Origin of the sequence: Flavobacterium gelidilacus DSM 15343 (genome assembly GCF_000422685.1) — a bacterium.
GTDB lineage: Bacteria > Bacteroidota > Bacteroidia > Flavobacteriales > Flavobacteriaceae > Flavobacterium > Flavobacterium gelidilacus.
This window is the reverse complement of sequence record NZ_KE383905.1, coordinates 1-57671: the sequence shown is the minus strand read 5'-3', so window position 1 is coordinate 57671 and position 57671 is coordinate 1. Positions and strand designations below refer to the sequence as shown.

Genomic DNA, 57671 nt, shown 5'->3' with positions numbered 1-57671 from the left:
TGTGAAAAAATGAAAGAAGCTGGAGCAAAAAGAGCTTTAATTTTACCAGTTGGAGGAGCATTTCATTCGCCAATGATGGAGCCTGCTAGAGAAGAATTAGCAGCAGCTATTGAAGCAACTACTTTCTCTACTCCTATTTGTCCGGTTTATCAAAACGTTACGGCGAATGCGGTTTCTGATGCTGAAGAAATTAAGAAAAATCTAATAATTCAATTAACGGCTCCAGTTCGTTGGACACAATCGGTAAATCAAATGATTGCTGACGGTGCAACTAGTTTTACAGAAGTTGGACCAGGAAAAGTTTTGGTTGGATTGGTTAAGAAAATAAATAATGATGCTGAGACGTTTTCGGCATAAATTTATATAATAGAATACAAAAAGCCTCATGTTTACAAAAATTTGAGGTTTTTTGTATTTAATTAAAAATTACTTGTTTAATATATTTATTTCTGTTCTAAAAATTTATTTAATTTTGTTAGTAGTTACCATCACGTTTATCTTTCCAATCTTTTAAAATTTCTAAAACTTCAGCTTCATCTTTTGGCCAAATCTGACAACTAAAAGAATATACTTCTTCATTTTTGTTTTTTGATTCATTGTCAGAATATTGATACTTAATTTCATTGTGAAATATGAATTCTATGACAACAAAATCTTTATAGACATTATATTTATATTTATTAAATTCACTCCAATCTATATTAGAATAAACCTTCTTATAGTTAACAAAACCTTTTGTATCTGATGTTGATATAAAAGTAGTTATTGAAATTTTTTGAGAAACTTTTGTGGGTTCATCTTCGTATAATTCTAAACTCACCACCTTATCTAGATATTTTTGAATTGGCGGTATATTATCTGATAGTTTGCCATCAAAAAACTTAATAGTTTCTACTAATTTTCCAGTTTCGTCATAAAATTTCCATTCTCCAGCTTCATTTCCTTCAATATATTTTCCTATTGATTTTAGTTTTCCATTTTCATGATAATATTTCCATTCTCCTGTTTCAATTTCATCAATATATTTTCCTATTGATTGTAATTGTCCATTTTTATAATATTCTTTTTCTTCTATTCCTTTAGTTTGACTTACAGCCAAAATTGAAATAAAAAGACAAAAAAACAACGGTAAAAATTTATTTGTTTTCATAATTTTAAAGTTTATTTAATTAAATATTGGTTTTTCATTGTATGAATCAGATGTGTCTAAATAAATATCGCAGTTAGGCATTCTTTCTTTTAAGACAAATGCTTTTTCCAATATATTTTCTTCCTTTTCTTCTGAATCTAGAAACACTTCTTTTAGATTTTGATTGTTTAAAGAATCGTATAAATCTGTTAAAGTAATTTTGGTTTTAGTAACATCTAAACTTTCAAGTTTATCCATCTGATTAAAAAACGGAATACTTGCTTTGGTAATATTTTGATGTTGCCTTAGAACTAAATATTTAAGCTCTTTGAATTTTGTCATATACTCAACAGCTTTATCCGTAATTAAAGAAGCTTTTAAATAAACATCTACAATTGTAGTAACTCGCAAAGTGAAAAAATAAAAAAAATCATCACCTTCACTATTATCAACTGACCAAATCTGTTGCCAATTTTCGTGAAGTTGAGAAGGCTTATCAAAATGATAATGGCTTTGCCAAAATTTTTTTTCTTCTTTGGTGAATTTCATATTGGAAATAGGCTGGTCAATTATAAATCTTAAAGTTCAACTTACTTTTTTAATAGTAGAGACTAATTTAATTCTTGTTTAAGACATGTATTTCTGATGATATCAATATTAAAATTATAACTGAAAGTGCAAAATTCACCAGTACCATTCGCAGTAACAGAATGAACTCCTTCATTTAACGAAATTGAAAATGAAGATGCGCTAGAAGTTCCGCAATTTGGAACTACATTTCTAGTTTCTGATAAAGTACCCACGTATGAGCCATCAACATAAAAATTCAATCCACCATTACAGAAAAAAATGGGATTAGCATTAGATGTCCAAAAAACTACCGAACCATTACCCGGCATTTGATTATTAGACTCTTCTACAAAACCTATATTTTCTATATACGATTCTTCATTACAGCCATGAACTACAACAAGAAAAGAAAATATGACAATAAGTTTAAATAATTTTTTCATTTTTTTTTATTTAAAATTAATTAAGGAGCAGATGGATCTAAAATAGTCCATTTTTTTCCAAGAAAAAAAGAGTAAAAATCTTTGTTTTTTATTTCCCAAAAATCGTATTTTTTTTCTCCAGCTATAAAATAATTTTTAGCATAGCCGCCCCCAAAAGTAAAACCACCTAAAAACTGCACTTCTAAAGAAAATGAAATTATAGGTTTATCTGTAAAGTTCTCTTTGTAAAAGCTTGGTTTTTCAGCCAAAGCCATTAACAAAATATGACCAGAGCTATCTTCGTCTCCAATATCAATTTTGATTCCCGCACCTAATTTCAGAACACTATAATTAAAAGATCCAATCCCTTGTTTATTTGACGGTGTAATTATCTCATAACCGTTGTTGATATCATTTACATCGTAATCAATTTCTCGTTCAGCAGTATGAAACTCATAAGCTGCTAAAGTAGCTATTTTAACTCTTTTTAATCCAAAATCAAGATTGAGTTTCCCACCGTATTTGATATAACCTATACTCTCTCCCGGACTTGGAGTAATACCTATTCCGCCAAAAAAGCCTGTGTTTAAATCAAAAAACTTGGTTTTCATCCACATTACTTCAAGACCAAAAATTGGATTAAAACTTATAAAGTCGTCAATTTCTGTTCTTGGAGGATAATTATCAGAAGTGACATTCATAAGAATTGGCATCATTGAATATTCTAACCAAGTAAATACATTTATAACTGCAAATTTTCTACCACCTACTAAGTTTCCTTCATTGTTAAATATAAGATCATTAGCAATTGAATGCGTTTGACCAGCTATAGCTGCTTCATTGCGATATTTTTCATCGGCTCCATTTAATCTATACTGCAACTCTATTTCCTTAAAATTGTTTTCGATGGAATAAGGATCTTCTAATCGCATTATTGTAAAAGCCATCTCTGCTTTCTTTTTATTATCATCCATTCTATTAGCTCTAACCATGCTTTTTATGAATGCTCTGTTTTCTTTTCTAATTTTTTCACCTCTGGGTGATATTTTATTTAGCATTTTAGAAAAATCAATTTCTTTATTAATAGATTCTATTTTATTTACTGTAAACTTATAATTTTGAGAATTTAAATCAACATAAAACAAAGTTTTGAAATAAAGTTCTTTGGCAGCTTCGTATAAATTTCTCTGTTGCATCATTAATACCATAACGTTCTCATGGTTAGATTCTCTTTGATTTTCATATAAATCATCTGCAATAACCTGAATATAAGTATTATTATCCCACCATTCTTTTTTAAGCTTACTTGCTTCGCTAATTTTTTCGTTATATGCAACAGCTTCTTCATATTTAGCCGATGCAATTCCTGCTGCCTTTATAAACTCTTCACGATCATTTTTCATGAAAGAGTGCATACTTTGAATCCTATTATAATCAGAATCTCTTCTTAAACTTCTCTCTTCTTTTACAATTTTATCTTCTTGTGTTTCAATTCTTTCTTTCTCAATTCTTTTATCGTCCCAATATTTTTTTATTTTATCATTAGCTTCTTTTCTTTCTTTTTGATCTAAATCTCTGGAAATACTATCCATTTGTTTATTAATAAAATCTTTTTCAGCTTTTCTTTCGATCTCCTCTTGTTTATAAATGTTATCTGAAATTTCTTTTTGAGATTTGATATTCTCTTTTTGTATTCTGTCAATTTCTTTTTTAAGTTCATTCTCTTTATTTTCAAAATCTCTTTGTTTTTGATCCTTTTTATATTTGACAATACTTTTATTATTTTGAGCCAATCCATTATTTGTACCGGTATTTATGGCTTCATCATAAAAATTTTCTGCTTCATCCAAATCACCTCTATTTTCAGCTTCACTACCTCTTTTAATTAAATCATCAAAAAGGTCTTTTTTATCTTTTTCTTTTATTTTTTTATTAATTGACTCAAGACCCTTTATTGCTATTTGATTACTTTTATCTAAGACTAAGACCTTTTCATATTTTTGTTTAGCCAAAAGTGAATTATTGTATAATTGATCATTTTGAGCTTCTGTAATTAGCTTATCTATATCAGCAGTCTTCTTTTCATCACGTAATTTTATTTCAATTATACTATTAAGTTCCCCAGTATTTTCATAAGAAACATTAATTACATTGACATTTGATATATAATAATTTTCAGGATCTTTTTCAGAATTTGATTTTGCATTACATACAACATCGGCATCCGCTGATAATACACCTCCTAAATTATTAGAAATAATCATCGGTCTAACTTTTTTTATAAAGCCATTAGGACCGTAAATGCTCATTTCAATTGTAGGTGAGTGGGCTTTAATTTTTCTTATAGCATTACTTCCTTCTATGTCAGTAAAAGAATATTCTCTACCATTGTATTGGTAGGCTAAATCTGAACTACATTGTGAAGCCTTAACTAAATAAATATCGCCAACCGCATAAATAAATTTATATTTAAATGTAATATAAACTGGTTTTAAACCATTCCTATTTCCGCTAGGAGAATAAATCAAATCAATTGTTTTAGGAGAATTATTTTGACTATATGAAAAAAAACTGTGTACAATTAGAATTAAAAGTATATACTTCTTCATAATATAAAATTTGACGTTATTATTAAATAAGTTTTAAATATGAGCTATAAAAAGCACCCTATTATTTAATTTTATCTATTCTGTTTTTAAGCTTGGCACTATTAATAAAATCTGCTTTTTCTATGCTAGTATTAGCAATATTTAGGAATAGATTATCTATGTTTAAATCTTTTGTTGCATTTTTCATAACAATTTTATTAAAATAATTGCTAGATAAGTTAATATTAGTATTTTCTAGATTTAAAATACTTGTGTTAATTTTCAAAGTCTTAATTTCTAGATCCGTAAACCCTTCTCCTTTTAACCCATCAATTGTATTTAATTCATCTTGTCTGTAAATAATGTTATCCTTTTTGAACCTGAGAGTTCCGAACTTAACTTGATGTTTTATGTTTTTAATTTTATAATGTAAAATAAGCTCTTTGGTTTGAATATTTTTTGCAAAATGATATTCAATGTCAAATTGAATATCCATGGGACCAACGATTTGAGTTTGAGGAAGAGTTAACATATAAGTTTCAATTTTTGAAATTGATATATTAAGATTTGATTGTGCTATGGAAATAGAACTATAAATTATTAAAAAAAATGCAACTAGTATTTTCATAATTACTATTTATTAAATTTTGCTTTATCCACTTTTTCACCTTCAACTCTTTTTGGTTCTGGTTTTTTATTTCTTTAATTTAACGTTTTCAACAACCATTATTCTTGTACAAGTTTGAAATAATAAAACACTAAATTGGGTTCTAAATCCCTAAAAACAAGTTCGTTTTTATTTAGTTTTATGATTTTTAAGTTATTCTTTTCAGCATTAGACCATTCAATCATCAAAACTTTATCTTTCAAAAGATATTCGCCAGACAATTCCGTTTTTGCACGATTACTAATGGCTTGTGATTTAATTTCGAGCACACTTTGGTTATAAAAACTGGCTAGTTCTTCAACTTGTTTATTTATAGCTTCTAATTCTATGTGAATAACAGGTTCTTCTTTAACTAATTTTTGGAGTACAACGGTTCTAAAAAGGGTTTTTAATTCGTCTTCATCACCACTAAATGCTTCAAATTTTTTATTTGCTAATGAAATTCTATCTAATTCCCAATGACCTAGAAGAAGTTCCTTATTCTGCGCATTAAGTGAAGAACAACATAAAAAACAAAATAAAGTGAATCTGAAAATAGGTTTTGAGAGAATGTATAGAGCTAATTTTTTCATATTAAATTTTGATAAAACTTATAATATTAGTATCCAAAAAATTAGATATTTAACAAATTTCAGTAATAATCATTTTATAAACAATACCTATTAATAGGTATTTTAATTACAGTAAACCATTTGAAGTAAACTTATTTATTAATTCAGAAACGTTTTTGCAAGCTGCTTTTTTATTAATATTTTTTCGGTGTGTCTTTACAGTATGAAGACTAATGTTTAAATTATTGGCTATTTCAGCATTAGTATTTCCTTCAGAAACAAGTTTGATAATTTCTATTTCTCTTTTTGAAAACGAACTTATACCCTTAGAAGTAAAATCAACTTTTATATCTGTATAAGAAGGATTTCCATTCAAGCCAATTAAAGAAATAGTGTTGCTATTTTTAGACGTAATATGACTTATATTGGTGTGAATATTAAGTGATTTACCAAAACCCCCATTTTCATCTGTAGTTAAAACGATAGCTTGATGATTCAGCAGGCAATATTCTCCATTTTTTAATTTACTTCTAAAAGAATAATTAGATTTATAATTCATGACATTATCCTTTCCTATAATTTCATATAAAAATTTTAAATTAGTTTCTTCTGCTTTTGCCACAAAAATTAAATCTTCTGGATGAATAGTACTTAAAACATCATCAAAAGAAACGGTTTCAGGATCAAATCCATGAATATCCCTTATAGAAGAACTAACATTAGAAATTGACATATCAAAAAAATCAACAACATAAAAATAAAAAGGTCCAATATTTATTAATGAATTAACTATTTCATTAAAATTAATAATTGGCAAAAAAGTGCTTTGCTTAGAAGTCTTATTTTCTATCTCCCACAATTGTTTAAGTTTATTTTGTTGCTCTTCCATACACAAAAAATTATTACGTTTTAAATCATTTTTTTTTTGCAAACAAGTTATTCTACATTCAGTTTATTTATCTTATTTTTCTATCACTAAACACATTTTCTAAAGTCTTTTTCCTTTTCTAACATATTTAAATCTTAAAAAAATAATTTTTCAAACTTAAATTAAATGTAATGCTAAATTTTTAAATAAATCTCAAAAAATTAACAAAAAATCATCCTATAAATTTAGTTACCTTTGTAACAAAGAACACATTCTCTATGAATTTAGATTTACGAACGGTAAACGTTACAAGATATATAACACCACTTCGAGAAGGTGGTTCTTTACCTGCCTTAGCGGAAGCTGATGACGATTTTAAATACGTTTTAAAATTTCGTGGTGCAGGACATGGTGTAAAAGCATTGATTGCCGAATTTTTAGGAGGCCAAATTGCGAAATATTTAGAATTACCTGTTCCTGAATTGGTTTTTGCTAATTTAGATGAAGCTTTTGGAAGAACTGAAGCCGATGAAGAAATTCAAGATTTATTGAAATTTAGTCAAGGTTTAAATTTAGGATTACATTTTTTATCTGGCGCTTTGACTTATGATGCAGCAGCTAATGATTGTGATGCTTACCTAGCTTCTAAAATTGTTTGGTTAGATGCTTTTATCATAAATGTTGACAGAACTTTTAAAAACACCAATTTATTGATTTGGAAAAAAGAACTTTGGTTGATTGATCATGGAGCTTCATTTTATTTTCATCATTCATGGACGAATTGGGAAGCTACGGCAAAAACTCCTTTTGCGTTGATAAAAGATCATGTTTTATTACCTAAAGCTTCAAAATTAGACGAAGTACACAAAGAGTTTACTTCAAAATTAAATGATACAATATTAAAAGAAATTGTAAATCAAATTCCGGATGATTGGTTGCAATGGGAAGACCAAAATATTTCTCCTTTAGAAATCAAAGAAGTATATTTTCAATTTTTATCGATTCGATTACAGAATGCTGAATTATTTTTAAAACAAGCGCAAGATGCACGAAAAACACTTATATGAATATGCTGTGATTCGCGTTATTCCAAGAGTCGAACGCGAAGAATTTATAAATGTTGGCTTAATGCTGTATTGCAAACGTCAAAAATATTTACGCATTCAACACCAAATTCCATCTGAAAAAATTAAAGCTTTTTGTACTGAATTTGATTTAGAACTGCTAAAAGTCAATCTTGATGCTTTAGTAAATATCTGTGAAGGAAAAAAAGAAGGTGGACCAATAGCACAATTTGAAAAAGACGAACGTTTTAGATGGATTTCAGCCATTAAAAGTTCTAGCATTCAAACTTCAAGACCACATTCTGGTTTTAGTGTTGATTTAAATCAAACTTTCGAAAAACTTTATAATGAATTAGTAGAATAAAATATGAATAAAAATTTAGAAGAGTTACTTAAAGAGCAACAAAACATAAAAGTGATTGATTCGTCTATAGATTACAAAGATTATGTAGCATTAGATTTATCAGCAACTCACACAGATCAATTAGATTTAAATTTAACTGACGCAATTGTTTTTGAAGAATTTATTGAAAATCATTTATCAAACAATAATGCAAAAGTTGCTTTTGGTGGTTATTTAGAGACTAGAAACTTATACAGAAGAAGTGAGGTTTTTAAAAATGAAATTACAGATGAACGCAACATTCATATTGGTTTAGATTTATGGATAAAAGCCGGAACTAGTGTTTTAGCTGCTTTAGATGGAAAAATTCATAGTTTTCAAGACAATACAGCTTTGGGCGATTATGGTCCAACTATAATTTTAGAACACACTATTGAAAACATAACTTTTTACACACTTTATGGTCATTTAAGTTCAGAAAGTTTAAAGGGAAAAGCAGTTGGTCAAATTGTAAAAAAAGGAAATCTAATTGCATTTCTTGGAGCTCCACCAATAAATGGAGATTATGCTCCACATTTACATTTTCAAATCATTAAAGATTTACAAGAAAAATCAGGAGATTATCCAGGTGTTTGTAGCAAAAAAGAGGTTAGTTTTTATACAAATAATTGTACAGATCCAAATTTCTTATTAAAGATTGAATAGTTTTTTATATATTTGATAACCAAATTATTAATAATTTCAAAAACATTAATTTATGAAAAAAGCAATTTTAGCATTAGCATTCGTTTCAACATTAGCCTTTGTATCTTGTAAAGAATCTACTGAAGATAAGATAGAAGACGCTACGGAAGCAGTTGGAACTGAGATGGAAAACACAACTGAAAATGCTGTTGATGCTATGGATTCTACTGCAACTAAAGTTGGAAACGACATGGAAGAAGGTGCAGAGAATATGGAAAAAAAGATGGATGAAGCCGTAAAATAATCTTCATTTAAAATTAAAAACCCCCAAATAATTTAAAATTATTTGGGGGTTTCTATTTGTATTAACTTCTTATTTTCTGTTCCCATTTCCAGGCACTTGCTAAAGATTCTTCTAAAGTAGATTGTGCTTTCCAACCTAGAATATTATTTGCTTTATCTGTGTTGGCATAAGCTTCCGTGATATCACCTTCTCTTCTTCCAACAATTTGATAATTTAATTTTTGATTTGAAACTTTTTCAAAAGCAGTTATCACTTCTAAAACAGAACTTCCTGTTCCTGTTCCTAAATTAAAGGTTTCAACTTTTTCAATATTTTTTTTATCCAATAGGCGTTTCATTGCGATAACATGTGCTTTTGCTAAATCCACAACGTGAATATAATCGCGAACAGCTGTTCCATCAGAAGTAGGATAATCATCTCCATAAACCGATAATTTTTCACGTAAACCAAAAGCAGTTTGTGTAATAAAAGGCACTAAATTTTGTGGAACTCCTAAAGGTAACTCTCCAATTTCAGCGGTTGGATGAGATCCAATTGGATTAAAATAACGCAATAAAATTGAATTCACGTTTGTTACTTTAGCAACATCTGTAATTATTTCTTCACCAATTTGCTTTGTATTTCCATAAGGTGACATTGCAGGTTGAATTGATGCATTTTCTGTAATTGGCATTTTTTCGGCTTGACCGTAAACTGTACAAGATGAGCTAAAAATGAAGTTAGCTTTTTCTAATTTTGTTAATTCTTGCAAAACATATACCAATGCATTGATATTGTTTTCATAGTACAGTAAAGGATTTTCTACACTTTCACCAACAGCTTTTGAAGCTGCAAAATGAATAACTCCAGCCACATCATTATGTCTAGCAAAAAAATCTTGAACCGCTGATTTTTCTCTTAAATCAAACTTTTCGAAAATTGGTTTTTTTCCTGTGATATTAAAAATTCCGTCTAAAACCTTTTCAGAGGAATTAGATAAATTATCGATAGCAACAACTTCAAAACCTTCATTCTGCAATTCTACTACTGTGTGTGAACCTATAAAACCTAATCCTCCTGTTACTACTATTTTCATACTTTCGATTTCTCGATTATTCGATTATTCGATTATTCGAACGATCTAAAAATCGAATTATACAAATTCTAAAATTGAATCTGTTATAAATTTAATTTGTTCATCATCTAATTCAGTATGCATTGGCAATGCAATAACTTCTTTACATAATTGATTTGTTATTGGAAAATCTTCTTCATTGTATCTAGTATCAGCGTAAGCTTTTTGACTGTGTAATGGAATTGGATAATAAATGGCACAAGGAATATCTTTACCTTGTAAATGAGCCAATAAACCATCTCTTTTTCCATTTGTAATTCGGATTACATATTGATGAAAAACATGACAGTCACAAGTGTCACAAATCATTGGAACTACAATATTTTTATTAACTCCTAAAGCCATTGAATATTTTCTTGAAGCTTCTTGACGTGCTTTATTATATTCGTCTAAACGAGATAATTTTGCTTTTAAAACTCCAGCTTGCATACTGTCTAAACGCGAATTTACTCCAACTACATCATGATGATATCTTTCATACATTCCGTGATTTACAATTCCTCTTAATTTATGAGCTAAAGCATCATCATTTGTAAAAATTGCACCACCATCGCCATAACATCCTAAATTTTTAGACGGAAAAAATGAAGTTGCACCAACATGACCAATAGTTCCAACTTTAGTTTTAGAACCATCTTTTGAGGTAAAATCTGCTCCTATAGCTTGTGCATTATCTTCAATTACATATAAATTGTGTTCTTTTGCAATTTCCATAATAGCATCCATATTTACCGCACGTCCAAATAAATGAACTGGAACAATGGCTTTAGTTTTTGGAGTAATAGCTTTTTTAATAGCTTCAAGCGAAATATTCATGTTATTCATGTCAACATCTACTAAAACTGGAGTTAATTGCAATAACGCAATAACTTCAACAGTTGCAGCAAAAGTAAAATCAGCTGTAATAACTTCGTCACCTGGTTTCAAATCTAATCCCATCATCGCAATTTGCAAAGCATCTGTACCATTAGCACAAGGAATTACATGTTTAACACCTAAATATTTTTCTAAATCAGCTTGAAATTGATGAACCAAAGGTCCGTTTATGTATGTATTTGTATCTAAAACTTCTTGAATTGAAGCGTTAACTTCATCCTTTATTTTTTCATATTGACTTTTAAGGTCAACCATTTGTAGTTTTTTCATCGTAATAAAAATTAAGTGATACAAAAGTAAGAAATTCTGCCTTACAATTTAAAGTATCACAAAAGAAACGTATTTTTAACCCATCAAAAAAGATTAAATGTATTTTATTTATAATTTCATTACGTTTTTAGCCTCACAAATTGTCAAAATCATAGCTCTTTTTAGTCCAAAAATGAAGCTTTTTGTTGAGGGTAGAAAGTCAGTTTTTTCAACCTTACGAAATAAAATCAATGCTGATGACAAAACGATTTGGTTTCACGCTGCTTCTTTGGGCGAATACGAACAAGGCCTACCTGTAATTGAAAAAATTAAAGAAAAATTCCCTTTACATAAAATTGTGGTTACATTTTTTTCTCCTTCTGGATATGAAGTTAGAAAAAACAATACAGTTGCAGATGTAACCGTTTATTTACCATTAGACACAAAATCTAATGCTAAACAATTTTTAGAATTAGTACATCCAGAACTAGTTTTCTTTATTAAATACGAATATTGGCCTAATTACTTGAATGAACTGAAAAAGAGATCCCAAAGCATTGGGATTAAAACGTATTTAATTTCAGGAATTTTACGAGAAAATCAAGCCTTTTTTAAATGGTATGGTGGATTTTATAGAAATGCTTTAAAAACATTTGATTACTTTTTTGTTCAGAATGAAAGTTCCAAAAAATTATTACAAAGTATTGGTTTCAATAATGTAAAAGTCTCAGGTGACACAAGATTTGACAGAGTAGTTTCTATTTTAGAAAGAGATAATTCATTAAATTTTATTGAACAATTTAAAGACAATAAAACAACCATTGTAATTGGAAGTTCTTGGCCCAAAGATGAAAATTTATTAATTGAATACATTAATAATTCATCAGAAAATATAAAATTCATTATTGCACCACATAACATCAAACAAGAGCAAATTCAGGAATTAAAAAATTCAATCAAGAAAAAAACCATACTGTTTTCTGAAAAAGAAAATCAAAATTTATCAAAATTCAATGTATTTATTATTGACACAATCGGAATTCTAACCAAAATCTATGCTTACGCAGACATTGCTTATGTTGGTGGAGGATTTGGGAATCCTGGTGTACATAATATTTTAGAACCTGCAACTTTTGGAGTTCCGATTATTATTGGTCCAAATTATTCGCATTTTGCAGAAGCAACTGCTTTAGTAAATATGGAAGGTTGCGTTTCAATTCAAAATCAAACGCAATTAAACGAAGCTTTGAATATATTACTTCAAAATGAAGATGAACGCTATGAGAAAGGTCATATTTGCAGCACTTTTATTCAAATGAATAAAGGAGCGTCAGACATTATCATGAAACATATTCTTAATGAAAACCTAAATTAATTTCAACAAAAAATCAAAAACCGTAACTTGCAATCCTTATCAAAACTATACTTATGAAATTTATTAAATTATTTGTACTTCTTTTTGTTGTACATCTTCAAGCCCAACAAGGTGGAATGTGGATTCCTTCTTTATTAAACGGGATGAATGAAACTGAAATGAAATCGCTTGGAATGAAAATTTCGGCAAAAGACATTTATGATGTTAACAATTCTAGTTTAAAAGATGCTGTTCCTCATTTTAATGGTGGTTGTACATCTGAAGTAATCTCTCCAAAAGGATTAATCTTAACCAATCATCATTGTGGTTATGGAGCTATTCAAAATCATTCAACAGTTGATCACGATTACCTTCAAGATGGATTTTGGGCTTATAAAATGGAAGATGAATTACCTAACAAAGGAATGGTCGTGACTTTTGTTGTTAGAATTGAAGATGTTACCTCAAAAATTATGGAAGGAGTTGATGCTTTAAATGATGAAGCTCAAAAACAAAAAAAAATCCAAGAAAACACTCAGCATTATAGTGAGACTTTACCCAAAGAATCTTGGCAAGAAAACAAAATCAAAACTTTTTTTGATGGAAATCAATACCTTTTATTTGTAACGGAAACTTATAAAGATGTTCGTTTAGTAGGAGCTCCACCAAGTTCAATAGGGAAATTTGGTTCAGACACAGACAATTGGGTTTGGCCACGTCATACTGGAGATTTTTCATTATTCAGAATTTACGCTGATAAAAATAACCGTCCAGCAGAATATTCAACAGATAACGTTCCATACAAACCAAAACATTTTTTACCAATTTCTACAAAAGGAATCAAAGAAAATGATTTCACGATGGTATTAGGTTATCCTGGAAGAACACAAGAATACTTACCGTCTTATGCTGTAGAACAAATTATTAATGATTTAAATCCAGCAAAAATTGAAATTCGTGATGCTGCATTAAAAGTCCAAGATGGTTTTATGCGAAAAGATCAAGCTATTAAAATTCAATATGCTTCAAAGTTTGCAAGTGTGGCTAATTATTGGAAAAAATGGATTGGTGAAACTAAAGGTTTAAAGAAATCAAATGCTGTAGGAATTAAACAAAAATTCGAAGCTGACTTCAACAACAGAGTCATTAAAGCAGGAAAACAAAATGAATACGGAAATTTACTTTCAGAATTTGAGAAGAATTATAAAGAAATTAAAGATTATGCCGTTGCAAGAGATTACTTTAGTGAAGTAGTTCTGAGAAATACTGAATTATTGAGCTTTGGCTTCAAATTATATCAATTGGAACAAGTTTATACTTCTAAAGGAGAACAATCGTTTAATGATAGAAAAAACAACTTAATTACAGGTTTTGAAGACTCTTACAAAGATTTTAACGCACAAGTAGACGAAAAGGTTTTTGAGCAATTAATTCAATTATATGCCACAAAATCTCCAAAACAGTTTTTACCTAGTTCATTAGAAAATATAAATGCGAGTACATTATCTAAAGAAATTTATTCAACTTCAAGTTTAACTAGTTATGCAAAACTTAAAGAATTATTAAATGGTGATGCAAAATCAGTACTTGAAAAACTTAATAATGATAAAGGTTTTCAGTTAATAAAATCTTTAGCTGATACATATTATGCTAAAATCGCACCAACTTATAGCGAACTTGATTTGAAAAATTCAGCTTTACAAAGAACTTACATGAAAGCTATTGTTGAATTATTTCCAAACGATAGAATTTTTCCTGATGCCAATAGTACTTTACGTGTGACTTATGGCCAAGTAAAAGGATACGCTCCACAAGATGCAATTTATTATGAACCTATTACTTATTTAGATGGTGTAATGGAGAAATATATTCCTGGAGATTATGAATTTGATGTGCCACAAAAATTAATTGACTTGTACAATAAGAAAGATTATGGAAGTTATGCTCAAAACGGTAAATTACCGGTTTGTTTTATTGCAACCAATCATACAACAGGTGGAAACTCAGGAAGTCCAGCAATTGATGCAAAAGGAAACCTGATTGGATTAAACTTTGACAGGGTTTGGGAAGGAACAATGAGTGATATTTATTATTCTCCAGATATCTGTAGAAACATTATGGTAGACATTAGATATGTATTATTTATCATTGATAAGTATGCTAATGCTCAGAATATTATCTCAGAATTAAAGCTTGTAAAAAAATAAGTTTAAAATAATATTTTTGGCACGAAAATTGTAAATACATACTCCGGAATTCAAGGATTAAAAAAATTTTGAAAAAAATAACAAAAAATAATTTGTCATATCAAAAAATTTATATCTTTGCTCCGAATTAATAATTAACCCTTTATAATAAAAAAGATGAAAAAAGTTGTATTAAGTTTAGCATTAGTTGCTATGATGTTCGTATCTTGTAAAGAAACTGAAGCTAATGTAGAAGAAACTACTCCAGCTACTGAAGAAGTTGTTACTGAAACTGTTGAAACTGTTGAAGTTGCTCCTGACACTACTGTTGCTGTTGAAGTTACTACTGAAGAAGTTGCTAAGTAATTAGAAGCTATCTAAAAAAAATAAAGTCTCACAATGTGAGGCTTTTTTTTTAGATTTATTTTTATTTTACGTAATCCATTTACTACAATTAATTTTTGAAAATATCCAATTCTAGAGAAAAATCTAAAATCTCAGATTGATTACCATACTTAACAATCTCATTAATGCTTTTTTGCATCATCAATTGCGTTGAAAATTTCCTACTCACTGCAATCTCTTCATTCTGCAAAACAATTTTAAAATAAAACTTTCCTTTCATTGATTTAAATTGCATAAAAAAACAATCTTCTAATCTAATTTTTAGACTCTCTATCTCATTTTCGCATTCAAATCTTAATTCAAAATCTTTACTAATAAAAATAGGCTTACCTTTTCTAGATACAAATTCATATTTATATAAGTCGTTTATTCTTTTAGTAATGACGAATGTCCCCATAATTGTTTTTAATAATGAAATAGCAAGCTACTATTTTAATATCAGGAATAAAAAGGTTAAAAAAAAAGTATTGAAGATGTTATAAACAAAAAAAGCTCCAAACATAGTTTGAAGCTTTTAGTACTCAAGGCGGGACTTGAACCCGCACGGGCATTACTACCCACTGGATTTTAAGTCCAGCGTGTCTACCAATTCCACCACTCAAGCATTTGGTTTAATAAAAAACCATTGGTATAATATTGAGCGAAAAACGGGGCTCGAACCCGCGACCTCGACCTTGGCAAGGTCGCGCTCTACCAGCTGAGCTATTTTCGCGTTTATGATAAAACTCAAAAAAGACTAGATTTAGTAGAACATAATCACACTCAATTAGGAGTCTATTTTCACTTTTATTTTTAAGAACTTCGCCATACTTGTTCCGTATTGCGGTTGCAAATGTACACTATAAATTTAATTTTGCAAACCTTTTTTAATAAAAATTTTCAAAAAACAAATAACCTATTGACAGTGATTTATTTACAAATGAAATTATTTTACAATCATTCGTTTTATTTCATTCAATTTCATCAAAGCTTCAACGGGAGTCAATGTATTTATGTCTAAATTCATAATTTGATCTTTAATTTCCTCTAATAATGGGTCATCTAAATTGAAAAAACTTAATTGCAACTCATCATTTGCGTCTTTAATATTTAATAATTCACTCGAAGAATGATTTTTCTCCAACTTCTTCAATAAATTTTGCGCTTTCTGAATCACGATTTGAGGCATTCCAGCCATTTTTGCTACATGAATACCAAAACTATGAGCACTTCCTCCTTTAACCAATTTACGAATAAACAAAACAGTATCTTTCAACTCTTTCACAGAAACATTAAAATTCTGAATTCTATTGAACGTGACTTCCATTTCGTTCAATTCATGATAGTGTGTTGCAAATAGTGTTTTTGGCTTATTTGGATGTTCGTGCAAAAATTCAGCAATTGCCCATGCAATCGAAATTCCGTCATAAGTTGAAGTTCCTCTTCCAATTTCGTCTAACAAAATCAAACTTCTTTCTGAAAGATTATTCAAAATTGAGGCCGTTTCATTCATTTCGACCATAAAAGTCGACTCACCCATTGAAATATTATCACTTGCTCCTACTCTAGTGAAGATTTTATCTACTACTCCCATTCTAACAGCTTCTGCCGGAACAAAACTTCCCATTTGAGCCAACAGCACAATTAAAGCGGTTTGACGTAAAATAGCAGACTTTCCAGACATATTTGGACCCGTAATCATTATAATTTGCTGGGTTTCTCTATCCAAAAAGACATTGTTAGAAATATAAGGAATACCAACAGGCAGTTGTTTCTCAATAACAGGGTGACGACCTTCTGTAATTTCTAAATCAAAACTTTCGTCTAAAACAGGTTGAACATATTTCTGTTCTATGGCTAATTGGGTAAATGAATTCAAACAATCTAACTGCGCAATTAAATTAGCATTTAACTGAACAGGTTTAATATAAGTTGCCATCCACTGAATTAATTGCTCAAACAAATGATTTTCTAGCACCTGAATTTTTTCTTCAGCCCCTAAAATTTTAGCTTCGTATTCTTTTAATTCTTCGGTAATATATCTTTCTGCACTGACTAAAGTTTGTTTTCTAATCCATTCTTCAGGCACTTTGTCTTTGTGTGTGTTTCTGACTTCAATATAATAGCCAAAAACATTATTGAAGGAAACTTTTAGCGATGTGATTCCCGTTTTTTCGCTTTCACGAAGTTCTAAATCATCTAAAAATCCTTTTCCTTTGGATGAAATGGCTCTTAATTCATCTAATTCTTCATTTACACCTTTAGCAATTGCATTTCCTTTATTTATGGCAACTGGTGCTTCTTGATTTAAGGTTGTTTTTATTTTCTCTCGAAGTAATTCGCAAGCGTGTAAACTATCACCAATAACTTTTAAGGATTCGTTATTTGAAGCTAAAGCCAATGTTTTTATTGGAATAATAGCATCTAATGAATCTTTCAAATAAACAACTTCTCTTGGTGAAATTTTTCCAGTGGCTACTTTAGAAATCAAACGCTCTAAATCTGAAATCTGCTTAATTTGTGTTTGAATTTGTTTTAAAATATCTTGATTTTCTTTCAAGTAAGCCACAACTTCATGACGATTTTTTATTTTAATAGCTTCTTTTAAAGGCAGTGCTAACCAACGTTTCAATAAACGCGAACCCATTGGAGATAATGTCTTATCAATCACATCCAAAAGTGTTACTGCATTTTGATTCGTAGAGTGATATAATTCTAAATTACGAATAGTAAACCGATCCATCCAAACATAAGCATCTTCTGCAATTCGTTGAATAGAAGTTATGTGTTGAATTTTATTATGTTGTGTTTCTGATAAATAATATAAAATGGCTCCAGATGAAATAATTCCTTCTTGCAGTTCTTCTATTCCAAATCCTTTTAAAGAGTTGGTTTGAAAATGATTTGTTAAACTTTCAAAAGCATAATCTTGTTTAAAAATCCAATCTTCTAAAAAGAAAGTATGATAATCTTCGCCAAAAACTTCCTTAAATTTTAATTTGAATTGCTTCGGAATTAAAACTTCACTTGGTTGAAAATTTTGCAATAATTTATCAATGTATTCTTCATTTCCTTGAGCCGTTAAAAATTCACCTGTAGAAACATCTAAAAATGAAATTCCAATTGAGATTTTTCCAAAATGTAATGCTGCCAAAAAGTTATTTGATTTGGATTGCAAAACCTCATCATTCATTGAAACTCCAGGTGTAATTAATTCGGTCACACCTCGTTTCACAATGGTTTTAGTCATTTTTGGATCTTCTAGTTGATCGCAAATCGCTACACGAAGTCCAGCTTTGACTAATTTAGGCAAATAAGTATTTATAGAATGATGTGGAAAACCAGCCAAAGCCGTTTCGGTTTCTGAACCAGCTCCACGTTTTGTTAAAGTTATTCCTAAAATTCTAGCGGCACGAACAGCATCTTCTCCAAAAGTTTCATAAAAATCTCCTACACGAAACAACAAACAAGCATCTGGATATTTTGCCTTGATGCCATTGTATTGCTTCATTAAAGGAGTTTCTTTCTTTTCTGTAGGTGCTGATTTTTTAGCCACAATTTTATTTTTGATTGAATGCGAAGTTACGAAAATCAATGACAATTTCAATTTCAATGTCAATGTCAAAAATCAATATCAAAAATAAGATGAAATATTTTAACGCAAAGAAGCAAAGTTTTACGCAAAGTTCATCAAAGCATTAAACTACTTTTCGATATTGTTTCTAATTTCATTCAATTGACTTTCGTTTAAATAGAAATTATTATAAAATACGCCTTTTATTTCTTTTAACGTTTCTAATTTTTCTAATGGATTTTCGCCAAGTAAAATGAAATCTGCGTTTTTACCTATTTCTATTGTTCCATAGTTTTCATTGAACAGTTTTGCAAAATTTAACGTTGATGATTTTAAAATATCATAATTAGATAAGCCTGATTTTTTATATAATTTCATTTCTTCAAATAAAGCAAAACCTGAAATCATATATTTTGAACTTGCATCTGGACTTATAATTAAATCAATTCCTAAATCATTTAATTTTTTGACTACTGAAAAACGTTCTTCCATTGATTTTTTTTCGCTTTCGATTTCTACTTCAAGAGCTGCTTTTCCGGTCTTTTCTCTGTACAGATTTGTTTTTTCAACCCATTCTTTTTTGGTTTCCTCTTTTACAAATTGCATTCCGTCTTGATTGATTAAATAATCAGTATCATATTGACCTGAACCAATATCATACCATAACAAAGTTGGACAAACAACCATTTTTTTGTCTTGAATATATTTAATTCGCGAATCGAATTTTTCTGGTTCTCCGATTAATCCACCCAAATGTTCGAAAGATTTATAGTTTGAATTAAAAAAAGCTTCATCAGAAATATGAATGCCTTTTGGATTATCTAAAAAATGTCCAGCCAAAGAAATATTCTGACTTTTACAAACACTATCTAATTGTTTAAAAAGCGTTTCACTTTTGATGCTTAAAATTTTTATAAAATCGAAATTGTAGTCTTTTGCACTTTTAACAAAGTCATTCATTTGCTCGATTGTTAAATCATATTGACGACTAATTGGTGGTGCAGAAATATATAATTTTGGATAATAAGAAGTTTCAGCATTATACTTTTCTCTCCATTTAACGTGATTCCAATCACCTCTCATGGAACGTAATTTTGTGATTCCGTTTATGATGTTTAATTGCATAACTTTTTCCATTTCTTTTTCAGTTTCTGGAAAATGCACGTGAGCATCACTTAATGAAGGCATCAAATACATACCTTTGCCATCAATTATTTTTACAGTTTTATTTTTTGATTTTTTTGATTTAGAAATTTCAATGATTTTTCCGTCTTTGATTTTTACATCTTGATTTTTAAGCACAAGATTTGAATTCATTGGAACTACATTTACGTTTTTAACAACATAATCAACTTCATTTGTTTGAGCAACAACTATTGAAGTTATTAAAACGATTGCAAAAGAAAATATTTTTTTCATAGTTTATCTGTTTTTTAATTTTTCGATTTGATATGGATACATTTCATAATAAATCTGATCTTCGTTTATCGTATAACCAGCTTCTAAGTCTGCTTTTGCTTCTTTAAATAAAGCATCAGTTACTTCTTTTGATTCATCATTTCTATACATTGCAAGTGCCTTGTAATATTTTACATCAGAAAACTGTGGATATTGTTTTAAAGCTCTATCAAAAACCGTAATTGCTTCCTTAAATTTTTGTTGCTCATGCAATGAAATTCCGTAATAAAATAAATCTAAATGATGTGCTTCACCATGCTTTTTTGCTTGTTCATCTGTATCTTTTTTGAAAATACTTTCTGCTTTTTTGAAATCATTTAATTGTAAATAACTTAAAGCAATATGAAAATCATACGAATGATCCATTACATAAGAATTTCCAACTCTTGCTTTGCATTTTTCAAAATCTACAATAGCTTCTTTGTAGGTTTTCGCAAAAATACATTTAATAAAAGCTCTATAATCTAACCATCTTGCTTCATCATATTTAACGGCTTTGTCTAGAAAAACCATTCCAGCTTCATACTTTCTTGCTTTAAATAAGGGCATTGCTTTTTGTTGCCACAAATAAGCTATTGTTGAATCTTTTTCTAAACCTTTATCCAAACATTCTTGCCATTTATCCATTGCATAATTATAATTGTACTTGGTTGCACAATTGGTTAAATGTTCATCAATAATGGCTTGTTGTTTTTCTTTGTCAACTTTTGGCAAATTTGAATTTTGTGAGTTGCAGCTTTGAGTGAACAAAACAAATAGTAAAAATAAGTATTTCATAATTTTTAATTTTGAGCAATATATAAAACTCCTTTTTTGCTTACTGTTATTGATTTGTTAATAATTGTTATTAAGAATTTTAAACTAAAAACTATCTTTGTCAAATGAAAAAATTAGCTAACGAAGAATTAAATAGAATAAGCAAAGAAGAATTTAAAGAAGCAGATAAAACTCCCATTATTGTTATTTTAGATGATATTAGAAGTTTACATAATATAGGTTCTGTTTTTAGAACTTGTGATGCTTTTTTAGTTGAAAAAATATATTTATGTGGAATTACAGCTGTTCCACCAAACAAAGAAATTCATAAAACGGCTCTAGGTGCAACAGACACAGTCACCTGGGAATATGCCAAAGACGTTTTAGAAGTCATTGAAAAATTAAAAGCTGAACAAGTTGAAATTTATTCGATTGAACAGGTAGAAAATTCGATAATGTTGAATGATTTTCAGCCTAAAACTGATAAAAAATATGCTTTAATTTTTGGAAATGAAGTAAAAGGTGTGCAACAAGAAGCTATTAATTTGAGCGATGGTGTAATTGAAATTCCACAATTAGGGAGTAAGCATTCTTTGAATATTTCGGTTAGTGCTGGAATTGTGATTTGGGATTTGTTTCAGAAAATGAATTGATTTTTTGGAACACAGATTTGAGAAATTTGAGAAATCAGAAAAAATAATCTGTGTAAATTTCTTTAATTTCTTAAATCTGTGAACGCTTAATTTAGTCTGTTATTAATCTCACCCAACAAATAAATGTAATCATTTTGTTTTTTGATAAAATCTAAATCAGAAATATCAACAACTAAAACATTCAAATCCGTTTGAGTTTTAATATAATCTAAATAACCACGATTGATTTTTTCTAAGTATTCTGCTGGAATTTCTTGTTCGTAATTTCGACCTCTTTTTTTTATATTCGCTAAAAGTCTTTCTGTGTTTTGGTATAAATACACATATAAATCAGGTTTTGGCATTTCTTTGTGAATGATGTCAAACATGGTTTTGTACAAGCGAAATTCATCTTCATGCAAAGTCACTTTTGCAAAAATTAGTGACTTAAAAATATGATAATCTGCAACGATAAAGTCTTTAAATAAATCAAATTGAGCCAAATCATCTGTCAGTTGTTGGTATCTATCTGCTAAAAATGACATTTCTAACGGAAAAGCATAACGATTCTGATCTTTATAAAATTTTGGTAAAAAGGGATTATCGGCAAAACGTTCTAAAACTAATTTTGCATTACAATCTTCAGCTATCTTGGTAGCCAAAGTTGTTTTTCCTGCACCAATATTCCCTTCAATAGCAATATAATTGAAATTTTGTAACTTCAACTTTTCGATTGGTGAAACTAATTTTTTAACTAATTTACATTCACTTTCATCTTTACAAGCTTGAATTAATTCAGAAATAGATTTTTTGAATTTTGGATGAATCCAATTCAGACTTAAATCTTGCATCGGCAATAACACAAACATCCTATTCTGCATTTGATTGTGTGGAATTTGCAAATTTTCAGTTTCAACAAGGTCTTCATTCAAAGAAATAATATCTATATCAATGGTTCTTGCCTGATAACCTTCTTGTTTTCCTCTTACTCTTCCTAATTGTTTTTCAAGTTTTAAGATTTGAGTAAGGATTTTTTGTGGTGATTTTGTGGTATGAATTACAATAGCACAATTGAAAAAAGGTTCACTTTGAAAACCCCAAGCTGGTGTTTCATAAACATTTGAAACTTTTACAACGGTTGCAATCTCATTATGAATGGAAGAAATACATAATTCAATAGCTTCTAATCTATTTCCTATATTACTTCCAAGCGATAAAACTATTTGGTTTTGTGAATTCATACTTGGCAAAATAACAAACATTTTTTGGCTTATGTCTGATGATTTTTATTTTTTTTTAAAGTTGTAACAATATTGCCAAAACTGACACTTATATATACATTAATTAATATTTTAAAAATGAGATTTTTAAGCAACGTTTTATCAACTATAGTCGGCATATTTTTATTTTCATTTCTTTTTTTCTTTTTTATTTTAGTTATCGGAGCTATTGCCGGAAGTGGTGATGGAAAACCCGAATTAAAGAAAAACTCAGTTATTGAATTAGATTTGTCAGAAATCAGCCTAGATTACAATGGAACTTTTGAACCAAGTCCGTTTGAAGCTTTATTAGAAAGCAAACAAAAAGCAAGTGTAATTGAAGTAATTGACGCTATTGAAGCAGCAAAAACAGACAAAGACATTAAAGGAATTTCCATATTAAAAAACAACTCTGCTCTAGGTTTAGCACAAAGTAAAGCCATTAGAAACAAATTAGAAGAATTTAAAAAAGCAGGAAAATTTGTTTATGCTTATTCTGATGTCTTAAGTCAGAAAGATTATTATTTAAATTCGGTTGCCGATCAAGTTTATTTAAATCCAGTCGGTGAATTAGATTTTAAAGGATTAGCTTCTGAAGTAATTTACATGAAAGATTTACAAGAAAAATCAGGTGTGAAATTTGAAGTTATTCGTCACGGAAAATATAAAAGTGCCGTGGAACCATTCTTAGCACAAGAAATGAGTCCAGAAAACAGAGAACAAATAACCGTTTTATTACAGTCAATCTGGGAAACTATTGTAACTGACATTTCGAAAAGTAGAAATATTGATATTGTAACTTTAAATACTATTGCAGATAACTTAGGAGCGAGAACACCAAAACTAGCCCTTGAAACTAAATTAATTGACAAAATTGGATATGAAGATGAATATCACGATTTAATCAGTAAAAAATTAGCTGTCAAGAAAGGTGAAGAATACAATAAAATTTCTATTTCTGATTATGCTGGAATTGCCGATTCACCTGCAACAAATTTTAAAGCTGACAATACCATTGCTGTTATTTATGCACAAGGAGAAATTCAAGGTGGTGAAGGAAGTGTAAATATTATTGGTGAAGGTTCAATAAATCGTTCTTTAAAAGAAGCACGAGAAGATAATGATGTAAAAGCAATTGTTTTAAGAGTTGATAGCCCGGGTGGAAGTGCATTAACTTCTGAATTAATTTGGAGAGAAATTGAATTAACCAAAAAAATAAAACCAGTTATAGTTTCAATGGGTAATGTTGCCGCTTCTGGTGGGTATTATATCGCTTGTAATTCTGATTATATTTTTGCTGAACCTAATACAATAACTGGTTCAATTGGAGTTTTTGGGATGTTACCAAACATGACGGAACTTGGAAAAAACATCGGAATTAATGCCGAACAAGTTAAAACACACAAAAACGCTAGTGGTTACAGTATCTTTGAGCCTTTAAATGAAGAGTATAAAGCAGTGGTGCTTGAAGGTGTTGAAGATGTTTATGAAACTTTTCTGCAACGCGTAGCAGATGGAAGAAAAATGACAACTGAACAAGTAGATGCTATTGCCCAAGGAAGAATTTGGACAGGAACTGATGCTGTAAAAAACGGTTTAGTAGATAAATTAGGAAGCTTAAACGATGCCATTAAATATGCTGCAACTTTAGCTAAAATCAAAGAATTTAGAACACAAAACTATCCAGAATATGAAAGTAGTTTTGAAGACATTTTAGCAAGCATGTCTGGAATTTCAATTTTTAAAACTAAAGAAAGTTTATTGAAAGAGCAATTAGGAACCGAAGGCTACATGCTTTTAGAAAAAATAAAAAGAGTACAAAACATAAAAGGTGTTCAAGCGATGATGCCTTTTGAATTAGATATAAAATAATTTTTTTTTTTTGATATTCGGATATTAGATTTTCAGAAAAAAATCATTTAAAAAACCATTAAACTAAAAATTTAGTGGTTTTTTTATTTAATTTATTTTGTTTAATTATATTTGTTTTAAATTAAACAAAAAATGAATACTAAAGACAAACTTTTAGCACAAAAAATTTATTTTATTCTTGGTGGTCTTTTCATTGCCTCTTTAGTTGTATCTAATTTAATCTTCCAAAAGTTTTTTTATTGGCATCCATTTGGAGAAGTCACAATTTTGGGCGCCAAACTTTTTGAAATTTCTGTCGGAATTATTCCATACCCAATTACATTTTTAGTCACAGACATTATTTCAGAAATTTATGGAAAGAAAAAAGCAAATCAAGTTGTTACTACTGGTATTTTTGCATCTATCTTTTCTTTGCTAATTATTTTTATCGCCAATGAAGTCCCAGCTATTGAAAGTTCTCCTATAACTAATGAATTATTCAGTAAGGTTTTTGGACAAACTGCTTTAGCCGTTTTGGCTTCCATGACTGCGTATCTATTTGCTCAATATATAGACATTCGAGTATATCATTTTTGGAAAAAACTGACCAAAGGAAAAATGCTCTGGTTGCGTAATAATTTTTCCACAATAACATCACAAGCTATTGACACTTTTTCGGTGTTATTTTTACTTTGCTCTTTTAATATACTCCCATGGGAAATATTTGGTAAGCTATTTATTAGTGGTTTTGCTTTCAAAGTTATTATTGCACTATTTGACACTCCTTTTATGTATCTGGCTGTATATCTTTTTAGAAAGAAATTTAAGTTAAACCCTAATGACGAACTTCTTATCGATTAATTTAAATTCTGAAAAACTTTATTAAAATCTTAATACATTCTTTTTCAATTTGGTATTACTTTTGCTTTAGATTAATACTTAATAAAAGTCACTTTATAAATTGAACCTTATGCTTAAGAAAATTTTAAAAATCACAGGAATTACTTTACTAGTTGTAATTATTGGATTAGTTGCAGCACCTTTTATCTTTAAAGATAAAATTAAAGAAATGATTGCTAAAACATTAAACGAAAGTGTTGATGCAAAAGTTGCTTTTGAAGATGTAGATTTAAGTTTACTTAAAAGTTTTCCTAAAGCTAATGTTACTATTAGTAAATTAAGCATTATCAATAAAGCTCCTTTTGAAGGCGATACTTTGTTTTATAGTGGTGAAACGAATCTAAAAATGAGCATCAAAGAATTATTCAAAGACGCTTCTGAAACCATAAATTTAGAAAGTATTTCTTCTGAAAACGGAATAGTAAACATCATTTTCAACAAAGATGGAGTTGGAAACTATGATATTGCCTTAAAAGATGACAAACCAGCTGATGAAAGCGATAGCAAACCTTTTGCTTTAAACATACAAGATTATAAAGTTGAGAATCTTCGTTTTACTTATTTAGATCAAGGTTCAGATATAAAAATGGTTTTAGACAGTATTAATCACTCTGGAACAGGAAACTTTGCTGCACAAAAATTAGACTTAGACACAAAAACAACAGCTAAACTTTCCCTTGAAATGGAGAAAAATAAATACATGAAAAATGTAGCTGTTTCATTAGATGCTGTTTTAGGGATTGATATGGATAAAATGAAGTTTGATTTCAAAGACAATAAAGCTTTAATCAATCAATTGCCATTAGAATTTGATGGTTCCCTTCAAATGGTTGATGATGGTCAATTATATAATTTGACATTTAAAACGCCAACCTCTTCCTTTAAAAACTTTTTAGGATTAGTTCCAGAAGCTTATTCAGGTGATATTAATAAAGTACAAACATCTGGTGATTTTACGGTAAACGGTAAAGTAAACGGAAAATTAACAGAAACTACAATTCCTAAATTCAACATTAAAATTGCTTCAAACAATGCAATGTTCAAGTATCCTGATTTACCAAAAGCAGTAAAAAATATTGTAATTGATACAGATATTGTTAATGAAACTGGTTTAATGAATGACACTTACGTGAATTTAGATAAATTATCATTTTCTATTGATCAAGACGTTTTTAATATAAAAGCAAACATCAGAAATTTTGAAAACGCTTTAGTAAATGCAGAATTAAAAGGAACAATCAATTTAGCTAATGTTACAAAAGCCTATCCAGTTCAATTAGACCAACCTTTATCAGGAATATTAAAAGCTGATGTTGTGACTAAATTTGATATGAAATCTGTTGAAACTTCTCAATATCAAAACATTCAAAATTCAGGAAACATGTCAATTACTGGTTTTAATTATACAGGTCCAGAAATGGCAAAACCGTTTTTAATTAATAAGGCAGACATCACTTTTAACACTAGTAAAATTCAATTAAATCAATTTGATGCAAAAACAGGAAGTTCTGATTTGAATGTAACTGGTGCCTTAGACAATTTCTACGGATTTATGTTTAAAAATCAAGTATTGAAAGGAAATTTTAATATGAATTCAAATAATTTAATGGTTTCAGATTTTATGGAGCCTACCACTACAACAACCACTGAAGGGAAAAAAGCAACAGAAGCAGTTAAAATTCCAGCCTTTTTAGATTGTACAATTTCGGCAAAAGCTAATAATGTAGTCTATGATAATTTGATTTTAAAAGATGTTTCAGGAAACTTGGTAATAAAAGATGAAGCCATTGCCTTAAACAATTTAAAAATGTCAATATTTGGTGGAAACATTGGCATGAATGGAACTGTTTCTACTAAAGGTAAAGTTCCAACATTTAAAATGGATTTAGGTTTAAATCAAGTTAATATAGCTGAATCATTTACACAATTAGATATGTTGGCTAAAATTGCTCCAATTGCTGGTGTGATAAACGGAAAATTAAATTCAACTATAAAATTATCTGGTAATTTGACAAATGATATGACTCCAGATTTAAAAACTCTTTCAGGTGATTTAATTGGACAATTATTATCAACCACAGTTAATGATAAAAACTCAAAATTACTTTCTACTTTAACCTCTAATTTGAACTTTATCAATTTAGATAAATTAAACTTAAATGACGTAAAAGCTGCATTAACGTTTAATGATGGAAAAGTAACGGTTAAACCATTCGATATAAAATATCAAGATATAAAAGTAACTGTTGGCGGAACTCATGGGTTTGATCAAAACATAAATTATGATTTAAAATTCGATGTTCCAGTAAAATATTTAGGAACAGAAGTTAATAATTTGATAGCTAAATTAACTCCTACTGATGCTAAGAAATTAGAAAGCATTCCTGTTAATGGAATTATGAATGGAAGTTTTGCTGCACCAAAATTCACAACCGACTTAAAAATGGCTACAACTAATTTAGTCACACAATTGGTTAAACAACAAAAAGACAAATACATCAACCAAGGATTAAGTCAATTGGGCGCTGCTGCTGGTCTTCCAACCAAAACAGATTCTACAGGAACGGTAATACCAAAAACCAAAGAAGAAGTTAAGGAAGAAGTAAAAACAAAAGCTACTGAAGTTGTAAAAGACAAAGTAAAAGATGGTTTAAACAACCTATTCAATAAAAAGAAAAAAGACGAGTAGATTTTTAAAATAGTAAGTAAATTAAAAACCCTTTTCAATCAAATGAAAAGGGTTTTTAATTTTTTACAAACTAATTCTTACTACATAACCTTCATTACTTCGCACATTAAAAACTGTTCCATCTTCAAACAAGAGATATTGTCCTTTAATTCCGGATACTCTTACTGTGAATGATGGTGTTTTATCTAAATTTAGACTACAAATTAAAAATAAATACGATTTTTCTTGCTTATGTGGTTTTTTTTTTTTGTTTAGCACGTATAAACTTTTAAACTTTATACATTATGAAAAAACTAGTATTAGTAGCAGCCTTAATGGTTGCATCGTTTTCATTTGCGAATGAAAAACAAAAGAAATTGTTGTAGAAAACAATACTCAAACGGCTTCAGTAGAAACTCAACAAACAGAGACAGTGTTTTTAACAATTGATGAGTTACTAAGATATTGTTGGACCAATACATATATATGGCATACAGGTCAATACGAATGGGGAATGGATGGGCAGCATGAAATTATTATAGTAGAGACACATACAACATGTCTGACGGTATAATTTAAATAGTTCTGTAATTAAAAACTACAGAACTATATATTTTAAAAACCTAAATCTAAAATTAATCTTTAATAAAATGAAAACTTTAAAAATTTTATTTGTAACTATGTTTTTTTGCTCATTTACAAATGCTCAAACAATAATTGTAAATTATGAAGAAAAAAACATTATTAGTGCTGAACGTTTAGAAAAAATGCCTGAATATGCAAGGGAAAAATATACGGAAGTGTTTAATTACGAATTAATATATTCAAACAGTAAATCAATTTACAAATCCATAGAAAGTAAGAATGATAATATTACAACCGAAAATCAAAAAATTACAGAAAAACAAACAGAAGATTTAATTGAAAAAAATATTATAATTACAAAAATTACAAATAAAAAGTCAGAAAAACTTATATATGTAGATCATTTAAAAAAAGAAATGCTCTTTGTTTGGCCAAGTGGAAGTGACAATATGTTTGGAAAAGACAGTTTACAAAAATGGAAATGGAATATCACAGATGATATTAAAGCAATTGATGGTTTTGTTTGTAGAAAAGCAACATCTAATTGGCTTGGTTATGATTTTACAGCTTGGTACACAGATGAAATTAGCATTAACATTGGTCCTGAAAAATTTGAAGGGTTACCAGGTTTAATACTTTATGTGTATTCCCCAAATTTTGAATGGAAAGCGGTTAGAATAAGCCAAACGGATAATGATACAGAAATAGTAAGTCCAAATTTTGATGGCAAAAAAACTAATACATTATCTGAAATAAATGATATTTTTATAAATAAGATGAAAAATTACACCCCAACTAAAACCATAACACAAGACGGCAATACAACAATTACAAGAGAAAAAATTATTATTAAATAAATGATAAAATATATTAATTATTATAATAATTTCTCGTGTTCATTTTTCTTACAGTCAAAATATAACGGGCTTTGTAAAAGATAATTTACCAATGAACGAAGGTGTTTTATTTATATTTAGACTACAAATTAAAAATAAATACGATTTTTCTTGTGTATGTCGTTTTTTTTTTTTTTGTTTAGCATGTATAAACTTTTAAACTTTATACATTATGAAAAAATTATTAGTAGTAGCAGCTTTAATGGTTGCATCGTTTTCATTTGCGAATGAAAAAACAACAGAAATTGTTTTAGAAAACGTTGTTCAAACAGTTTCAGTAGAAACTCAACAAACTGAAACAATGACATTAACTACTGAAGAGCTATTAACTTATTGTTGGACAACTGTTACGATGACAGAAATTGGCTCACCATATGAAAATGATATGGGACAACAAGTCCAAGATTATTTAGTTCATACAAGAACTAGTTGTATGACAGTATAATAATTAGAGTTGCTTTATAAATTAAAGCAACTCTTAAATTTAAATAAAATGAAAAAACACATTATTATTATCATTTTCTTCATATTTTACATGCATACAAATGCACAAACTTTTATTATACAATATTCTGAAAGACCTATAATAAGTGCTGAAAGTTTAGAAAAAATACCAGAACCATTTAGAGAAAAAAGAAAAGAAGCAAAAAATTTTTCTTTAATGTACTCAAATGGATTGTCGTTATATAAAGCAGAAAATGTTAATGAAAAAGAATTAATTTCAAAGAAAGAATCAGAAAAAACTAATGAAGAATTAGGTACTGTTGAAGTTAAAACTGAAATTTATAAAAGCACAATTAAAAAATCTGAAAAATTATATTTTAAAAATTATTTAGAAAAAGAAATGTTATTTATTTGGCCAAGTGGTCAAGAAAATCTATCAGGCAGAGATAGCTTACAAAATTGGAATTGGGAAATTACAGAAGAGACAAAAATTATTGAAGGATTTAAGTGTAAAAAAGCAATTTCAAATTGGCATAATTTCGAATCTACAGCTTGGTTTACTGAAGATATTAGTATTTCAATTGGTCCAGAAAAATATGATGGTTTACCTGGATTAATACTTTATGTCTATACTCAATATTATGAATGGAAAGCAGTTAAAATAAATCAAATCGATAACAATTCAAAAATTGATGCTCCAATCTTTAATGATAAAAAAACATACACTATAAACGAAGTAAATGATATTTTTAATAAGAAATTGAAAAATCAAACACCTTCAATAACAACTACACAGGAAGGTAATACTACAATAACAACAGAAAAAATTATTATTAAATAAATGAAAAAAAAGTTATTAATTATAATAATAATTTCTTGTTTTCATTTTTCTTACAGTCAAAATATAACGGGTTTTGTAAAAGATAGTTTGCAAAACCCAGTTATATTAGCTAATGTTCAAATAGAACAAAACAATAAATTTACACAAACAGATGCAAATGGTTATTTTAGTCTAAAAGTTGAAAATCTAAATTTTCCTGTTATCATTAAAGTTTCTCATTTATCTTTCGAAAAAAAAGAAATTTCTACAGAAAATTTTGAACCTTTAAAAATAATTTTACAATCAAAAACAAATAATCTCAAAGAAGTAATTTTAAGCAGTAAATCTTATGATGTCATAGAAAAAAAAGACACCATAAAATATAATTTAAAACAATTACTAAATGGTTCAGAAGTTAAACTAAAAGATGTTTTAGAAAAGTTACCAGGCATATCTATTGATGATAATGGAAAAATTCGTTACAACGGTAAACAGGTTAACAATTTATTAATTGATGGTGATGAATTCTTTAAAGACAATCATCAATTAGCAACTGAAAATCTTACTGCTGAAATGATAGAGAAAATTGAGGTTTTAAAAAATTATCAAAAATTTTCTACAGTAAATGGCTTTGAAAGTAGTGGTGTAACAGCATTAAATGTTGGTTTAAATGATAAGTTTAAAAATATTTTTAAAGGTAATTCTGAAAACGAATTAGGTTATAAAAAACAATATAAAACACATAACAATTTTTTTAATTTTGGAAAAAAAATAAAATTTAATCTTTTAACCGACTTAAACAATACTAATTATTCTGTTATTTCCGTAACTGATTATATTGCTCTTAAAAAAAATATTGGAAAAAAAATAATTGGAGAAACTAACTCTTCTGGTTTAATTTTAGAAAATGAATTACCTCCTTTTTTATTTTCAAATGACGATGCTAAAACGAAAGATTTAAAAAATTACACACTTAATTATACAAACAAGATTAATTCAAAAAAAAGAATTGAATTTGTTTCCATTTTTAATAAATTAAATATTTTACAAGAAACAAATAAAGTTCAAACATTTTTTCAAGAAAATAGTCCAAATATTTTAAAAACAGAAAAAAATGATGGAAGCTCTTTGTTCTTTTCAAATACTTTTACCTTCGAAAACAAAATTGACAAAAATTCTTTTTTTAATTTAAATGCATATTTGCTTTATAGTAAAAATAAACAGACAGATAATTTATTAAATTCATTTGCTACTTTTCAAAATTCATTTTTAAACAGTAATAAAATTGATAATATACTTATAGGATACAATACATCTTTTAAGAAAAAAATTTCTGAAAAAACGCTTTTTGAAACTATTTTCTTTAATGATTTTGAAAGCAATTCTAACAACAGGAATATAAATTCTAATGAAACATTGAGTCAATTTAATATCTTTAGTAATAATTTAGAACAAAACACTAATTACTCAATATTTAGTTTAGGGATTAAATCCACCTTAACTTTCAAAAGAAAAAAGGGTAGTTATACTATAAACTTCAAATCAATTTTTGACAATGAAAACTTAAATAATTATAGTTTAGAAAATTTACAATATAATTTTGATACAAGATTTTATAAAACAAATAACTCATTGGCTTTTAAGTATAATTATACTTCAAACGAAAAATTTAAATATAATTTAGGTTTAGATTTTATTAATTACAACTATAATGTCTCGAATAAATTAAATCAAACTGTAAATGATATTTTACCTAATATTAATTTAACTTATAAGTTTAATTCAAAATTAAGTGCAACTTTAGGTTATAATGCAACAATTAACAATCCATCAATCTATAACTTTTTAGATGGTGACATCGTACAAGATTATCGTACAATATTAATTGCTAATACTTTAATTAATGAAAAACTTAAGTCTAAAAATATTCAATTTAATTTATCTTACACAAATAGTAAGTCAAATATATTTTCGATTTTAAATATAGTTTCAACTACTAATAATAAAGTGATTGGTAAGAATTTCACAAATTCGAACCTATTAACTTTAGAGAAATTTGATTATTTAAATACTGATAAATCAACCTTTTCGTTATTTGTTTTTGACAAAAAGTTTTATTCAGTTCCTTATGGTGTTAATATCGAATCATTAAATTCTATTTCAACAAAAAATACAATTGTAAATAATATTAATTCAACGAATAATTCATCTCAAAATAAAATTAATTTAGGATATAAATCATATTTTAAATCAAATGATTTTAATTTCAATATTGGTGTAGAATATTTAAATAGTGTTACCAAAAATAATTATTTTAACACAGAAAATGAGTTTCAAAGAATAAGCCCAACTTTAAAATTAAATGGTGTTGTTTTAGAAGACAAAGTTAATTGGAACATAAATTCAAATTATTATTCATACAAAACGTCTTCACTTATAAATAACAACATTTTCGATTTAGGATTTAAAATTTCTTATAGAAAAAACAACATTGATTATTACATCAAAGGAAATAATATTTTAAATATTAGACAAAATAACATTAAAAACAGTATAAATTATAATCAAGTTTATGTAGAAGAAATTTTATTAAACTCTTTATCTGGTTATATAAATTTAGGTTTAAATTTTTCTTTTTAACTACAAACTAATCCTAACCACATAACCTTCATTACTTCTCACATTAAAAACTGTTCCATCTTCAAACAAGAGATATTGTCCTTTAATTCCGGATACTCTTCCTGTGAATGATGGTGTTTTATCTAAATTTAAGCTTTTGACTTTTGTTGGATATTCTAAAACTGGATAATGTAAATCTAACAATTCAACTTTAGGCATAAAAAAAGGTTTTGCTTCTGTTGGCAACCATTGTTCAGCTTTTAATCGTTCGGCTAATAAATCAACTTGAGGCACATCATTTTTTAGCATTTTTTGCCAAGCGGTTTTATCTGCAAAATGATTTTTTAAAGCAACTTCGGTAATTCCAGCCAAATAACGATTTGGAACCTCAACAATTGGAACAGCTTGCAATGCACCTTGATCAATCCATCGTGTAGGCACTTGAGTTTTTCTGGTCACACCAACTTTTACTTCACTTGACAAGGCTAAATAGACAATGTGAGGTTGCAATTGCACCTTTTTTTCATAAACTAAATCTCTATCTTCTATTTCTAAATGCGCTGTACTTAATTCAGGTCGCATAATCCAATCACCTACTGATGCACTACTCATAAAGCAATCATAACAAAATCCTTGACGAAAAATTTTCTTTTGTTTCCCACAATTCAAACATTTAAACCCTTGAAAAACGATTTCAGTTTCTTTTCCAATTAACTGATTTACATTCAAAAAACTATTTTCAAAGACCAAAAAGTACTGAATTGGCTTTCCTATTTCTGTTTGCATTTTGGTAAGTACACCTTCGTATGTCATTCTCGTAAAGATTTTGGATTAAAGTATTATATTCAACAAAATTTGTTATTTTTGGTAAAGTTATAATTCGTATTTCGTAATTCATAATTCACAGTTTAAAAATATGGCGTTTCCGATCATAAATTCTATTGCTTCTTTTATTTTAAAAAAACGGATTCATCAAATGGAATTGTTTTTAAAATATCCGCACGAAGTACAAGAAGAGTTGCTTTTCAGTTTATTAAAACAAGCTGAAAACACTTTTATTGGAAAACAATACGAATTCAATTCTATCACAAATTACAAAACCTTTTCTGAAAGAGTTCCGGTTTCAACTTACGAAGAATTAGAACCTTTAATTGAACGAACTCGAAAAGGAGAACAAAATATTTTTTGGAATACACCTATAAAATGGTTTGCCAAATCTAGCGGAACAACTAATGCTAAAAGTAAGTTTATTCCTGTTAGTAGTGAATCTTTAGAAGGTTGTCATTACAAAGCTAGTAAAGATTTATTGTGTTTGTATTTAAACAACAATGAAGATTCTCAAATGTTTACGGGGAAAAGTCTTCGTCTAGGAGGAAGCAAGCAATTGTATGAAGATAACAATACTTTTTTTGGAGATTTATCGGCTATTTTAATTGACAATATGCCTATTTGGGCTGAATTTAGTTCAACACCAAGCAGTACAATTTCATTAATGGGTGATTGGGAAAACAAAATGCCAGCCATAATTAATGAAACGATAAATGAAAATGTAACTAGTTTAGCTGGAGTTCCTAGTTGGATGATGGTTTTACTAAACAAAACACTGGAACAAACTGGAAAACAAAATATGTTGGACATTTGGCCAAACGCTGAAGTTTATTTTCATGGCGGTGTAAATTTTGATCCTTACAGAGAACAATATAAAAAGCTGTTTCCAAAAGACAATTTTCAGTACTACGAAATCTACAATGCCTCGGAAGGATTTTTTGCCTTACAAGATTTAAATAATTCTAACGATTTGTTATTAATGTTAGATTACGGAATATTTTATGAATTTATTCCAATGGATACTTTTGGACAACCAACTCAAAGAATTATTCGATTAAATGAAGTTGAATTAAACAAAAATTACGCAGTTGTAATTACGACAAATTCAGGTTTATGGCGTTATATGATTGGTGATACAATTAGATTCACAAGTTTAAATCCTTATCGAATTAGAGTAACAGGAAGAACAAAACATCATTTAAATGTTTTTGGTGAAGAGTTGATGGTTGAGAATACCGAAATGGCTTTAACAGCTACTTGTAAAGAATTAAATTGTGAAATTATAGATTACACTGTTGCACCAATTTTCATGAAAGATAAAAAACAAGGGGCTCATGAATGGATGGTTGAGTTTAAAAAACTACCCGAAAACATGGTGACTTTTGGCGAAGTTTTGGATAGAAACCTTCAAAGTTTAAATTCAGATTATGAAGCTAAACGCCACAATAACATGACATTAAATCCGTTAGTATTAAATGTAGCTAAAACTGGTTTATTTTATGATTGGCTAAAAGAAAATGATAAATTAGGTGGTCAACATAAAATTCCAAGACTTTCTAACGACCGAAATTATATGGAACAATTATTGCGAATGCAATTTGTGAATGTTTAAAAAATCTATTATGAAAAAAATAATTGCTTTATTCTTACTTACTTTATTTTTAGTTTCATGCTCTAGTACACCAAGATATGGTTGTAATCCTAGAAGATGTGATGTAAGCCAGGTTCAACAATAAAATAAAAAAGTTTTGTAACATTTTTGATATTGATTAGTCTTATAAACAATCATCAATCAAATCAAAAATCAAATGAAACTAATTAAAAAGACATTTAATCGAAAATGTTCTAGCACTGCTGCATTTTCAAGTTCTATTCAGAAACTTACTTTAACTGCATTGTTTTTATTCAGCAATTTCATATTTGCGCAAGAAACTTCAAAAACAATTACTGTTAAATCTTCCAACGAAAAAGTTCAATGTAGTAATGACACTACAGATCGTTTTTACACATTAGAAAGAAAACTTAACAACGAAGTTCTTTACAACAAATACTTCAATAAAATTGGTTGTGAGTTTACTATTACTGAAAATTTAGAACCAGGAAATTATACGCTAACAATTTTTACTTACGAATACGACCAAGAAGTTATTGCATTTGAAATTACTGCAAACAGCAAATCAATTACGCTAAACGATGTAGTTCTTGTAGAAAAATTAAACACATTGAAAGAAGTTGTACTTACTGATAGAAAAAAATACATTAAAGTTGAATCCGACAAAACCACAATTAATGTAAAAGATAACCCTTTGGTTAGTTCTGGAACAGCTTTAGATGCGATTAAAAAAATGCCTGGAGTAGTTGCTTCGCCAACTGGTGGATTTTCTTTAAATGGAAAACCAATTGTCATTTATATCGACGATGCTCCAAATTCTTTAAGTGGAAATGATTTAAAAAATTACCTTTCTTCACTTCCTGCAAAAGCCATTGACAATATTGAATTAATTTACAATCCTGGAGCTGCGTTTGATGCTAATGCTAGTGGTTCAGTAATAAATTTAGTTACAAGTTCTGTTCGTTTAAAAGGAATAAATGCTAATTTCAATATCAATTATAATTTCAACAAATACCAAAAACCAAGTCCACAAATTCTTTTAAACGGAAAAGAAAAAAACTTGAGCTGGCAAACTATGATTGGTTATAACTATATAGATAGCGAACAAAAATCGGAAAATGGTCAAACTTTTACTTCCTTTAATCCAAGTGAAACTATTATACAAGAACGACTGACTTTTTCTACCAATCGTAATTTTTATTCAAGAATTGGGACAAATTATAAGCTCTCCAAAAAATCAAATTTATTATTGAATTACAATGCTACTTTAAGCAATAATAGAAATGAATTTGATGCACAAACTTATGGATCAAGCATTCCAGATTATTTTAACGAAGGAATTTCTAAAAACAAATCAAGCAATCACGAAGTTAGTTTGCAATACAAAACTAAACTTGATACACTTGGAAGAAAGTTAGACATTATTGGGTTTTCTAATGTATTTTCAAACAATCCAAATTCGTTTTCAAAAGCTACAGAGAATAATACAAATAGTACTTTCATCACAAAGAATAACTTTGATTTATTAAATTATTATTTAAAATATGACTTCACAATTCCATTTCAAAAGTATAATTTCACCTTAACTACTGGTGGAAAATTCAATCACTTGGATGTAAATAATATTGGAAAATACAATTTAAACAACCCTATAACAAGTAATATTGATTTTGATTATAAGGAATCTAACTTAGCTTTTTATACTGAAGCTAGAAAGAAAATTAATAAATTTAATTTCACTTTAGGACTGCGTTTAGAAGATTTTAATATTAATAGAACTGGAATAGTTGAAAACACTGCTAGTAAAGTTGAATTTTCGAACACTAATTTATTTCCAAATGTAAGTGCATTGTATCAATTGAGTGAAGAAATAAACATTTCCTCTTCTTATGCGAGAAAAATTAGACAGCCTAATTACAATACTTTAGATCCAAACGGAAGTAGTTTTGATCAATATAACACTTCTGGTGGTAATTTACTTTTAAATCCAGTATTTTTTGACAATTATGATTTTAAAATCACGGCTTTAGATTATGTGCAAGTTGGAACAAATTATAGTGTTGCCAAAGATCAAAATTTCTTTGTTTTTAGTGCAGAACCAAATGAATTAGTTAGTTCAAACACTTTTAGACAATTTGACCGTGTTAAGACTTTTAGTGCCTATGCTAACTTCCCAATTCCATTAGATTATTTCTTTAAAGGAAAAGACGTTTTTATGGAACGTTTGAACAATATTGACCGAATGAATTACATATATTTAAGTGTAAATTATATCAAAACAACCATTGAAGGTTATGAATTTCCATTTAAACAAAAACCTATTTGGAATTATGCAGCTGAAGCTCAAATCTTATTGCCTTGGGATATTAGAAACAGCATGACTTACTATATTTTACCTCCAGGAAATTGGGAAATCTATGATGTCACAAAACCTATTCAGCAGTTTGATATTTCGTTCCAAAAAGAATTTTTAGATAAAAAATTAAAAGTCGGAATTCATGCTATTGATTTGTTCAATCAAAATAGTATAACTGCTCAAATTGCTGCACCAAACTTAAACACTAATTTCTATGAAAAGAATGATAGTAGAGTTTTTAGAATTTCGTTAAGCTACAATTTCGGAAATCTTAAATTAGATAAAGAAAACACAAACATTGAAACTGAGAAAGTTAAAAGTGGTGGCGGATTTGTGAAATAAGAAATCAAAAAAAATCCCGATCTAAAATTTAAATCGGGATTTTTAATTTTTATGAAACAGCTTTCAATCGCTGCAATAAATTTTTATTTAAACTTTGCTCTGCATATTCTTTAGTCACTAGTAGTGTTTTATCTTCAGAACCTGGCAAATCAAACATAGCATCTGTTAAAATAGCTTCACATAAAGAACGCAAACCTCTTGCTCCTAGCTTATATTCCAAAGCTTTTGAAACAATAAATTCCAAAGCACCTTCTTCAACTTCTAATGCAACATCATCCATTTCAAACAATTTTTTATATTGTTTTACTAATGCGTTTTTAGGTTCAGTCAGAATGCTTCTCAAAGTTGCTGCGTCTAATGGATCCATATGAGTAAGAACTGGCAAACGACCAATAATTTCTGGAATCAAGCCAAAATCTTTTACATCTTTAGGAATAATATATTGCAATAGGTTCTCTTTATCAACATTATCTGTGTTGATAGAAGAACTATACCCAACGGCTTGATGATTTAATCGTTTTGAAATTACACGTTCAATTCCGTCAAAAGCACCACCTGCAATAAATAAAATATTTTGAGTATTTACCTCAACGAATTTTTGGTCTGGATGCTTTCTTCCTCCTTTTGGTGGCACATTTACAACTGTTCCTTCTAAAAGTTTCAACAAAGCCTGTTGAACACCTTCTCCAGAAACATCTCTTGTAATAGACGGGTTGTCACTCTTGCGAGCAATTTTATCAATCTCATCAATAAAAACGATTCCTCTTTCTGCTTTTTCAACATCATAATCCGCTGCTTGAAGCAAACGCGTTAAAATACTTTCAACATCTTCTCCTACATAACCCGCTTCCGTTAAAACTGTAGCGTCAACAATAGCTAAAGGAACATTTAACATTCTAGCAATAGTTTTAGCCACTAGTGTTTTTCCTGTTCCAGTTCTTCCAACCATTAAGATGTTACTTTTTTCAATTTCAACATCATCTTCTGATGGCTTTTGCATTAATCTTTTGTAGTGATTATATACAGCAACACTCATGACTCTTTTAGTTTGATCTTGTCCAATAACATAATCATCCAAAAATGCTTTTATTTCCCTTGGTTTATGCAATACTAAATCTGATAACAATTCTGATTTACCAGTTTGTTTGATTTCTTCAATTACAATTCCGTGAGCTTGTTCAATACATCTATCACAAATATGTGCATCGATACCAGCAATTAATAAATTAGTTTCTGGCTTTTTTCTTCCACAAAATGAACATTCTAATACTTCTTTTGCCATTTTTTTTAATTTAGATTTTAGAATTTAAAACTTCTAAAATCTGATTTTTTTATTTTCTTTCTAATACTTCATCAATCATACCATATTCTTTAGCTTCAGCAGCAACCATCCAATAATCACGTTCTGAGTCTTTATACACTTTATCAAAATCTTGTTTTGAATGTTGTGCAATAATATGATATAATTCGTCTTTTAATTTCAACATTTCACGCAAGTTAATTTCCATATCAGAAGCCACTCCAGAAGAACCACCACTTGGTTGGTGAATCATTACACGTGAATGAGGCAATGCACTTCTTTTTCCATCTGCACCTGCACACAATAAAACAGCTCCCATTGAAGCAGCCATTCCTGTACAAATTGTAGCTACGTCTGGTTTAATAAATTGCATAGTATCATAAATTCCTAATCCAGCATAAACGCTTCCACCAGGTGAGTTGATATATATTTGAATATCTTTAGAAGCATCAGTACTTTCTAAAAACAATAATTGTGCTTGAACGATGTTAGCAATTTGATCATCAACACCTGTTCCTAAAAAGATAATTCTATCCATCATTAAACGTGAAAAAACGTCTAATTGAGAAACATTTAATTGACGCTCTTCCATAATGTAAGGTGTCATTCCTGTTGGTGTGATTTGTTTTACGATTTTATCATAATACAAATTATTTATTCCTTGATGCTTTGTCGCAAACTTTCTAAATTCTTTTCCGTAGTTCATATTATTATTGAATAATTAAATTAAAGTTAAAACAGATTCTGAGATTAATTCAGAATAAAAAACGCCAAACAAAAAAGTTTGACGTTCAAAGATAATTATTTTTTATGAGAAATTATTCTCCGTACATTTCTTTAATAAAGTCTTGGTAAGAAACTTCTTTTGTTTTAGCAGGAACTTTCTCTTTGTAAAGATTAATCATTTTTTCGCTCATAATTTGTTCAGACAAACGTTTGATTTCATCTTGGTTTGATAAAACTCTAGCAACAACTCCGTCAACCTCTTCGTCAGTTGGATTAACTTGACCAAATTGAGCCATTTGTTTTTTGATTAAACTAGCAGTAAATGTTTTTAAATCTTCAAAAGTTGTTTGAAGTTTGTTTTCAACGATAACTTTTCCTTCAATCAATTGGTAACGTAATCCTTTTTCTGATTTTTCGTATTCTTCTTCAGCTTGTTCTGCCGTTAAAGGATTTTCACCAGCATTTTGAATCCATTTTTTCAGGAAAGCTGCTGGTAAATCAAATTTAGTGTTCTCAATTAAAGACTCCGTAACATCATTTAAGTATTTTTGATCGGCTTGTTGTGTAAATTGACCTTCAGCGTCTTCTTTAATTTTTGCTTTTAATTCTTCAACTGATTTTACATTTCCTTCTCCAAATAATTTATCAAATAATTCTTGGTTTAATTCTGCTAATTCAGTTGCGTTGATTTCTTCAATTGTAAAGTTTACATCAACATCTAAACCATGAACATCTTCATGAGAAACTTTTAAATAATCCATTAATTTATGGTCATCATCAAAAAGTCCTTTTGTATTTAAGACAACTACATCCCCAACTTTTTTTCCGATAAATGCTTTTGCAGTTTTTTTATCTTTAAAGATATCTAAAGCAAAAGTTGCTCTGTTTTCAATTCCTTTTTCCTCATTAGAGAAAGTTCCTGAAACGTCAAAACCTTCTTCAAGTTTATCTTTAGGCATTAATTTACCATATTGTTTCTGAATTCTTTCTATTTGCTCTTTCAACATAGCTTCATCCGCTATAATTATATATTGAGTTACATTAGTTTTTGAAGTTAAATCGACTTTAAAATCAGGAGCTAATCCTAATTCAAATTCAAATTTGAAATCTTCTTTATCCCAATCAAAATCTTCTGTTACTTTTGGAAGAGGATTTCCTAAAATATCTAATTTTTCTTTAACAAGGTAGTCGTTTAAAGACTTTTGTAAAAACTTATTTACTTCATCTAACAAAACTGCTTTACCGTATTGCTTTTGAATAACACTCATTGGCACAGCACCTTTTCTGAATCCTGGGATATTTGAGTTTTTTCTATAATCTTCTAAAATTTTAGCTACTTTATCTGAATAATCTCCTTTTGTAACTGCTACAGTTACTATTGCATTTAATGCATCAACGTTCTCTCTTGTAATGTTCATTTTTACTTTTTTTTCCTAATAAAATTGGGTTGCAAAATTATAAAAATTTTGCAACCCAAACAAGTTTTTAATTAATTGAAATTCATAGACATAAAAACTTTAGCTTTTCTCTACGAAAATATTATTCAGAATAGACTGACCTAATGACAATAGCAAACTAAATAACAAGGCATACCAAAAACCTGAAACTCCAAATCCGTCGATAAGCTTATCACAAATTAAAATTATTACAGCATTAATTACTAATAGAAAAAGTCCTAGAGTTATAATTGTAACAGGAATTGTAAGAAATATCAATATTGGTTTTAAAAATGTGTTTAATAGTGCTAAGACAACTGCAACAATTAAAGCAGTTGTAAAACTATCAACAGCAATACCCGGTAAAAAATGTGCTAATACAAAAACTACTACCGTAGAGATCAAAAGCCTAATAAGTAAATTCATAAGTATATTATTTAATTTTAAAGATAAAAAAAGACACCAAAAATGGTGCCCTTTTTAAAATATATATTTTTTTAAATCTTTTAATTTGTAGCCACTACATTAATTCCAGGGAAATAAGAAGGGTTTAAAAACGGCATGTTAGATTTGTAATGAGCGTTAATTACCTTAATAATTTCATTAGCAATAACAGCATAACCTCTTGAGTTTGGGTGAACACCATCTAGAGAAAACAATACTTTATTTTCTGTAGCAGCACCACTAAAATAATTTGCAGTATAGATTTGACCGTTAACCGAACGTAAACCGTTTACCAAAACACCTAAAATAGCATTCATATCTGCAACTGCAAGATTTTTAGAAGCTGCAATAGATTTAATAGCTGCATTATATGCATTAGTTGCATTTGCAATTGCTAATTGCTCTGAAGGAATTAAGATATGTTGATCTTGAAGTGGATAAGTAACTCCATATTTATCTAAAGGAGCAGGTACACCTGTAGGAGCAGTTCCTATAACTCCACTAGTTGTTAACAACACTAAGTCATCTGCAGTAGCTTGACGTGCTTGACCAAAAACACTTCCATAAAAAGCAGCAGTTGCAGCCCCTAGTGTAGGTGTGAAAGCAGCAGTCAATTGAGCTGATAAATTTGTTAAAGACTCATCTTTGATTAGCAAAGGATTTCCAGCTGTAGCACTCAACAAGTTAATTCTTGAACCTGCACCGAAAGCTGTTAAAGCTTGTTTTAATGGCCCATATAATTGAGCATTTAACGCAGTAATATTTGATGCTCCACCAACTGCTGCTGCAGTTACAGGATTATAAGGAACTGTTGTAAAGAAAGGAATAGAAGTTACACTTGGAATAGTAGCAACTACACCTTTAGCACCATTTTGAGATAAACCCGTCACAGCACCAAAAGCAGGACTTGTTCCTCCGTTAACGATTAAACTATAAACTCCAGCAAAAACCGTTGGATCAGTGATATCGTTTGGTCCATATGTTTGAGGATTAAAGTTCCCTGTTTGATCTACTCCAACTCCACCAGTAGTTGCATATGACAATACATCATTTGCTCCTATCCAGTTTGTAAAAAATGTTGGATTTTTAGTCATTGCGTCTCCTAATACAGTTGCTGTATTTGATGTTGCATGTCTCACATAGTAAGGATTTGCTGCAGGAAAATTTGCAGGATTACCATAGCCAGGAACTAATAAATGAAACGATTTAGCTCCAGGAACACCCATATTATTATATGCTGTAGCTTGTGGAGTTAATGTAATGGTAGAAGTTCCAGCGATGTTTTCTGGAGCACTTGTTGCAAAGTTAATTACTCTACGAGTACCAAACCCAGGAATCCCAGAGATTCCTCCTAAATTATTCACATCTTCTTCATAAGAAGGTTGCGTAAAAACACCACCACCAACAGTTGCAAATTGTTGTGACAATAAATTTGGAAAGGAATTTGCCTGACCACTTTTATACATTGTCCCATCCATGTAACCAGCTGTTAATGAGTTTCCAACAGCAACATAAGAAGAAAAATCTGCTTCTCCAGCTGTATAATTTGCATCTACTGCATTTTCAAATTCTGGTTCACAAGAAACTAATCCTGCCATTGCCAAAACTGATAAGTATATAAATTTATTTTTCATTTTTATTAAAATTTTTGATTAGAAGCTGTAAGTTACACCTACGCCTGGTGAAAAAACTGACGATTTATAAGTACCTCCGAAATCAGGGTTTGCAGTACCAGAAACAGGATCAGTAGAATAATCATATGAATTGTCTATTTCGTCAAAATGCAAATACAATAACGATAAGTCAATTCCGAATTTTGGATTTAACTGATAAGTCAAACCTCCTGTATATCCCATAGATTCATTTCTTGGTGTTTCAGGTGCAAAATAACCGTTTTGTACTGGACTTTCGTCAAAATACCAACCTGCTCTGAAAGTAAATTTATCATTGGCAACATATTGAGTACCTACTCTATATGTACTGGTGTTTTTATAGTTTCTTGGATTTATTGACTCTGTTCCATTTCCGAATTTCACATCCAAATCAGTGTAAACGTTCCACATAGTATAGTTATAGTCAAAAGCAACTAACCATTTATCAGTAACTTGATAAGACAAACCTGAAGTAATTTCAGCTGGCAACGGTAAGTCAGCATTAAAAGTTGTGTTAGGAATTTGGTTAAAATCTGGTAAATCTGCATAAGTTGCATCACCATCTCTTGCCTCCATGATTATTTCTGATCGGTAGTTAAACCCTAATCTTAATTTACTAGTTGGATTAAACATAAAACCTACATTATAACCCCACGCTGTAATTCCAGTTGAATCTAATGTTACATCAGAACCACTTCCATTAGCAGATAATAAAGGATTTAATGATAAGTTTCTATTAAAATTTACTGAACCAGTAGCTAAAATTGGTCCTCCACCAAAACTAAATTCATCTCCTACTCTTATAGAAAAAGTTGGCTGAATAAAAATAGCTTTTAAATCAATATTATTTACCAAATGTGCCCCTTGCCAATCTTGATCCCATTCCACTGAACTTCCATAAGGAGTATAAACAGCCAAACCAGCAGTTAACCAATCCGTTACTTTATAAGTAGCATAAACATTAAATGGAGTCCCAACATTGTCGGAAGAAGCTTTCCAATTATACTCTGAATTTTGAAATCTTGTTTTAGAAAACAATGCACTTCCACCAACTGACAAATTAAATTTATCTTTTAGATAAGCCATCCCTGCAGGATTAAAAAAAGCTGTTTCAGCACTATTTACTATAGCAACACCAGTATGCCCCATAGCTAATTGTTTTTGTCCTTGGATACTTACTCTATATCCTCCTGCAAAAACAGTAGAGCTAGCCAAAGCAAAAATTGTTAAAGAAAGTAATTTTCTCATAATTAAATTTAAGTTAGTTTTTTGAATTTGTTAAAATCAATACCTCAAAATTAATACAAATTATGAATTTTACAATTTTTTTAACAAAAAAATTATGCATGCATAATAAATTTGCCTTTTTATTTAAGGAAATTTATGGTTTCAGCATAAAAATCCTTAGGGTTTTCAGCATGTAACCAATGTCCCGCATTTGAAATTGTTACAATTTTTACATCTGGAAAATGATAACGAATAGTTTCAAAATCAGAATCTAAAATATAATTTGAATTTGAACCTCTTAAAAACAAAGTAGGTTTTTCAAATGTATTATCGATTGGCAAAGCTTTACCTATTTCTTCTATTTTTTTATTAAAAACAGCTAAGTTAAATCTAAAGGCTAATTGTTCCTTTTCTTTCCAATATAGACTTTTTAACAAGAATTGCCTTGTGCCAAAATCTGTAATATAATTGGAAACAATTTCTTCTACCTCACTTCTGCTTGGTTGTTTAGAAAAATCTACTGCATTTAATCCTTCTAAAATAGGCTGATGATGTTGTGGATAAAACTTGGGTCCAATATCCGCAATTATTAGTTTTTCAACTAAATCTGGAAATAAAGTCGCTAAAAGCATGGCCGTTTTTCCACCCATTGAATGACCAAGTAAAATAATGTTTTCTAGCTTATGAAAATCACAGTATTCTTTTACATCATTTGCCATTAATTCATAACTAAAATCGTCTGAATGAAAACTTTTTCCGTGATTCCTTAGGTCTAACATGTGAACTTGAAATCCATCTTCTGCAAATTGAGAACCTAAAGTTTTCCAATTGTCTGACATGCCCAAAAACCCATGAAGAATTACAAATGGTTTTCCATTACCTTCTATTCGTGAATTTAATATCATTATTTTATTTTTTATCGATTGTGCGTTAAGGATTGTAGCGGCATCCTTTTTTGAAAAAAAAGATATAGCGAAAAGCCTGACCTCGTTTTTTTCTAACGAGGTAACGCCCAAAAATTATTTCATTTTATTAAGATACATGTTAACTACATTGTCAAAACCTAAATACAAAGATTCTGCAACTAAAGCGTGACCAATTGAAACTTCCAATAAATCTGGAATATTTTGTTTAAAAAACTGAATATTATCTAAACTTAAATCGTGACCTGCATTAATTCCTAAACCTAATTCATTCGCCCTTAAAGCAGATTCAACATAAGGTTCAATTCCTTTTTTGTTTCCTAAACCATATTGATGCGCAAATGCTTCTGTGTACAATTCGATTCTATCGGCACCAGTTTCTTTTGCTCCTTCTATCATTTCAATAGTTGGATCGACGAAAATTGAAGTACGAATTCCATTGTTTTTAAATTCCTGAATAATTTCTTTTAGAAAATCTTTGTGTTTAATTGTGTTCCAGCCAGCATTTGAAGTTAAAGCATCATCCGCATCTGGAACCAAAGTAACTTGAGTTGGTTTGATTTCTAAAACCATATTCATAAATTTCTTTACAGGATTTCCTTCAATATTATATTCGGTGTAAACTACATTTTTTAAATCGTAAGCATCTTGATATTTGATATGTCGTTCATCTGGTCTAGGATGAATAGTGATTCCTTGTGCACCAAATTGTTGTAAATCTTTAGCAACTTGAAGTAAATTTGGTACATTTCCACCTCGAGAATTTCTTAAAGTTGCAATTTTATTAATATTAACTGATAACTTTGTCATAACTTTGTTTTTTAACTTGTACAAAAATACAAAGTCTAATAGGTTTAGTCTTGTATTTTTTGATTATTTTGCAAAAGAAATTAAACTATATGCACAATTTAACAAATTACATAAATTTTGACATTAAACCTCTAAAAACAACTCAAACTATTGCAGATGCCCAAGATTTGTTTTTAGAAATACCTTATTCACATTTTCCAGTGACTGAGAACAATGTGTATGTTGGTTGTCTTAGAAAAGAAGACGCTGAAGTTCTCAATGAAAACACATTGATTAGTGAAAACAAATTTGACTTTGAACGTTTTTTTGTGCGAGACACAATGATTTGGCTCGATGTTTTAGAAGAATTTGCCAAGAATGAATGCAATATCATGCCTGTTTTAAATGTAAAAAACGCATATATTGGTTATTATGAAATAGAAGATGTTATTAAATTTTTTCAGGATAGTCCGTTTTTAAAAGAAGAAGGAGGAATAATTGTGGTTCAAAAACCTAAATCTGATTATTCAATTAGTCAAATAAGTCAAATTGTTGAAGGAAATGGCGGTAAACTTTTAGGTTTATTTATTTCAAACATCAATGATCAATTAGTTGAAGTAACGCTGAAAATTTCTCAAAGTTATATGAACGAAATCCTTCAAGGATTTAGAAGATATGAATATGTAATTATATCTGAACATCAAGAAGATTCCTATTTAGAGAATTTAAAAGAGCGCTCAGATTATTTAGACAAATACCTAAATATTTAATAATGAAAATAGCTTTATTTGGAAAACACTACCAAAGCGACACCATTGAAATAATTTGTCAGGTTATTGATGTTCTAGAGAAAAATGGAGCAGAAATTTGTATTGAAAAAAAATACTATGATTCTATAAAAGAAGAGTTTGAATTATTAAATGAATATGAAACTTTTAAAAAACATGATGATTTAAATGAATCAATAGATTTTCTAATCAGTATTGGTGGTGATGGTACAATTTTAAGAGCAGCAACTTTAGTTAGAGACAAAAATATTCCAATTGTTGGTGTAAATGCTGGTAGATTAGGTTTTTTAGCAACCGTTCAAGTAGAGAACATTAATACTTTTTTACCCAAATTGTTTACTAACGATTTTAAAATTTCAAAAAGAACATTGATTAGTTTAAAATGTTCTCCTCCAAATGAAGATTTAAGAGATATTAATTTTGCATTAAATGAAGTCACAGTTTCAAGAAAAGACACAACTTCGATGATTACCATTGAGACTTTTTTAAATGAAGAATATTTAAATTCATATTGGGCAGACGGCTTAATTATTGCAACTCCAACAGGCTCGACAGGTTATTCTCTAAGTTGTGGTGGACCTGTATTAATGCCAGAAAATTCTAGTTTTGTAATTACTCCGATTGCTCCTCATAACCTAACAGCTAGACCTTTGGTCATTCCGGATAACATTGAGATTAGATTAAACATTTCTGGAAGAGAAGATCAATTTTTAGTTTCATTAGATTCGAGAATTACAACAGTAACAAAAGAAACTTCTTTAACAATAAAAAAAGCTCCTTTCGAAATCAAAATGGTTGATTTTTTTGAAGAAGGTTTCTTAAAAACTATACGAAAAAAACTACTTTGGGGTGAAGATAAAAGAAATTAAAACTCTTTTAGACCTATAATATATTACTTTCCGATTTTTTGCGTTACTAATATTGAGTAAAAAGTTGCTTCTTTATGAAGTTAAAACATCAATATTGTTATATTTGCAATCTGAAAAAATGAAAAAACTAGCTTTAATTATATTATTTACAGCATTTAGTACTACTTCCAAAGCACAAATACATGAGGTTGGTGTGTTTCTTGGAGGCACAAATTATGTTGGTGATGTAGGTAAAACTACATACATCGACCCAAATGAGGTTGCTTTTGGTTTTATTTACAAATGGAACAAGAGTATTAGACACTCTTATAGATTTAGTTACATGCAAGGAGGAATTAAAGGAAATGATTTAGACTCCAAAGTTCCAAGTAGGAATTTAAGAGAATATAGTTTTACAAATACCATTAAAGAGGTTTCGGCCGGAATTGAATTTAATTTTTTTCCGTTTGATTTACATCAATTTGATATGCAATATACCCCTTATGTTTTTACGGGTGTAAATTATTTTTGGCATAATAATTTTGAAAGTGACAATATTAATGCTGGAAAAGGATTTGATTCTGGAAGATCATTTTCTATTCCAATGGTTTTAGGTTTTAAAGCAAGAGTTGCTCATTCTTTTATTATAGGAATAGAAGCTGGAGCGAGATATACTTTATCTGACAATTTAGACGGAAGCAATTCCCCAAACGACAATTATGAAAGTATTCGTTTTGGAAATTTAAATAGTAATGATTGGTATATGTTTACTGGAGCAACATTAACCTATACGTTTGGTGAAAACCCATGTTTTTGCCCACAAGGAAAATAAATGAATTATTTAGAACAAATAAACGACAAAAGACTTCCCAACCATTTAGCAATTATAATGGATGGAAATGGTCGTTGGGCTAAACAAAAAGGGTTCCTAAGAGCAATAGGTCATGAAAACGGATCAAAATCTGTAAAGGTCACTGTTGAATCTTGTGCCAAGTTAGGAATTCCAAACCTTACACTATATGCCTTTTCAACAGAAAACTGGAATAGACCAAAATTAGAAGTAGACACATTAATGAAATTATTAATTTCTTCCTTGAAAAAAGAAGAAGCTACATTAATGAATAACAATATAAAACTTAATGCAATTGGTAATTTAACAACCTTACCAAAAAAAGTTTTCAAAGAACTGCAAGAAGTAATAGAAAAAACAAAGAATAACAATAGAATGACATTGACTTTAGCTTTAAGCTATGGATCTAGAGAAGAAATCATTCAAGTTGTTAAAAATATTAGCAATAAAGTTAAAAATAATATAATTTCTGAATCAGCTATTGACGAATCAATTATTAATGAGCATCTTTACACGCATAATTTACCAGATGTAGATTTAGTAATCAGAACAAGTGGCGAACATAGGATCAGTAATTTTTTGTTATGGCAAATAGCCTATGCCGAATTTTACTTTACCGATGTATTATGGCCTGATTTTACAGAAAACAATTTGTATGAAGCAATTATTAGTTACCAAAAAAGAGAACGTAGATTTGGAAAAACAAGTGAACAATTATAAAAGAAATTCTCTTTTAAACAAAAATATCAAGTACAGCGCGATATTATTTTTATTTTTAGGCCTATTCAAAATTTCTGCACAAGAAAGTGATTTTGAAAATGGTAAATCTTATATTTTAGCAGATATAGAAGTTACAGGAAAAGTAAATTATAACCCTCAGACTATAATCACATTTGCTGGTTTGGAAAAAGGGCAAAGTATAATTGTACCAGGTGAAGAAATTAGTACTGCTATCAAAAAGTTATGGAAACTAGGATATTTCAATGATATTAATGTTTATGTTAATAAAATTCAAAATGATAGTATTTATTTAGAATTAAACATCAACGAATTACCAAAACTTGCTGATGTAAAAATAACAGGAGTTAAAAAAGGAAAAAAAGAAGAACTAATTAAAGACAACGATCTTAAAAAAGGAAAAATTGTCAATGAAAACCTTATTACTACAACAAAAAATTACATTCAAAATAAGTACAAAAAAGATGGTTTTTACAATACAAAAGTAATTGTAAATACATTTCCAGACTCAACAGATACAAATGTTGATTTACTTATTAAAATAGATAAAGGTGAAAAAGTAAAAATCAAGAAGATAAATTTTGAAGGAAATGAGCAGTTTTCTGATAAAAAATTAAGAAAAGCCTTTAAAAACACCAAACAACAAAATCCAATTAGAATATTTAAAGCTTCAAAATTCATAAAAGAAAAATATGAAGAAGACTTAACAAGTGTTATTACTAAATACAAAGAAAAAGGATACAGAGATGCTAGAATCATTAGTGACACTGTAACCTATAATAAAGATAAAAACAAATTATTTATTGATGTAAAATTAGAAGAAGGAAGAAAATATTACTTTGGTGATATTCGATTCTTAGGTAATACAATTTACACAGAAGAATATTTGAGAAGAATGATAAGCATCAATAGAGGTGATGTATATAATGGTGTTTTGCTTCAAAAAAGAATTGAAGACAAAACAAATCCTGATGCAGAAGACATTACAAACCTATACCAAAACAATGGTTATTTATTTTCAAACATCAACACAGTTGAAGTTAAAACAGAAAATGATACTATTGATTTTGAAATAAGAATAAGTGAAGGTCCTTTAGCTTATTTTAATAAAATAACAGTTGTTGGAAACGAAAAAACTAACGACCATGTCATTTACAGAGAAATTCTAACAAAACCAGGAAAAAAATATAGTAAAGATGCTTTAATTAGAACCATAAGAGAACTTGGCCAACTAGGCTTTTTTGATCCAGAAGCAATTGATCCTAAATTTAAAAATGTGGATGCAGCAGCTGGAACAGTTGATATTGAATATAACGTTGTAGAAAAGGGAGCTAGTCAGATTCAACTACAAGGTGGTTATGGTGGTGGTGGTTTTATTGGAACTTTAGGATTATCATTCAATAACTTTTCTATCAGAAATATTTTCAACAAAGAAGCATACAAACCTTTACCAATGGGAGACGGACAAAAAATGTCTCTTAATTTACAAGCAAGTTCATATTTTAGAACCTATAGTTTAAGTTTTCAAGAGCCTTGGTATGGAGGAAAGAAACCTGTTAGTTTCTCTACTTCATTATCTCAAAGTAAACAATTTTTATACAACTATTCTACTAGAGATGTAGACAAATCGCAAAGTTTTACAATTACATCGTTGTCAGTAGGTATAGCAAAAAGGCTTACTGTTCCTGATGATTATTTTACGCTTTCTCAAGCAGTATCTTTTCAATATTACAAACTTAACAATTATAATTCTGGATTATTTACCTTCGGAAATGGTGCATCTAGAAATTTAGCATACACTATCGGATTAAGCAGAAATAGTAAGGGTATAAATCCTATTTATCCAACTTATGGATCAGAATTTAGTGTTTCTGCAAAATTCACACCACCTTATTCGCTTATAAATGGTGTTGATTATGCTAATTTAGGAGATTTAGCAGAAAACAAGTATGTTTATGACGGATTAGGATATATATATACTGATGATTCTGGGGCAGAAGTTTTAGTAAACAATGGAGATCTTTTAACTGAATTACCTTCAACTTCAAATCCTACTCCATCTAAAGCATACACAACTGAAGATGCTGTTGCAGATCCTGCCAAAGTAGACCAAATAAAATACAAATGGTTAGAGTACTATAAAGTTAAGTTTAAAGCAGATTGGTATACTAAAATTTACGATAAATTAGTATTACGTTCGCTAGGAGAATTTGGTTTTATGGGAGCATATAATCAAGATAGAGGCTTAGTACCATTTGAACGTTTTTACTTAGGAGGAGACGGACTTGCGAACTATTCTTTAGATGGTAGAGAAACAATTCAATTACGTGGATATCCAAATAATTCATTATCTTCGAATGATGGAGGTACTATTTACAATAAATTTTCGTTAGAGTTAAGATATCCTATTACTTTAAAAGCTAGTGCTTCTATATATGCATTAACATTTTTAGAGGCTGGAGCTGCATTTAATGATTTCAAATCTTACAATCCTTTTAGCGTTCAACGTTCAGCTGGAGTTGGTTTGAGAGTGTTTATGCCAGCTTTTGGTTTATTAGGAATAGATTTTGCACATGGATTTGATGCAATTCCAGGTGCAACGCAAAAAAGCGGATGGCAAACACACTTTATTATAGGTCAACAGTTTTAATTTTTGACTTAAATAATTTAAATATAGTAATATGAAAAAAATAGTTTTATTATTTTTATTTTTAAGTACAACAATTGCTTTTTCTCAATCTAGAGGAATAAGAATTGGCTTTATTGATATGGAATATATTCTTGAAAAAGTTCCAAATTATGCTGAAGCCAAAAACCAACTAGAAATTAAAGCTCAAAAATGGAAACAAGAAATTGAAGCCAAAAAAAATGAAATAAATAAGTTAAAAGAAGATTTAAAAATAGAAAGACCTCTTTTAACTAAAGAATTAATCGAAGAAAGAGAAGAAGAAATAAATTACCTTGATACTGAATTATTAGAATACCAACAAAATAGATTTGGACCTAAAGGAGATTTAATTATACAAAAATCCGTACTTGTAAAACCAATTCAAGACCAAGTTTTTACAATTATTCAAGACATAGCTGAACAAAAAAAATACGATTTTATATTTGACAAATCTTCAGATATGACAATGCTTTTTGCAGCGCAACGTTATGACATCAGTGACCAAGTTGTTCGGCAACTAGTTAGAGCTGAAAAAAGAGAACAGCTAACATCTAAACAATTAAAAGAACAAGAATCTAGAGATGCTCTAGAAGATATGCAAGATGAAAACCCTGAAATGGCAGCACGTCAAAAAGCATTGGATGAAAAAAGAGCAGCTCGTGAAAAATTGATTGAAGACAAGAAAGCAGCCTATGAAGCAAGAAAAAAAGAAGCGGCTGATAGAAGACAAAAATTAATTGAAGAAAGGGAAGCTAAAAAAAATGGCACGTTAATTGAAGAAGATAATAAAACAACAACTGGTGATGATAAGACTGCAACAGAAGGAGATAAAAAAACTTCAACCGAAGCAGACAAGTTAACTCCAGAAGAAGTAAGACAAAAAGCTTTAGACGATCGAAATAAAAAAATAGAAGATCGAAAAAAAGCAGCTGAAGACAGAAGAGCTAAAATTTTAGAAGAAAGAGAAGCTGCCAAGGCAAAAAAAGAAGAAGAAAATAAAACCGGAGAATAAGAATAAATTAAAATTAAACACAAAACAATGAAACAATTAAAATCAATTTTTATCGCAGTAGCATTTTTAGTTAGTGCACAATTTGTAACTGCTCAAACAAAACTAGCGCATATTGATGTAAGTGAACTAATGACTAATATGCCTGCAATGAAGACCGCTCAAGCTCAACTTGAGAAAATTCAAAAATCTTACGATGGCGAGTATAACACTATGGTACAAGAATATCAAACTAAAATGAAAAAATACCAAGGTGATGCTGAAACTAATGCAGTATCTGATGCAATTAATGAAACAAGAGCAAAAGAAATGCAAGACATGGCTGGACGTATTCAAGGATACAGAGAAACAGCTACAAAAGAATTACAACAAAAAGAATTAGACCTTGTAAAACCAATTATGGAAAAAGCGCAACAAGCAATCCAAAAAGTGGCACGTGCAAAAGGTTATGAATATGTATTGGATGCTTCTAACGGAAGTGGAGTCTTAATGGCAGACGGTCCAAACTTATTAGCTGAAGTTAAAAAAGAATTAGGTTTCTAATAAAAACTCTATTAAAAAATTAAAAACTGCATTATGGTAAAACATATTGCGGTTTTTTTTTATTTTTGAGGTATGAAAAAAAATAATCCCATTGGTCTTTTTGATTCTGGAATAGGTGGAACTTCAATTTGGAAAGAAATTAACAAACTTCTTCCTTTAGAAAATTCTATATATCTAGCAGATAGCAAAAATGCTCCTTATGGGTTAAAAAGTAAAGACGAAATTATTGTTTTAAGTAAAAAAAATACCGAAATATTATTAAATAGAAATTGTAAAATTATTGTTGTTGCCTGTAATACAGCCACTACAAATGCAATTAAAGAGTTAAGATCAACGTATGATGTCCCATTTATAGGAATTGAGCCTGCTATCAAGCCTGCTGCTAATAATTCTCTAACACATACTATTGGAATTTTAGCCACAAAAGGAACGCTTAATAGCGATCTGTTTCATAAAACTTCATCCTTATTCGAAAATGTAAAGATCGTTGAACAAATAGGCTATGGATTAGTTCAATTAATAGAAAACGGAGACATTGACACGCCAGAAATGTTTAATCTATTAAAAAGCTATTTAAATCCAATGATTGAACAAAATATAGATTTTTTAGTTTTAGGATGTAGTCATTATCCTTATTTGATTCCTCAAATTAAAAAAATTCTTCCTTCTAAAATAAAAATAATTGATTCTGGTGAAGCTGTCGCTATACAAACCAAAAAGATTTTAAATCAGAATGGCTTATTGAACAATTCTAACACGGAAATTAAAAATACTTTTTTCACAAATTCTAATCCAAAGGTCTTAACCGAAATTTTAAATAACCAATACAAAGTTATTGAAGAAGATTTTTAACCTTATTCTTCGTTTTTAAACCACCCAGAATACATTACATAATTATTCGAGATACGTTCTATTTCACCAGCAAAATCGCTTTGATCAATATCTTTTACTTTCTTGGCAGGAACACCAGCATAAATACAACCTGATTTTATAATAGTATTTTGAGTTACAACCGCTCCAGCTGCAACGATTGAATTACTTTCAACCACACAATTATCCATAACTATTGCTCCCATACCTATTAAAACATTATCATGAATTGTACAACCATGCACAATTGCATTATGTCCTATTGAAACATTATTCCCAATTATTGTTGGGTGTTTTTGATAAGTACAATGAATAATAGCTCCATCTTGAATGTTTACTTTATTTCCGATTTTAATAAAATTAACATCGCCTCTAATTACAGCATTAAACCAAACACTGCATTTTTCACCAAAAGAAACATCACCAACAATTGTAGCATTTTCAGCTACATAGCAATCAGAAGGAATATTAGGTGTTTTACCGTTTATTGTTTTTATTATCATGTCAAAAAAAATCCCGTTCATAATAATAAACGGGACTATATATTTTAATAAATTAAATTTAGTTTACAGCAGGACAGTTACAATCAAATCTACTGTTTTTACAGAAGATATCTAGTCCTAAAGTAATTTGATGAAACCCTCCTTTATCAAATTTAACATTACCTGTTAAATGTGAATAAGTATAAGCAAACATAAATTTCTTATAATTTAAACCTAAAATTGGTGTTATGTATTGTAGTTTTTGTTCACCTACACTTGTTCCGTCAACATAGTTTGCACCATCAAAACTTCTTCTATAAGACAATCCAGCCCATACTCTACCAAAATCTAAATTTTTATAAAGTTTTAAGTTTAAATCAATTGTTTTTTCTTTTGTTTGATCTACTAATTGAAATAATGTTGAAGGCTCTAATAATAGGCCATTATCTCCAACATTAAATACATAACCAACACTCCATAGATATTTTCTCAAATTGTCTGTTTCAATATCTGTATACAATTCTCTCTTACTAGCTATAACATTTTTAACTGTAAAGTGAGTATATAGATCTAGATAGAAATAAGAAGCACCTAAGTCTACATTAAAATAAGAATCCTTTTGAACTATTCCTCCATTTACAATTGGATCATACGAAGGGTTTGACAAATAGAATGAAGTTTCATCTAAGTTACTTTGAATTAAACCTGCGTTCATACCAAATGATAATTGATTTAGATCTAAAGTACTTCTTGAGAATCTCAAATGATGTGCGTAACTTAATTTCGCTCCTGTTTGTGTATGATAACCGTTTCTATCGTTAAAAACTATTGCTCCTATTCCTGAACGCTCTCCTACCGAAGTATTAAAACTCAATGTCTGTAAAGCAGGTGCTTCATCTTGACCAAACCATTGTTGACGAGCTGTCATTCTAACTTTGCCACAATCTGCTGCTCCTGCCATTGACGGATGCAACAAATAAAGGTTATCTGATAGATAATCAGAATAAACTGCAATTCCTTCTTGTGAGAATGAAAATTGTGTAATAAACACTAATAATAGTAGGTATCCTCTTTTAAAATTCATAATATATTATCGTTTTAATGAAAAGTGAGCTTTAAATTGTTTTGGTATTAATATACCGTTTGTTGTAATTTCATAAAAATCTACCGTGAACCAATAATCCGTTGCTGGTAGTGGTTGTCCGTTAAATGTTCCGTTCCAACCTCCGCTATCTAATGGACTAATTTGTTTCAATAATTTTCCGTAGCGGTCAAAGATATAAATTTTTGCGGTTTCTTGACCATTTAATCCTCTAATATTCCATGTGTCATTTATTCCATCGCCATTTGGTGTAAAGAAATGTGGATAATTAATCACTTGAACTCCCACTGTCTCATCTCCAGCACATGGATTTGGTGTCTTAA

Annotated in this window: 52 protein-coding genes, 2 tRNA genes and 1 pseudogene (1 of these 55 running past the window's edge); 26 read left to right on the top strand and 29 right to left on the bottom strand. The window is 29.1% G+C overall.

Annotated elements, in window-relative coordinates; genetic code table 11:
* Positions 1–357, top strand: the end of a protein-coding gene (gene fabD / locus G507_RS0114835) for an ACP S-malonyltransferase (protein ID WP_026718229.1). Its footprint begins 516 nt before the window's first position; the window shows 357 of its 873 coding nt (coding positions 517–873); its start codon lies off the left edge, out of view; the stop codon is at positions 355–357.
* 118 nt (positions 358–475) lie between these two features.
* On the opposite strand, the gene G507_RS17415 is transcribed toward fabD, so the two are convergent.
* From G507_RS17415 to G507_RS0114800, 7 genes are all read right to left on the bottom strand, one after another.
* A complete protein-coding gene (locus G507_RS17415; RefSeq protein ID WP_051191740.1) occupies positions 476–1150 on the bottom strand; it encodes a toxin-antitoxin system YwqK family antitoxin in 675 nt (224 codons plus the stop codon).
* Positions 1151–1165: 15 nt separating this feature from the next.
* The gene (locus G507_RS0114825; RefSeq protein WP_026718228.1) at positions 1166–1678 is read right to left on the bottom strand and encodes a hypothetical protein; all 513 of its coding nucleotides are present in this window, start codon (positions 1676–1678) and stop codon (positions 1166–1168) included.
* A gap of 62 nt (positions 1679–1740) precedes the next feature.
* Positions 1741–2142, bottom strand: a complete 402-nt coding sequence (locus G507_RS0114820; RefSeq protein WP_026718227.1) for a hypothetical protein — start codon at positions 2140–2142, stop codon at positions 1741–1743.
* Between the two features lie 20 nt (positions 2143–2162).
* Positions 2163–4730, bottom strand: coding sequence for a hypothetical protein (locus tag G507_RS17065; RefSeq protein WP_035666394.1), 2568 nt, complete (start codon positions 4728–4730; stop codon positions 2163–2165).
* Positions 4731–4791: 61 nt separating this feature from the next.
* The gene (locus G507_RS0114810) at positions 4792–5337 is read right to left on the bottom strand and encodes a hypothetical protein (RefSeq protein ID WP_026718226.1); all 546 of its coding nucleotides are present in this window, start codon (positions 5335–5337) and stop codon (positions 4792–4794) included.
* Positions 5338–5435: 98 nt separating this feature from the next.
* Positions 5436–5948, bottom strand: coding sequence for a hypothetical protein (locus tag G507_RS0114805; protein ID WP_026718225.1), 513 nt, complete (start codon positions 5946–5948; stop codon positions 5436–5438).
* A 106-nt stretch (positions 5949–6054) separates the two neighbouring features.
* Entirely contained in the window at positions 6055–6816 is a 762-nt protein-coding gene (locus G507_RS0114800; protein WP_051191737.1) for a LuxR C-terminal-related transcriptional regulator, read from the bottom strand.
* 257 nt (positions 6817–7073) lie between these two features.
* Here G507_RS0114800 and G507_RS0114795 point away from each other — a divergent pair, with 257 nt between their 5' ends.
* Genes G507_RS0114795 through G507_RS0114780 form a run of 4 tightly spaced genes read left to right on the top strand, consistent with a single transcriptional unit; the run spans position 7074 to position 9190 of the window.
* Positions 7074–7862 carry a HipA family kinase gene (locus G507_RS0114795; RefSeq protein WP_026718223.1) on the top strand — a complete coding sequence of 263 codons (789 nt, stop codon included), beginning with the start codon at positions 7074–7076 and terminating at the stop codon, positions 7860–7862.
* A complete protein-coding gene (locus G507_RS0114790) occupies positions 7840–8223 on the top strand; it encodes a DUF3037 domain-containing protein (protein ID WP_026718222.1) in 384 nt (127 codons plus the stop codon). The genes G507_RS0114795 and G507_RS0114790 overlap by 23 nt, the downstream gene beginning before the upstream one ends.
* Positions 8224–8226: 3 nt before the next feature.
* Positions 8227–8907: a peptidoglycan DD-metalloendopeptidase family protein gene (locus tag G507_RS0114785; protein WP_026718221.1), complete on the top strand. Its 681-nt coding sequence runs from the start codon at positions 8227–8229 to the stop codon at positions 8905–8907.
* 52 nt (positions 8908–8959) lie between these two features.
* Entirely contained in the window at positions 8960–9190 is a 231-nt protein-coding gene (locus tag G507_RS0114780) for a hypothetical protein (protein WP_026718220.1), read from the top strand.
* Positions 9191–9251: 61 nt separating this feature from the next.
* On the opposite strand, the gene galE is transcribed toward G507_RS0114780, so the two are convergent.
* Both galE and G507_RS0114770 read right to left on the bottom strand, forming a co-directional pair.
* On the bottom strand, positions 9252–10265 hold the full coding sequence (gene galE, locus G507_RS0114775) for a UDP-glucose 4-epimerase GalE (protein WP_026718219.1): 1014 nt from the start codon (positions 10263–10265) through the stop codon (positions 9252–9254).
* 57 nt (positions 10266–10322) lie between these two features.
* Entirely contained in the window at positions 10323–11450 is a 1128-nt protein-coding gene (locus G507_RS0114770; RefSeq protein ID WP_026718218.1) for a DegT/DnrJ/EryC1/StrS family aminotransferase, read from the bottom strand.
* A 97-nt stretch (positions 11451–11547) separates the two neighbouring features.
* On the opposite strand from G507_RS0114770, the gene G507_RS0114765 reads away from it, so the two are divergent.
* The 3 genes from G507_RS0114765 (at position 11548) to G507_RS0114755 (ending at position 15335) form a co-directional block, all read left to right on the top strand.
* On the top strand, positions 11548–12804 hold the full coding sequence (locus tag G507_RS0114765; RefSeq protein ID WP_026718217.1) for a 3-deoxy-D-manno-octulosonic acid transferase: 1257 nt from the start codon (positions 11548–11550) through the stop codon (positions 12802–12804).
* A gap of 53 nt (positions 12805–12857) precedes the next feature.
* Positions 12858–14990, top strand: coding sequence for a S46 family peptidase (locus tag G507_RS0114760; protein WP_026718216.1), 2133 nt, complete (start codon positions 12858–12860; stop codon positions 14988–14990).
* 156 nt (positions 14991–15146) lie between these two features.
* Positions 15147–15335, top strand: a complete 189-nt coding sequence (locus G507_RS0114755) for a hypothetical protein (RefSeq protein WP_026718215.1) — start codon at positions 15147–15149, stop codon at positions 15333–15335.
* Between the two features lie 88 nt (positions 15336–15423).
* Here G507_RS0114755 and G507_RS0114750 read toward each other — a convergent pair whose 3' ends face one another.
* The 6 genes from G507_RS0114750 to G507_RS0114725 form a co-directional block, all read right to left on the bottom strand.
* A complete protein-coding gene (locus G507_RS0114750; protein WP_026718214.1) occupies positions 15424–15771 on the bottom strand; it encodes a hypothetical protein in 348 nt (115 codons plus the stop codon).
* Between the two features lie 121 nt (positions 15772–15892).
* Positions 15893–15978: transfer RNA gene (locus tag G507_RS0114745), tRNA-Leu, on the bottom strand.
* 35 nt (positions 15979–16013) lie between these two features.
* Positions 16014–16086 (bottom strand) — tRNA-Gly (locus G507_RS0114740).
* Between the two features lie 213 nt (positions 16087–16299).
* Entirely contained in the window at positions 16300–18864 is a 2565-nt protein-coding gene (gene mutS, locus G507_RS0114735; RefSeq protein ID WP_026718213.1) for a DNA mismatch repair protein MutS, read from the bottom strand.
* 192 nt (positions 18865–19056) lie between these two features.
* Positions 19057–20346, bottom strand: a complete 1290-nt coding sequence (locus tag G507_RS0114730) for an amidohydrolase family protein (protein WP_026718212.1) — start codon at positions 20344–20346, stop codon at positions 19057–19059.
* Between the two features lie 3 nt (positions 20347–20349).
* The gene (locus G507_RS0114725; RefSeq protein ID WP_026718211.1) at positions 20350–21162 is read right to left on the bottom strand and encodes a tetratricopeptide repeat protein; all 813 of its coding nucleotides are present in this window, start codon (positions 21160–21162) and stop codon (positions 20350–20352) included.
* Positions 21163–21266: 104 nt separating this feature from the next.
* Between G507_RS0114725 and G507_RS0114720 the strand changes: the two genes are divergently transcribed.
* Positions 21267–21794 (top strand): RNA methyltransferase, encoded by a 528-nt coding sequence (locus G507_RS0114720; RefSeq protein WP_026718210.1) that lies wholly within the window; start codon positions 21267–21269, stop codon positions 21792–21794.
* Positions 21795–21880: 86 nt separating this feature from the next.
* On the opposite strand, the gene folK is transcribed toward G507_RS0114720, so the two are convergent.
* Positions 21881–23014 carry a 2-amino-4-hydroxy-6-hydroxymethyldihydropteridine diphosphokinase gene (folK, locus tag G507_RS0114715; protein WP_026718209.1) on the bottom strand — a complete coding sequence of 378 codons (1134 nt, stop codon included), beginning with the start codon at positions 23012–23014 and terminating at the stop codon, positions 21881–21883.
* Positions 23015–23131: 117 nt separating this feature from the next.
* Here folK and sppA point away from each other — a divergent pair, with 117 nt between their 5' ends.
* The 3 genes from sppA to G507_RS0114700 all read left to right on the top strand — a co-directional run bounded on the left by sppA (position 23132) and on the right by G507_RS0114700 (position 28472).
* Complete coding sequence (gene sppA, locus G507_RS0114710; RefSeq protein WP_026718208.1) at positions 23132–24904, top strand: signal peptide peptidase SppA; 1773 nt, start codon at positions 23132–23134, stop codon at positions 24902–24904.
* A 132-nt stretch (positions 24905–25036) separates the two neighbouring features.
* Positions 25037–25744, top strand: a complete 708-nt coding sequence (locus G507_RS0114705) for a queuosine precursor transporter (RefSeq protein WP_026718207.1) — start codon at positions 25037–25039, stop codon at positions 25742–25744.
* A gap of 109 nt (positions 25745–25853) precedes the next feature.
* Positions 25854–28472, top strand: a complete 2619-nt coding sequence (locus tag G507_RS0114700; protein WP_026718206.1) for an AsmA-like C-terminal region-containing protein — start codon at positions 25854–25856, stop codon at positions 28470–28472.
* 63 nt (positions 28473–28535) lie between these two features.
* Here the strand turns inward: G507_RS0114700 and G507_RS0114695 are convergent.
* Positions 28536–28676 (bottom strand): annotated as a pseudogene (locus G507_RS0114695) (DUF2797 domain-containing protein); the annotation flags it as partial.
* Positions 28677–29101: 425 nt separating this feature from the next.
* Here G507_RS0114695 and G507_RS0114685 point away from each other — a divergent pair.
* From G507_RS0114685 to G507_RS0114670, 4 genes are all read left to right on the top strand, one after another.
* Positions 29102–29893, top strand: a complete 792-nt coding sequence (locus G507_RS0114685) for a GLPGLI family protein (RefSeq protein ID WP_026718204.1) — start codon at positions 29102–29104, stop codon at positions 29891–29893.
* Positions 29894–30104: 211 nt separating this feature from the next.
* Positions 30105–30377, top strand: a complete 273-nt coding sequence (locus G507_RS0114680) for a hypothetical protein (RefSeq protein WP_026718203.1) — start codon at positions 30105–30107, stop codon at positions 30375–30377.
* Between the two features lie 48 nt (positions 30378–30425).
* Entirely contained in the window at positions 30426–31217 is a 792-nt protein-coding gene (locus G507_RS0114675) for a GLPGLI family protein (RefSeq protein WP_084518996.1), read from the top strand.
* Complete coding sequence (locus G507_RS0114670; RefSeq protein ID WP_026718201.1) at positions 31218–33836, top strand: TonB-dependent receptor; 2619 nt, start codon at positions 31218–31220, stop codon at positions 33834–33836. It abuts the gene before it with no gap.
* Here the strand turns inward: G507_RS0114670 and G507_RS0114665 are convergent, their stop codons facing one another.
* A complete protein-coding gene (locus G507_RS0114665; RefSeq protein ID WP_026718200.1) occupies positions 33837–34628 on the bottom strand; it encodes a DUF2797 domain-containing protein in 792 nt (263 codons plus the stop codon). It abuts the gene before it with no gap.
* 103 nt (positions 34629–34731) lie between these two features.
* Here G507_RS0114665 and G507_RS0114660 point away from each other — a divergent pair, with 103 nt between their 5' ends.
* Together G507_RS0114660 and G507_RS0114655 are read left to right on the top strand one after the other, a co-directional pair.
* The gene (locus G507_RS0114660; RefSeq protein ID WP_026718199.1) at positions 34732–36255 is read left to right on the top strand and encodes a GH3 auxin-responsive promoter family protein; all 1524 of its coding nucleotides are present in this window, start codon (positions 34732–34734) and stop codon (positions 36253–36255) included.
* A gap of 196 nt (positions 36256–36451) precedes the next feature.
* Positions 36452–38953 carry an outer membrane beta-barrel family protein gene (locus G507_RS0114655; protein WP_026718198.1) on the top strand — a complete coding sequence of 834 codons (2502 nt, stop codon included), beginning with the start codon at positions 36452–36454 and terminating at the stop codon, positions 38951–38953.
* 49 nt (positions 38954–39002) lie between these two features.
* Here G507_RS0114655 and clpX read toward each other — a convergent pair whose 3' ends face one another.
* The 8 genes from clpX to G507_RS0114615 form a co-directional block, all read right to left on the bottom strand.
* On the bottom strand, positions 39003–40235 hold the full coding sequence (gene clpX / locus G507_RS0114650) for an ATP-dependent Clp protease ATP-binding subunit ClpX (protein ID WP_026718197.1): 1233 nt from the start codon (positions 40233–40235) through the stop codon (positions 39003–39005).
* Between the two features lie 49 nt (positions 40236–40284).
* Positions 40285–40959 (bottom strand): ATP-dependent Clp endopeptidase proteolytic subunit ClpP, encoded by a 675-nt coding sequence (gene clpP, locus G507_RS0114645; RefSeq protein WP_026718196.1) that lies wholly within the window; start codon positions 40957–40959, stop codon positions 40285–40287.
* Between the two features lie 112 nt (positions 40960–41071).
* Positions 41072–42397, bottom strand: coding sequence for a trigger factor (gene tig / locus G507_RS0114640; RefSeq protein ID WP_026718195.1), 1326 nt, complete (start codon positions 42395–42397; stop codon positions 41072–41074).
* A 99-nt stretch (positions 42398–42496) separates the two neighbouring features.
* Positions 42497–42841 (bottom strand): phage holin family protein, encoded by a 345-nt coding sequence (locus G507_RS0114635; RefSeq protein WP_026718194.1) that lies wholly within the window; start codon positions 42839–42841, stop codon positions 42497–42499.
* 80 nt (positions 42842–42921) lie between these two features.
* A complete protein-coding gene (locus G507_RS0114630; RefSeq protein ID WP_026718193.1) occupies positions 42922–44493 on the bottom strand; it encodes an SGNH/GDSL hydrolase family protein in 1572 nt (523 codons plus the stop codon).
* Positions 44494–44511: 18 nt separating this feature from the next.
* A complete protein-coding gene (locus tag G507_RS0114625; RefSeq protein ID WP_211218986.1) occupies positions 44512–45759 on the bottom strand; it encodes an OmpP1/FadL family transporter in 1248 nt (415 codons plus the stop codon).
* Between the two features lie 119 nt (positions 45760–45878).
* The gene (locus tag G507_RS0114620) at positions 45879–46640 is read right to left on the bottom strand and encodes an alpha/beta fold hydrolase (RefSeq protein WP_026718191.1); all 762 of its coding nucleotides are present in this window, start codon (positions 46638–46640) and stop codon (positions 45879–45881) included.
* A gap of 117 nt (positions 46641–46757) precedes the next feature.
* A complete protein-coding gene (locus tag G507_RS0114615) occupies positions 46758–47471 on the bottom strand; it encodes a pyridoxine 5'-phosphate synthase (protein WP_026718190.1) in 714 nt (237 codons plus the stop codon).
* An 89-nt stretch (positions 47472–47560) separates the two neighbouring features.
* On the opposite strand from G507_RS0114615, the gene G507_RS0114610 reads away from it, so the two are divergent.
* From G507_RS0114610 to murI, 8 genes are all read left to right on the top strand, one after another.
* Positions 47561–48220 (top strand): CBS domain-containing protein, encoded by a 660-nt coding sequence (locus tag G507_RS0114610; protein ID WP_026718189.1) that lies wholly within the window; start codon positions 47561–47563, stop codon positions 48218–48220.
* 2 nt (positions 48221–48222) lie between these two features.
* Complete coding sequence (locus G507_RS0114605; protein ID WP_026718188.1) at positions 48223–49107, top strand: NAD kinase; 885 nt, start codon at positions 48223–48225, stop codon at positions 49105–49107.
* A 118-nt stretch (positions 49108–49225) separates the two neighbouring features.
* Positions 49226–49918, top strand: coding sequence for a type IX secretion system protein PorG (porG, locus tag G507_RS0114600; RefSeq protein WP_026718187.1), 693 nt, complete (start codon positions 49226–49228; stop codon positions 49916–49918).
* Positions 49919–50656 (top strand): undecaprenyl pyrophosphate synthase, encoded by a 738-nt coding sequence (locus G507_RS0114595; protein ID WP_026718186.1) that lies wholly within the window; start codon positions 49919–49921, stop codon positions 50654–50656.
* Entirely contained in the window at positions 50592–53324 is a 2733-nt protein-coding gene (gene bamA, locus G507_RS0114590; RefSeq protein ID WP_026718185.1) for an outer membrane protein assembly factor BamA, read from the top strand. Before G507_RS0114595 ends, bamA begins: the two co-directional genes overlap by 65 nt.
* Before the next feature lie 31 nt (positions 53325–53355).
* Entirely contained in the window at positions 53356–54354 is a 999-nt protein-coding gene (locus tag G507_RS0114585; protein WP_026718184.1) for an OmpH/Skp family outer membrane protein, read from the top strand.
* A 27-nt stretch (positions 54355–54381) separates the two neighbouring features.
* Positions 54382–54894, top strand: coding sequence for an OmpH/Skp family outer membrane protein (locus G507_RS0114580; RefSeq protein ID WP_026718183.1), 513 nt, complete (start codon positions 54382–54384; stop codon positions 54892–54894).
* Positions 54895–54966: 72 nt separating this feature from the next.
* Positions 54967–55746 carry a glutamate racemase gene (gene murI, locus G507_RS0114575; RefSeq protein WP_026718182.1) on the top strand — a complete coding sequence of 260 codons (780 nt, stop codon included), beginning with the start codon at positions 54967–54969 and terminating at the stop codon, positions 55744–55746.
* Between the two features lie 2 nt (positions 55747–55748).
* Here the strand turns inward: murI and G507_RS0114570 are convergent, their stop codons facing one another.
* The 3 genes from G507_RS0114570 to G507_RS17060 form a co-directional block, all read right to left on the bottom strand.
* Positions 55749–56267 (bottom strand): gamma carbonic anhydrase family protein, encoded by a 519-nt coding sequence (locus G507_RS0114570; protein ID WP_026718181.1) that lies wholly within the window; start codon positions 56265–56267, stop codon positions 55749–55751.
* Between the two features lie 58 nt (positions 56268–56325).
* Positions 56326–57330, bottom strand: a complete 1005-nt coding sequence (locus tag G507_RS0114565; protein WP_026718180.1) for a PorP/SprF family type IX secretion system membrane protein — start codon at positions 57328–57330, stop codon at positions 56326–56328.
* A 6-nt stretch (positions 57331–57336) separates the two neighbouring features.
* On the bottom strand, positions 57337–57671 hold a 335-nt coding region (locus G507_RS17060; protein ID WP_035666390.1), incomplete at its 5' end, for a T9SS type B sorting domain-containing protein.

What these genes read in the sequence shown, in the direction of transcription:
- mutS (WP_026718213.1), bottom strand. Translation starts at nt 18,864, where the DNA reads ATGAAGCAATACAATGGCATCAAGGCAAAATATCCAGATGCTTGTTTG.
- G507_RS0114655 (WP_026718198.1), top strand. Translation starts at nt 36,452, where the DNA reads ATGAAACTAATTAAAAAGACATTTAATCGAAAATGTTCTAGCACTGCT.
- G507_RS0114785 (WP_026718221.1), top strand. Translation starts at nt 8,227, where the DNA reads ATGAATAAAAATTTAGAAGAGTTACTTAAAGAGCAACAAAACATAAAA.
- clpX (WP_026718197.1), bottom strand. Translation starts at nt 40,235, where the DNA reads ATGGCAAAAGAAGTATTAGAATGTTCATTTTGTGGAAGAAAAAAGCCA.
- G507_RS0114760 (WP_026718216.1), top strand. Translation starts at nt 12,858, where the DNA reads ATGAAATTTATTAAATTATTTGTACTTCTTTTTGTTGTACATCTTCAA.
- G507_RS0114810 (WP_026718226.1), bottom strand. Translation starts at nt 5,337, where the DNA reads ATGAAAATACTAGTTGCATTTTTTTTAATAATTTATAGTTCTATTTCC.
- G507_RS0114800 (WP_051191737.1), bottom strand. Translation starts at nt 6,816, where the DNA reads ATGGAAGAGCAACAAAATAAACTTAAACAATTGTGGGAGATAGAAAAT.
- G507_RS0114660 (WP_026718199.1), top strand. Translation starts at nt 34,732, where the DNA reads ATGGCGTTTCCGATCATAAATTCTATTGCTTCTTTTATTTTAAAAAAA.
- G507_RS0114820 (WP_026718227.1), bottom strand. Translation starts at nt 2,142, where the DNA reads ATGAAAAAATTATTTAAACTTATTGTCATATTTTCTTTTCTTGTTGTA.
- G507_RS0114795 (WP_026718223.1), top strand. Translation starts at nt 7,074, where the DNA reads ATGAATTTAGATTTACGAACGGTAAACGTTACAAGATATATAACACCA.
- G507_RS0114755 (WP_026718215.1), top strand. Translation starts at nt 15,147, where the DNA reads ATGAAAAAAGTTGTATTAAGTTTAGCATTAGTTGCTATGATGTTCGTA.
- bamA (WP_026718185.1), top strand. Translation starts at nt 50,592, where the DNA reads ATGAAGCAATTATTAGTTACCAAAAAAGAGAACGTAGATTTGGAAAAA.
- G507_RS0114630 (WP_026718193.1), bottom strand. Translation starts at nt 44,493, where the DNA reads ATGAAAAATAAATTTATATACTTATCAGTTTTGGCAATGGCAGGATTA.
- G507_RS0114805 (WP_026718225.1), bottom strand. Translation starts at nt 5,948, where the DNA reads ATGAAAAAATTAGCTCTATACATTCTCTCAAAACCTATTTTCAGATTC.
- sppA (WP_026718208.1), top strand. Translation starts at nt 23,132, where the DNA reads ATGAGATTTTTAAGCAACGTTTTATCAACTATAGTCGGCATATTTTTA.
- G507_RS0114610 (WP_026718189.1), top strand. Translation starts at nt 47,561, where the DNA reads ATGCACAATTTAACAAATTACATAAATTTTGACATTAAACCTCTAAAA.
- G507_RS0114750 (WP_026718214.1), bottom strand. Translation starts at nt 15,771, where the DNA reads ATGGGGACATTCGTCATTACTAAAAGAATAAACGACTTATATAAATAT.
- G507_RS0114680 (WP_026718203.1), top strand. Translation starts at nt 30,105, where the DNA reads ATGAAAAAATTATTAGTAGTAGCAGCTTTAATGGTTGCATCGTTTTCA.
- tig (WP_026718195.1), bottom strand. Translation starts at nt 42,397, where the DNA reads ATGAACATTACAAGAGAGAACGTTGATGCATTAAATGCAATAGTAACT.
- galE (WP_026718219.1), bottom strand. Translation starts at nt 10,265, where the DNA reads ATGAAAATAGTAGTAACAGGAGGATTAGGTTTTATAGGTTCACACACA.
- murI (WP_026718182.1), top strand. Translation starts at nt 54,967, where the DNA reads ATGAAAAAAAATAATCCCATTGGTCTTTTTGATTCTGGAATAGGTGGA.
- G507_RS0114720 (WP_026718210.1), top strand. Translation starts at nt 21,267, where the DNA reads ATGAAAAAATTAGCTAACGAAGAATTAAATAGAATAAGCAAAGAAGAA.
- G507_RS0114585 (WP_026718184.1), top strand. Translation starts at nt 53,356, where the DNA reads ATGAAAAAAATAGTTTTATTATTTTTATTTTTAAGTACAACAATTGCT.
- G507_RS0114675 (WP_084518996.1), top strand. Translation starts at nt 30,426, where the DNA reads ATGAAAAAACACATTATTATTATCATTTTCTTCATATTTTACATGCAT.
- G507_RS0114565 (WP_026718180.1), bottom strand. Translation starts at nt 57,330, where the DNA reads ATGAATTTTAAAAGAGGATACCTACTATTATTAGTGTTTATTACACAA.
- G507_RS0114665 (WP_026718200.1), bottom strand. Translation starts at nt 34,628, where the DNA reads ATGACATACGAAGGTGTACTTACCAAAATGCAAACAGAAATAGGAAAG.
- folK (WP_026718209.1), bottom strand. Translation starts at nt 23,014, where the DNA reads ATGAATTCACAAAACCAAATAGTTTTATCGCTTGGAAGTAATATAGGA.
- G507_RS0114770 (WP_026718218.1), bottom strand. Translation starts at nt 11,450, where the DNA reads ATGAAAAAACTACAAATGGTTGACCTTAAAAGTCAATATGAAAAAATA.
- clpP (WP_026718196.1), bottom strand. Translation starts at nt 40,959, where the DNA reads ATGAACTACGGAAAAGAATTTAGAAAGTTTGCGACAAAGCATCAAGGA.
- porG (WP_026718187.1), top strand. Translation starts at nt 49,226, where the DNA reads ATGAAAAAACTAGCTTTAATTATATTATTTACAGCATTTAGTACTACT.
- G507_RS0114725 (WP_026718211.1), bottom strand. Translation starts at nt 21,162, where the DNA reads ATGAAATACTTATTTTTACTATTTGTTTTGTTCACTCAAAGCTGCAAC.
- G507_RS0114635 (WP_026718194.1), bottom strand. Translation starts at nt 42,841, where the DNA reads ATGAATTTACTTATTAGGCTTTTGATCTCTACGGTAGTAGTTTTTGTA.
- G507_RS0114705 (WP_026718207.1), top strand. Translation starts at nt 25,037, where the DNA reads ATGAATACTAAAGACAAACTTTTAGCACAAAAAATTTATTTTATTCTT.
- G507_RS0114765 (WP_026718217.1), top strand. Translation starts at nt 11,548, where the DNA reads ATGTATTTTATTTATAATTTCATTACGTTTTTAGCCTCACAAATTGTC.
- G507_RS0114605 (WP_026718188.1), top strand. Translation starts at nt 48,223, where the DNA reads ATGAAAATAGCTTTATTTGGAAAACACTACCAAAGCGACACCATTGAA.
- G507_RS0114780 (WP_026718220.1), top strand. Translation starts at nt 8,960, where the DNA reads ATGAAAAAAGCAATTTTAGCATTAGCATTCGTTTCAACATTAGCCTTT.
- G507_RS0114570 (WP_026718181.1), bottom strand. Translation starts at nt 56,267, where the DNA reads ATGATAATAAAAACAATAAACGGTAAAACACCTAATATTCCTTCTGAT.
- G507_RS17415 (WP_051191740.1), bottom strand. Translation starts at nt 1,150, where the DNA reads ATGAAAACAAATAAATTTTTACCGTTGTTTTTTTGTCTTTTTATTTCA.
- G507_RS0114615 (WP_026718190.1), bottom strand. Translation starts at nt 47,471, where the DNA reads ATGACAAAGTTATCAGTTAATATTAATAAAATTGCAACTTTAAGAAAT.
- G507_RS0114825 (WP_026718228.1), bottom strand. Translation starts at nt 1,678, where the DNA reads ATGAAATTCACCAAAGAAGAAAAAAAATTTTGGCAAAGCCATTATCAT.
- G507_RS0114790 (WP_026718222.1), top strand. Translation starts at nt 7,840, where the DNA reads ATGCACGAAAAACACTTATATGAATATGCTGTGATTCGCGTTATTCCA.
- G507_RS0114580 (WP_026718183.1), top strand. Translation starts at nt 54,382, where the DNA reads ATGAAACAATTAAAATCAATTTTTATCGCAGTAGCATTTTTAGTTAGT.
- G507_RS0114670 (WP_026718201.1), top strand. Translation starts at nt 31,218, where the DNA reads ATGAAAAAAAAGTTATTAATTATAATAATAATTTCTTGTTTTCATTTT.
- G507_RS0114685 (WP_026718204.1), top strand. Translation starts at nt 29,102, where the DNA reads ATGAAAACTTTAAAAATTTTATTTGTAACTATGTTTTTTTGCTCATTT.
- G507_RS0114700 (WP_026718206.1), top strand. Translation starts at nt 25,854, where the DNA reads ATGCTTAAGAAAATTTTAAAAATCACAGGAATTACTTTACTAGTTGTA.
- G507_RS0114595 (WP_026718186.1), top strand. Translation starts at nt 49,919, where the DNA reads ATGAATTATTTAGAACAAATAAACGACAAAAGACTTCCCAACCATTTA.
- G507_RS17065 (WP_035666394.1), bottom strand. Translation starts at nt 4,730, where the DNA reads ATGAAGAAGTATATACTTTTAATTCTAATTGTACACAGTTTTTTTTCA.
- G507_RS0114730 (WP_026718212.1), bottom strand. Translation starts at nt 20,346, where the DNA reads ATGAAAAAAATATTTTCTTTTGCAATCGTTTTAATAACTTCAATAGTT.
- G507_RS0114625 (WP_211218986.1), bottom strand. Translation starts at nt 45,759, where the DNA reads ATGAGAAAATTACTTTCTTTAACAATTTTTGCTTTGGCTAGCTCTACT.